This is a genomic window from Fluviicoccus sp., assembly GCF_030646115.1.
Classification (GTDB): Bacteria; Pseudomonadota; Gammaproteobacteria; order Pseudomonadales; family Moraxellaceae; genus Fluviicoccus.
In genome coordinates, this window is sequence record NZ_JAUSMX010000032.1 from 1 (window position 1) to 57671 (window position 57671).

The following is a 57671-nucleotide window of genomic DNA, read 5'->3' on the forward strand; positions in this document are numbered from 1 at the left end:
GATTATAACAATTTTGAGGTGAAACTTGCTTACGCGCAAAAATTGGGTAGTGAAGACGTGACCTCAGCACCCGAGTCAAGCGGTCGCTTCTGGGTGAGGCTGGTCAAGTGCTTTTAAGCTTCTGAATCAAGCAGCAAGCAATATCCATTCAACTCACAACTTGTTGGATACAGGACTAACATCATGAACCACATCTACAAATCGATTTGGAATCTGAGGACAGGCACTTTTATCGCCGTCGCTGAGAATGCTCGCGGCGCGGGTAAAAAGTCGTCGTTGTGCAAACCGATGAACACTCGCCGTTTCGGTTTTGCCTTAAAAACCCTAGCCGTGTCATTACTCATGGTCAGCGGCAGCAGTATGGTGTATGCCCTACCCGTGGGTGGTGTGGTGTCCGCAGGCAGTGCTCAGATTGGCGGTGCGCCGGGCAATACCACCATCAATCAAAGCTCACAGAATGTGGCCATTAACTGGCAAAGCTTCAATATTAATACGGGTGAATCGGTTAATTTTGTACAGCCCAACAGTAGTTCGGTGGCACTGAACCGTGTTCTCAGTTCAGATGCCTCAAATATCATGGGCAGCCTGTCAGCCAACGGTAAGGTATTCCTGATCAATCCCAATGGTGTGTTATTTGGCCCAACGGCATCCGTCAATGTCGGCAGCCTTGTCGCATCGACACTGAATATGACCGATGCCGCTTTTATGGCAAGTGACTATCACTTAACTGGCGCAACGACGGGTACGGTGCTGAACCAAGGCGCGATTACCACGACCGAGGGTGGCTTTGTTGCGCTGTTAGGCGCGAACGTCAGTAACCAGGGCGTGATTGCGGCGAAGCTTGGCAGCGTGGTGCTGGCCGCTGGACGGGCGATGACACTGGATGTGGCGGGCGATCAACTACTCAGTATCGTGATTGATCAAGGCATGATCAACGCCTTGGTCGAAAATGGCGGACTGATTCAGGCCGATGGCGGCCGCGTGCTGATGACCACGCAGACTGCAGGCAATCTGCTGGCCAACGCCGTCAATAATACGGGCGTGGTTCGGGCGCAGACCATTCAGAATATCGATGGCGCCATCAAACTGCTCGGAGATATGAATAACGGTAGCGTCAATGTGACCGGCGTCCTGGACGCTTCCGCACCGAATGGCGGTAATGGCGGCTTTATCGAAACCTCAGCAGCACATGTCAACATCTCGAATGACGCCAGAATCACCACGGCTGCACCGAGTGGATTGACCGGTCATTGGCTGATTGATCCGCAAGACTTCACGATTTCGGGTACTGGCGATATTTCGGGCCCCACCCTGAGTGCCCAGTTGGTGAACTCCAGCATTACGATTCTGAGTACTCAAGGAGCCGTGGCAGGTAACGGCGACATCTTTGTCAATGATGCGATCACATGGACGCCGACCCCTGTTCCCACCACGTTGACCTTGAATGCCCTGCGAGACGTGAATATCAATGAGGCTGTCACCTCAACAGGTGGCAACTTTGTGGTGATTGCGGGACGAGACGTCAATCAAAATGCGGCCGTGACCACCACCACCGGAAACTTTAGCTCAACAGCCTTTCGCGATGTCAATATCGTGAGAGATGTCGCCCACCCGCTCACCGCCACGACCACGACAGACGGCAACCTCACCGCAAACGCAGGACGTAATGTCAACATCCAAGGCGCGGCCCTGACCACGACCAGGGGTGTTTTGACGCTGAACGCAGGTAATGACGCGATTAGCGGCGGTGGCGTCATTTTCGCTCCTGGCACCCCGGTCGCTGCCGTCACAGGGCCAAATGCGGCCGTCAGGATTTTTAATCCAATTGGAATAACGACCAATTATGCGGGCAACTTCACCTTGACCGGTGGCGCCACACTCACACAATTCACGTTGCTGTTTATACCCGGCCCCGTAGGACCTACGGGAGCAACCGGCGCAAACGGTGTGGATGGTACAAACGGTACAAATGGCGCTACAGGTGCGACCGGTACCGCAGGTACCAATGGTGTAGACGGAGCAACGGGGGCTACGGGGGCTACGGGTAACACGGGCGCGACCGGTACCGCAGGTACCAATGGTGTGGACGGAGCAACCGGCGCTACGGGGGCTACAGGTAACACGGGAGCAACCGGCGCTGCAGGTACTAATGGTGTCGATGGCGCTACGGGAGCAACTGGCGCAACAGGGGCAACTGGCACGGCAGGTACAAATGGTGTAGATGGGGCAACCGGGGCAACCGGCCCCGTAGGGCCTACGGGAGCAACTGGCCCTGCAGGTACAAATGGTGTAGATGGGGCAGCCGGAGGGGCAACTGGTGCTACAGGGGCAACTGGCGCTACGGGAGCAACTGGCCCTGCAGGTACCAATGGAGTGGATGGAGCAACCGGCGCTACGGGGGCTACAGGTAACACAGGCGCGACCGGTACCGCAGGTACCAATGGTGTAGACGGCGCAACTGGTGCTACAGGAGCAACTGGCGCTACGGGAGCAACCGGTACCGCAGGTACCAATGGTGTGGACGGAGCAACCGGCGCTACAGGGGCGACAGGTAACACGGGCGCGACCGGTACCGCAGGTACCAATGGTGTAGACGGAGCAACCGGTGCTACGGGGGCGACAGGTAACACGGGCGCGACCGGAACCGCAGGTACCAATGGTGTAGACGGAGCAACCGGCGCTACAGGGGCAACTGGCGCTACGGGAGCAAATGGTGTCGATGGTACAAACGGTGTCGATGGCGCGATCGGAGCTACAGGCGCAACTGGCAATACAGGGGCGACAGGTAACACGGGCGCGACTGGTACCGCAGGTACCAATGGTGTAGACGGAGCAACCGGTGCTACAGGGGCAACCGGCGCTACAGGACCAGCAGGGCCTACCGGTCCAGCAGGAGCTCCTGCACCAACAGGCACTGTTGTGACTCTACCGTTCCCGGTCGTTCAACCCGAACCAACAGATGATGTACGCACAATCTTGGAGCCGTCATCGCCGCTACTAACGGTATTACCGCCGGCCGTACCCCCTGTAGAGTTGTTGGTCGTTCAAGCACCTCCGGTTGAGTTTCCTGTGATGCCACCTAAACAGGATCGCAACTAAGCGTTATTGACCCTTCAGATCAGGCTGCTTTTTATGAGCATTAACGATTGGCTGGTTTTTGTGTATGGCAACTCGAATACTCAGCCAATCGGTTCCTTCATTCGCTGAAATAAACTACTGATCCAGGATTGGTGTTCATAGGGCGACTCAATGAAAGAAATTGAAAAAAACAAGGTGGTAAACTTTGCAGAGACGTTGCCATCTGTAACGGTCATCAAAGCCAAACAGTCGACTGCTAAAGCTCGAATGTTTTTTCTCGGCCTGATATTGTGTGGCTCTGTTACGGGTCTGGCCATAGCTGCCGAGAATGCTCCTTTTTTTGTAGTAGCATCAGACTTGCCGCCTACCAAACTAAAGCAGATCACCCCTTTTAAAGCACTAAATGTATCGATCATCAGCCCTAAATTTTTTGTAGTAGCATCAGACTTATCGCCGACCAAACTAAAGCAGATCACCCCTGTTAAAACACCAATTGTATCGATCATCAACCCTAAACGCGCTAATTTTAAACAGGAAATTGTGTCGGAAGCCTCTAAGTATTTGGCGGATTGGGTTGTCGATTCAAATGATAACCAACACCTGCCTTTCGTGATTATTGATAAAAAGGCAGCTAGAGTTTTTGTGTTTAATGCTGAAGGAAAGCTGATTGGCTCAGCACCTGCACTACTTGGCTTGGCGCTAGGTGACTACGCAATCCCCGGGATTGGCAACATGTCTTTGGCCAATATAAAACCAGAACAACGTACCACACCTGCTGGTCGCTTCGTTGCCACTTTGGGTCGTAATCTACTTGGTAAAGAAGTTTTGTGGGTCGATTATCCGGGTGCAATTTCATTACATCGGGTGATCACCTCATCGCTTAAGGAGCGTCGTCTACAGCGATTGGAATCCACCAACCCTTTGGAGCGGCGGATTTCATATGGCTGTATTAACGTGCCAGTCAAGTTTTACGACAGGGTTGTCAGTCCAACATTCACTGGAACCTATGGAATCGTTTATGTGTTACCAGATACGCGCTTGGTGCAAAAAGTATTTGGATCTTATGATGTTGAAGACCCTTCACCAAAAAAGACGCCGATTGGTCGAAAAGATGTTCAGGTAAAACACCCGTCGCAACGACGTTGAAAAAACATGCTTTGCCGTGGGGCTTCTCAGCCGATTTTGACTACATCCTGAATCCGCACGAACCGATCAGGCTTCCCCGTCGCCACGACTCGCCTTGACACGGGTTCCTGTCAAGCGGGCACAGGCCGCCCGCCATGAGGCCCCGGCCCGGAATGTGGTGCTGCACAGCCCCGGCAGCTGGCGGTTGGAGATCCTGGCGGACCTGCCCCTGCTGGGGGAGCTGCTGAGAATTGGGAATATTGCTCTGACCCAGTTTTCTCTAAGGGATTGACACTGCAGGATGGTCAGCTCTATACGCAGATAACCAGCAGCGCCTTGCGACTGCACGGAATACTGATATTGACCGTTTTCACGAGGGTTGGGGATGACCAGGGCCGGGGTGTGGTTAGGATTGCTGTTATTGCCGGTCATGGCATGGTCGGGGGAGGCTTATCGCTGTACAGACGCGGCAGGCAAGATCTCGTTTTCGGACCAGCCCTGCGGCCAGTCGCAGGAGGGCCGGATCTATGCCCCGGCGCCGGTGACCGAGAAACGGGAGACGCTTTCTGCCAGCACTGACCTTGCTCCCCCCGTAGATGACACGACCAGCGGGACCGTGATTGAGCGGGGGCAGCACCTCTATGATAACCATCACTATGCCGAGGCATTACCCTTGCTCCGGGAGGCGGCGAATGCCGGTGAGGTCCGGGCCTACACCCTGCTGGGCATGATCTATTTCAAGGGGTGGGGAACGACTAAGGACTACCACGAGTCCTTCAAGTGGTTCCAGTTGGCGGCTCAGGCCGGGGAGGCCGATGCCCAGGCGAACCTCGGTTTTCAATATGAACGGGGTCTTGGTACGCGGCCTGATTCAGGCCAGGCCCGCTACTGGTACGAAAAGGCCGCGGCAAAGGGCATCCGCTTGCCAAATGACCGGCAGGCGGCCATGCCCACGCCAGTCGCGAGAGAGGTTATCCCCCCGCGGCCGGCCAGAAGCCCCTATGAGGGCCTTCCTCCCGATATCCGGCGAAGTATGGAGATGGGAGATGAAGCCCGTAGCAACCTGGCAAAAGCCATGGAGTCCGTGCAGCGGGAGCAGGCCAGACAGGCGGCTGAACACAAGAAGAGCAAGGCTGGGAATTACGGGTGGGTGCTGGTTTTTGTGCTGGGAGTGATCGCGGTCGTGGTCCTGCTGCTCAGCACGAACCGCACGGGCACTGATAATCGCCCCAGCCAACCGCCGCAGACCACCGGGTCCGCCAATACGGGAGATGTCGGGTTGTATACGTCCCGGCAAGCGGGTATGGGTACGTTTCTGGGCGGGCCTTTGGTTGGTATTTACATGCTTTACCTGAATTTTGAGGCGATAAATGAGCCGGATCTGGCGAAATCCACGCTTGTTATTGGGGGAGTTTGTTGTCTGGCTATGGTTGGTGTCCTGCCATTCCTGCCGGACCGCTTTCCGGGTATTGCGCTTCCCGTGGCCTACACGCTGAGCATGGTACGTTTGATGAAGCACTACCAATTCGAGAAGGAATATATCGAGGATTCTTTGGGGTATGTCTGTCAGTCCGGCGGGAGTGCAACGGGGGTCAGTCTGGTGGGATTCGTTGTTTTATTTGTGGTTTCGGTTGCCTGGATGATGATGGTTTCATAATGCGGGGGGGCTTTTGGGTTGTTTTTTGGGTGCCGAGCGAGGCTTTGGGCCTGGAAACAAGCTATGAACTGCTTCAGTTGCACGGAACGGTTACAGGCTTGGAAATCGAGTCTGATCCTGTTTTTAATTCCTTTGAGCCCTATTTTTTAGAAGTGTTGTAGTTTTGTTGTATATTGAATCGCTAGTAGAATTGATGGTTGACTGAATTGATTTGAGTTGTATAATAAGTCGGATAAACTGTCTTAGGAGGTGTGGGCGGTTCGAATCCGTCGCTACTGAAGTCCGCCGTGTTTTTTTTAATTTGTGTGATTTTTTGCGCGTTTAGTTCTGTGCAAGATGTTTTAATCCCCATGTTAAATTTAATTTTCGGAGGTACTCATATGGTTTGTAATTCAAATTCAGTAGTCATGTTTGCAGGTCTTGGTTCAATGTGTAGCGCTATTTCAGCGGTAACGGCGGGTCTAGTGGCGAACGGTGTAACTCCTCACCTATAAAGCGATCTCAATTGAGATCGCTTTTTTTAATTTTATTTTGGGTCACGGTGGTTTTTCTTGTAGCTCAATGGTTCTTATTTCAAGGTTGTCATAGTCGCCTTTCATAATTGCTATATTGTGTTTGGCTAGAAAGTGACTTTTGGAGCCCATCCACCTTCCAATTTTCGCTTTTTCCTCTGAAACCTGAAGGTCGGAGTCGAAAAATTCAGTATGAAGAATTTCTTGAATTACCCCGGAGGAAAAATCTGTTATGCTTAATAGGTCGCTAGTGCCTGTATCATTTTTGAATGGACGTGCAAAACCAAATATTTCATATTGATTGTCGCTCAGCATTGCAACTATTTGCGAAGTTAATTTTTGAGTATGAGAGAAATTTCTTGATTTTCCATTTTGGTTTATTGAGTCGTTATCACAAATCCATAGAATTTTTTGCTCGCTTCTTGTCAAAATGGATAACAATATTCCTACGGGGTAACAGACTCTTAAGAGCTTTTCAGCCTCATTCCCCTTCCAGATGCCTAGGTTATTTTCTTTGAGTAGATCAACTATTTGTGCATGGGCTGACTTCTTGTCCGGACCAAATAGTGTATCAATTCTTCTGTCGATGGAAATAGTGAAAAGTAATCCGTGAATAAGATTGTTTGCGGCATCCAGAATATCATCCAGTGCCATTTTTATAGGGCCATAGCGAAGATCTTTGTAGGCTAATTCTTTCCAGGGGCTTATCAGATTATGCTTCTTTCTAATAGAAATCATGGCGTCTTCGAAGACGTAGCGTTTGTCGGCTGAGCATATAAGAAATGAATAGGTAGAAAAACTGGCCTCTTTATGTTCTCCGCCAAAATCAGTAAGAATAAAAACCCCTTTATCTTCTGAGAAGTCCGGGAGAAATTTTATGGCCCCTATCTTTTCGGATAAAATGCGAACATAAAGAGGGGAGTCATTATTTATTCTTTTAAATTCGAATGGGCCTTTTTTAAAGGTGCGTGTAAACATAGCCATCCATTTGGTTTGGTTGTTGATTTTAATAAATTAATTAACGCTAACATCATATTCGATCTTCGTCAATTAATCTTCTTGAACACTTTTGGACCCCACCCCCTCCACCACCGTCGCCAACAAAATCATCCCCCCACCCACCAACTCCCACCCCTCCAACCGTTCCCCCGCAATCACCGCCGCACTCACCACCGCCCCCACCAACTCCATCACCATAATAATCGACGACCGACCCGCCTCCAGCTTCGTCACCGCCCACTGCGTCGCCGACGTCGCCACCAGCAACCCCCCAACCCCGAACAGCACCCCCCCAGCCAACGTCCCCGCACTCACCCCCGGAAAATCCTGAAACCCCAACCCCAGCCCCGCCAGCGCAAACACCCCGCACCCGCAAAACATCGCCCCCACCTTGCTCGCCACCGGCAACGTATCAAACGCCCGGAACGCCAGATTATTCATCGCAAAAGCAAAGCCCGACAAAATCGCCACCAGATCGATCACGCTCGGCGGCGCCGCCAGCAACGCCGTACCCCCCAGCAACAGAAAAGCCCCGCCCAACGCTAGCCCCACCGACAACACCCGCGCCACCGTCAGCCGCTCCCCCAGAAACACCCGCCCGCCCAGCACCCCCCACACCGGCAGCAGGTAAAACAACGCCATCACCCGGATCACTTCCCCCACCGTCAGCGCCGTGGCAAAGGAGAAATTGGCCGTGCCGCCAATGATCATGATCAGCAGCAACGGCCACGCCTGCGACCGCCATTGCCGACGCTGACGCCACAGCACCGGCAACGCCAGCAGGCCAATGCTGCCGTAGGCCACCGCAATCAGCGCGATGCCGTCCAGCCCCTGCGCGGCCAATTGCTTCATCGGCCACCAGCTGAGGCCCCACAGCAGCGAAGAAACAAACAGCACCCCGGTCGGGAAACCGGGATTCATAAGCCCAGGCCCGTGCGCTGACCGGCGCGCCAGCGGTCGAAATGCGCCCGTTCGGTATCCAGCATCCAGCGGTTGATCTGGCGCAGGTCGGCCACCGGCTGGTCGGTGAAGGGCAGGCGGTGCAGATAACCGTCCGGGCCGAATTCCGGCGTCAGCGTGCACTGCGTCAGACCGGCGTCCTGCATCGCTAGCCAGCACAATTCCCACCAGCGCTGATGCGCGGCGAGGGCATCAGCAAACTCTGGCGCGGCGGGGTGGGGCACCTGCGGTCCCTGGTCATAGCCGACGCGGCCGTGAATGTGCCGGGCGCGCGGAGCCAGGATTTCCAGCACATCGAATTCGGTGTCGATCAGCCGCTCGCACACCACGCACCAGTGGCTGAAGTCGCAGGTCAGGTAGAGGTCCGGTAGCGCCTGCACCAGATCGCGCGCCACCCAGGGGTTGAACAGCGTGCGCGAGCGGTGGGTTTCAAAACTGATGGGGATGCCGCTCTCCCGTACCCGCTCAATGGCGAGGCCGAAGAAATCCACCGACTTGGACAACGGCCAGGCGTCGCACCCGGCCATGCAGTTGATCTTCGTTGCGCCAAAGCGGTGGATGATCTCCAGCTGCCGCGCCAGTGACTCCAGATGCTGCGCCGGGGTGGCGCGCCGCTCGGGCACATAGCTGCCGGCGGTGCAGATCTCGGCGATCAGGTCGAAGCCGTGTTCGTCCAGGGCCGTGCGCAGGGCCAGCTGTCCGGCGGCATCGGCCGGAATCGGTACTTCCAGCCCGTCATAGCCGTCGGCTTTCGCCTCGGCAGCGAATTCGGCCCAGGGCATGCCGGTGGAGCCCCAGTAGGTGCGGTAGCCGCGCAGTTGCATGGTGCTCTCCTCAATGGCCGGTCAGGAAGGACACGCCGTCCACCCCGATAAAGGTGCGGCCCCGGTCGGAGAGTACATCCAGTTCGGCGGGGTCGTCGTTGAGCAGCCGTTGCGTGCGGTAACGGTGATAGGCGCTCAGCAGGTTGGCGAAGGGCAGCAGCTGCGAACAGTGGTCGCTGTAGAGTTGCGCGTGCAGCGCGGGCAGGCGGTGCCAGGGTTCGGCGGGTTTTTCGTGATGGGCGTTGTGGTAGCCGAAATTCAGCGTGAACAGGTTCAGCCACGGATACTTCACCGAATGAATGTTGGTGAAGGTGTTGCGGAATTCAAAGGCCGCGTCGTACTTGGCCGGGTTGGCGATAGGCCCTTGTTCCAGCGTGTCGAACAAGGTGAAGGTGTGCTGGAAAGCGTCCATGAAGCGCAGCACATGCAGCATCAGCATCCACGCCAGCGGGTAGAACAGCAGCACGCGCGGCGCGTGCCAAGCAATCAGTGCGAACACCGAGGCGCGCACCGCCAGCACCCACAACACCCGCGCCCGTTCCGTGCGGCGGCTGGGCAGGGTGAAGGGCACCACCAGGATCATGGCGTGCATGAACAGGTCGGCGGCGGGAATGTAGGCCCATTCCAGCGCCTCGATCAGCTTCACCACGCGCGGGTAGCGCGCCAGTTGCGGGCGGAAGTCGAAGGCGACCACGTCGGCGCGGTCGACATGATGGCGGAAATGCTTGCGGCGCAGGATTTCGTAGCTGTTGTAGCTGCTGCCCACGATCCAGTTCAACAGCGAACCGACACGGGCGTTGACGGCGTTGTCGCGGAAGACGGTGTTGTGCGCGCACTCGTGCAGCAGGTAGGCGGCAATGACCATGCTGTGTCCCAGCAGCAGCACGCCGGGCAGGTTCAGCCACAGGCTGGGTTGCATGATCAGCCAGAAGCCGGTCAGGTAACCGCCGATGGCGTAGGAAAAGGCGAGGGTATTCGGCAGAACGCCGTCGGAATAACGGAAGATTCCCATGATGCATCCGGTGCGGGCCGTCCCGCGGTGTTGCGCCGCGACCGGGTCGTCCCGGGCGGGGTGGAGGTATCTGGGGTATTGGTGCAAATTGTGTTCCAGCGGGGGCGGGAGGTCAACCCTTGAAGGTGCGCGCTTCATCCCCTCTCCCCTTGTGGGAGAGGGTGGCGCGCAGCGCCGGGAGAGGGGTACGGCGGTGGCGCTGGAGTTGACGGTGTGTCCGGGCGACGTTCCGCACCCCTCTCCCCGGCCCTCTCCCACAAGGGGAGAGGGGGATGTTTGCCCCAAAATCGCGCACGTCACCCCCGGCTTGCTGCATAGCCGGGCGTTATTCCCCCGAATTCCCCCTTTCCCCCCATGGCACGCATCCTGCATTTGTGAAACCATACGACAGGGGCGCTTATCGCCCTGAACGGGTAACTAGGGTTCCGGTCCGCGTGGCGGATGGCTGGTCCGAGAGTTGCCGACCTCCCGCGCGGGGGTGACACGGAGGGATAAAAGCCCGGGAGATCACGCAGCGTCTCCTGTCGCCTTTTTGCCGTGTTGACCCGGAGGTCCGTCCATGACCCATCCTGAATTGCCTTGCCCGTTACGGGCCGGGAGGCGCCCATGAAGCGTCTCATCAACCGGCGTCCGTCGTGGCTGACGGCGCTGCTGCTCGGCCTCATCCCTTTCTTCATCATTGGCATGATCTATATCAGCCACTCCGACGCGCGCCTGCTGGAAAACCCGGACGACCGCCTGCTGCCCTCCGCCATGCAACTGGTGGACGGGATCAAGATGATCGCCGTCGATGAAGACCCGCGCACCGGTCAGGTCATCCTCTGGGCCGATACCGCCGCCAGCCTGCAGCGCATCGGCATCGCCATGGGCGTCTGTACGCTGGCGGGGCTGTTGTTCGGCATGCTCAACGGCATGCTGCCTTATGTGCGCGCCGTCGCCTCGCCGCTGGTCACCGCCGTGTCGCTGGTGCCGCCGATGGCGATCCTGCCCATTCTCTTTGTCATCTTCGGGCTGGATGAACTGTCGAAGGTGATGTTGATCGTCATCGGCATCGCGCCGTTCCTGATCCGCGACCTGCAAGGCCGCATTCGCGAGATTCCCGCCGAGATGATGATCAAGGCGCAGTCGCTGGGCGCGTCCAGCTGGCAGATCGCGCTGCGCGTGGTGCTGCCGCAAGTGCTGCCGCGTCTGATTGACAGCGTCCGCCTGTCGCTCGGTTCCGCTTGGCTGTTCCTGATCTCGGCGGAAGCGGTGGCGGCGGAGCAGGGCCTCGGCTACCGCATCTTCCTTGTGCGCCGTTTCCTGGCCATGGACATCATTCTGCCCTACGTGTTCTGGATCACGCTGCTGGCCTTCGTGATGGACCGCGCCCTCTACTACACCAATCGCGCCGCGTTTCCGTGGCTGGGCGGCCGCATGGCCAAGGAGGGCGCATGAGCTTCATTTCGATGAAACACCTGTGGAAGCACTACGGCCAGAAGCCGGTGCTGGAGAACCTGACGCTGGATGTGGCGAAGGGCGAATTCGTCAGCATTGTCGGGGCGTCGGGGTGCGGCAAGTCCACCTTCTTCCGCTTGTTGCTGGCGGAAGAACAGCCGACGCGCGGCCGCCTGCTGCTGAACGGGAAGGAATGGCCGAGCGAGCCGGATGCAGATCGCGGCGTGGTCTTCCAGCGCTATTCAGTGTTTCCGCACCTCACCGCCTTGCAGAACGTGCGGGTGGCGCTGGAGTTCCGCCAGTCGCCGCTGCTGGCGCGGCTGTTTGGCAGTGCGAAGAAGGAGGCCGATGAGCGGGCGATGGCGATGCTGGAATCGGTGGGGCTGGCGCAGGCGCGCAACCTTTACCCGCACGAGATTTCCGGCGGCATGCAGCAGCGGCTGGCGCTGGCGCAGTCGCTGATCCGTGAGCCGGAAATCCTGCTGCTGGACGAACCCTTCGGCGCGCTCGATCCCGGCATCCGCGCCGACATGCACGAGCTGATGCGCGGCCTGTGGGAGAAGCACCGCTTCACCGTGTTCATGGTCACCCATGACCTCAAGGAAGGTTTCGCGCTGGGCACCCGGCTGCTGGTGTTCGACCGCGTGCGCGTTGATCCGCAGGCCCCGGACGCCTACGGCGCCACCATCACCTACGACCTGCCGGTGCGCCGCCGTGACCGTCAGGGCTTCAACGAACTGTCCGCCGAAGTGCGGACGCTGGCGCCGCTGTCACGCGGGGCCGAAATGCTGGAGGAACGATCATGAGTCACCGTTTTGCCGAAGACCGGGTGGTGCGCGACGAGCGTTTGCGCGGCGGCATGAGCTGGTCGCTGGTGGTGAAGCGCGGCAATGCGCTGCGCCTGACCGCGCTGGGCGACGGCGCCAACGTGGCGGTGCTGCTGTTCAACGCCGACCAGTTGCTGGACCGCTACAACATGCCCGACACGCTGAAGTGCCAGCACACCTTCCGCCTCACCACCGGCCACATCTGCTATTCCGACATGGGCCACGCGCTGATGTCGGTGATCGGTGACAGCACCGGCTGGATCGACACCGTCGGCGGCGTCAGCGACCGGGCGTCGGTGACGGCGAAGCACGGCGAGGGCGATTACCAGAGCCTGCGCAACGACTGGCGGCGCAACGGCCGCGACCTGCTGCTGGTGGAACTGGGCAAGCACGGGCTGGGCCGCCGCGATCTGGTGGCCAACCTCAATGTTTTCAGCAAGATCAGCATCGACGCCGACGGCAACATGGGCTTCGACCACACCCACGCCCCGGCGGGCAGCACGGTGGACCTGCGCGCCGACGCCAATGTGCTGGTGGTGCTGGCGGTGATTCCGCATCCGCTGGACCCCAACCCGGTGTATGCGCCGGTGGATGTGCAGGCGCAGGTCTGGGACTGCGGGTTGGCGGGCGAGGACGATGTCTGCCGCCTGTCCCGCCCCGAAAACGCGCGCGGGCTGGCGCTGACCGCCCGCTGCTTCTGCCAGCATGGCCATTGAGGAGACGGTGATGACTAAAGGTTTCTGCATCCGCGAAAGCGACCGTGATCCCGCCATCGCCCGACACCGCGAGGTGGTGCGCGCCGGCGATTACTGGATTTACACCCTGAAGGCCGGGGAGACGCTGCGCATTGTCGACCTGGAAGGCAATCAGGCGGTGGACACACTGTTCTTCGACGCCTCCGACCCGCATGACCGCTACAGCGCCGTCGACACGCTGCGCACGCAGGGCAATGTCTACCTGACCTGCGGCTCCAAGCTGTTGTCGCAGAACGGTAACGTGCTGGTGGAAATCACCGCCGACACCTGCGGCCGCCACGACACGCTGGGCGGGGCCTGCGCCGCCGAGAGCAACCAGGTGCGCTACGCGCTGGAGAAGCGCTACATGCACAGCTGCCGCGACAGCTTCCTGCTGGCGCTGGCGGAGCACGAGGAACTGGGCCTGAGCAAGCGTGACCTCGGCCACAACGTCAATTTCTTCATGAACGTGCCGGTGACGCCGGAAGGCGGCCTGAGCTTCGCCGACGGCATTTCCGAGCCGGGCAAGTACGTGGAAATGACCGCCGCCCGCGACGTGCTGGTGCTGGTGTCGAACTGCCCGCAGCTCAACAACCCGTGCAACGCCTACAACCCGACGCCGGTGGAAATGGTGGTGTGGGCGGCGTGAGCCAGAATCTTTCCCTCCTGTGGAACAGGGGGGATGTCACGCAGTGACAGGGGGGTTGCGGAAAGTGGCCCGAACAGGTCCTCTGCAACATGAGCTGTGTTCAGCGGACAGCCGTGACCCCCCAGCCCTGCGGGCAGCCCCCCTACGTTGTAGGAGGGCGTAAAAGCGACATGAACCATTCGACCGGGACGGCCCGGCGACGCAGCAACCCTTGGCGGGACGGCCTGCCGATGAGGAAACGATGTTCAGCAAAGTCCTGATTGCCAACCGCGGCGCCATTGCCTGCCGCATCATCCGCACCCTGCGCGCCATGGGCATCGCCTCGGTGGCGGTGTATACCGACGCCGACGCCGAGTCGCTGCATGTCGAGCAGGCCGACGAAGCCTTCTGCATCGGCGAAGGCCCGGCCGCGTCCAGCTACCTGCTGGCGGACAAGATCCTGGAGGTCGCCAAGTCCTGCGGCGCGCAGGCGATCCACCCCGGCTACGGCTTCCTGTCCGAGAACCCCGATTTTGCCGAGGCCTGCGAGGCGGCGGGCATCGCCTTCATCGGCCCCACCCCGGCGCAGATGCGCGCCTTCGGCTACAAGCACGAGGCGCGGGCGCTGGCGATGGCGCATGAGGTGCCCTTGCTGCCCGGTTCCGGGCTGCTGGCCGACGCGGGCGTGGCGCTGGCGGAAGCGCGCCGCATCGGTTTCCCGGTGATGCTGAAAAGCACGGCGGGCGGCGGCGGCATCGGCATGCGGCTGATCTGGAGCGAAAGCGAGCTGGCCGAGGCCTATGCCTCGGTGGAACGGCTGGCGCGCGCCAACTTCAAGGAAGCGGGCATCTTCCTCGAAAAGTACGTGGAACAGGCGCGGCATATCGAAGTGCAGATTTTCGGAGACGGGCAGGGTGACGTCATTGCCTTGGGCGAACGCGACTGCTCGGTGCAGCGCCGCAACCAGAAGGTGATCGAGGAAACCCCGGCCCCGCATCTCAGCGACGCGCAGCGCGCACGGCTGTTCGAGGCCTCGGTGCGCCTCGGCAAGGCGGTGAACTATCGCTCGGCGGGTACGGTGGAATTCGTGTTCGACGCCGCCAGCGGCGAATTCTATTTCCTGGAGGTGAATACCCGCCTGCAGGTGGAACACGGCGTTACCGAGGAAGTGACCGGTGTCGATCTGGTGGAATGGATGATCCGTTGCGCGGCGGGCGAGTTGGCGCTGGTGCAGCCGACCCCGAAGGGCGCGTCGATTCAGGTGCGTCTCTACGCCGAAGATCCGGGCCGCGACTTCCAGCCCTGCACCGGCCTGCTGACACAGGTGCGCTTTTCCGAGCTGGCTCGGGTGGAAACCTGGGTGCGCGCGGGCAACAGCGTCTCGCCGTTTTATGACCCGATGGTGGCGAAGCTGATCGTCACCGCCGCCGACCGCGACACCGCCGTGGCGAAGATGGCCGCCGTGCTGGCCGACACCGCCATCGCCGGGATTGAAACCAATCTCGCCTACCTGCGCCAGATCATCGGCGACGACGTCTTTGGCAACGGCCGCCAGACCACCCGTTACCTGAACACGCTGCGCTACCGCTCCGCCGCGCTGGAAGTGCTGGAGCCGGGCGTGCAGAGCACGGTGCAGGACTGGCCGGGCCGTCTGGGTTACTGGGATGTCGGCGTTCCGCCCTCCGGGCCGATGGACAGCTTCGCGCTGCGTCTGGCCAACCGGCTGGTGGGCAACGCCGAAGGCGCGACGGCGCTGGAATGCACGCTCAGCGGCCCGGTGCTGCGCTTCCGCCATGACACCATTTTCGCCGTCACCGGGGCCGACATGCAGCCGACGCTGGACGGCAAGCCGGTGGCGCTGTGGCAGGCGCACCCGGTGACGGCGGGCAGCGTGCTGGCGCTGGGCGCGATCAAGGGCGGCGGCGGCCGCGCCTACCTGGCGGTGGCGGGCGGGCTGGATGTGCCGGAGTACCTCGGCAGCTGCGCCACCTTCACCCTTGGCCAGTTCGGCGGCCATGCCGGGCGCACCCTGCGCACCGGCGACGTGCTGCGCGTGCATGACGGCGCGGGCTGCAAGCCGCACACGCTGGACACGGCGCTGGTGCCAGCCTACGGCAAGACCTGGACCATTGGCGTCATGTACGGCCCGCACGGCGCACCCGATTTCTTCACCCCCGAGGACATCGACACCTTCTTCGCCACCGACTGGGAAGTCCACTACAACTCCAGCCGCACCGGCGTGCGCCTGATCGGCCCCAAGCCGCAATGGGCGCGCAAGGACGGCGGCGAAGCCGGACTGCATCCCTCCAACATCCACGACAACGCCTATGCCATCGGCGCGGTCGATTTCACCGGCGACATGCCGGTCATCCTCGGTCCGGACGGCCCCAGCCTGGGCGGTTTTGTCTGCCCGGTGACGATCATCGACGCCGAACTGTGGAAGATGGGCCAGCTGCGGCCGGGCGACCGCATCCGTTTCCATCCGGTCAGTCTGGAGCAGGCCACAGCAATGGCGACGGCGCTGGAGTCAGAAGTCCGTACATTGAAGGGGTCGTTACAAGTTCGATCTCTGTCGGGGAAGCCGTATCGCGGCGATCCTGTGATCGCCAGTCGTGAAGCCTCCGCTGATCACGTCGGCGCGGTCTACCGTCAGGCGGGCGACCGTTACCTGCTGGTGGAATACGGCCCGCTAGTGCTGGACCTGGAACTGCGCTTCCGCGTGCACGCGCTGATGACCTGGATCAAGGCGCAGGGCGTGCCCGGCCTGCTCGACCTGACGCCGGGCATCCGCTCGCTGCAGTTTCACTTCGACCCGGCCATGTTGCCGCGCGACCGCCTGCTGGCATTGTTGGCGCAGGCCGAGGATGAACTGGGCGCGGTGGACGACATGGAAGTGCCGACGCGCATCGTCCACCTGCCGCTGTCCTGGGATGACGCCGCCACCCGCCTCGCCATCGAGCGCTACATGACCGCCGTGCGCCCGGACGCGCCGTGGTGCCCCAGCAACATCGAATTCATCCGCCGCATCAACGGTCTGGACAGCATCGAGGCGGTGAAGAAGATCGTCTTCGACGCCAGCTACCTGGTGCTGGGGCTGGGCGACGTCTACCTCGGCGCGCCGGTGGCGACGCCGGTCGATCCGCGCCACCGGCTGGTCACCACCAAGTACAACCCGGCCCGCACTTGGACCCCGGAAAATGCCGTCGGTATCGGCGGCGCCTACATGTGCGTCTACGGCATGGAAGGGCCGGGCGGCTACCAGTTTGTCGGCCGCACGGTGCAGATGTGGAACCGCTACCGGGTGACGGAAGACTTCAAGGCCGGCACGCCGTGGCTGCTGCGCTTCTTCGACCAGATCCGCTTCTACCCGGTCAGCGAGGCCGAGTTGCTGCAACTGCGGCAGGATTTCCCGGCCGGACGCTTCAAGCTGAAGGTGGAGGAGCAAACCTTCCGCCTTAAGGATTACCGCGCCTATCTGGCCGAGCATGCCGCCGAAATTGAGGCTTTTAAGTCCACGCAGCAGGCCTCCTTCGAGGCCGAGCGCGACCGCTGGAAGGCCGCCGGGCAGGCCGAATACCTGAGCGATGCGGTGATCGCCGAGGCCGGGCCGGACAGCGAACTGGACCTGCCGGAAGGCGCGCGGCTGGTGGCCTCGCCGGTGGCCGGGTCGGTGTGGAAGGTGATGGTCAAGGAAGGCGATACGGTGCAGGCCGGGGAGACGCTGGTGGTGCTGGAGTCGATGAAGATGGAATTCCCGGTGGTCGCGCCCGTGGCGGGGACGGTGCACTGGATCGGCTGCAAGGAAGGCGGGCAGGCGCAGGCGGGGCAGGATATTTTGGCGCTGGCGACCTGAGTAGGAAGGGCGACGATAACATCCGTTGGGGCGCATCGCATGCGCCCTTCGTCGCCGAACAGGCTGTCATTTACGGACCCAAAAAGGTGGTGTTCGTTCACGAGGGCGCATGCGATGCGCCCCAACGGGAGATTGGCATGTCACAAATTCTGGGCATCCGCCCGCTGCTCACCGCCACCCACCGCTACGACAAATCCCTCTCCACCCGTCACCGCGGGCAGGGCCAGATCATCGAGGCCCCGGTGCTGGCCTGGCTGGTGGAAACGCGCAACGGCCGCATCCTCTACGACGTCGGCTGCGACTACCGCAAGCTGGCCGATCCCGCCCTGCGCGACCGTTACTACAACCCCGAAGAATTCCCCTTCGGTCCGCCCGACATGCGCGAGGACCAGCGCCTCGGCGCGCATCTCGCCCGGCTGGGGCTGACGCCGCGCGATATCGACGTGGTGTTCCTCGGCCACCTGCATTTCGACCACGCGGGCGGGCTGTGCGAGGTGGAAGGCTGTGAGCTGCACGTCCACGCCGACGAGCTGGCCGCCGCGCGGGCGCAGGCGGATGGCGCGTATTTTCCGGATGAATTCCCGGAGCATTACGCCTGGCGAGTGCAGACCGGTGAGTACGACCTCGCCCCCGGCGTGCGCGCGGTGGCGACGCCGGGGCATACCGCCGGGCATATGTCGCTGGTGGTGGAGTTGCCGGACAGCGGACCGGTGATCCTGTGCGGCGATGCGGCGGATCTACGGGAAAACCTGGAAGCGGAAGTGGCTCCCGGCCTGTGCTGGCAGGAACGGGAGGACCTGGCGCTGGCCTCGATCCGCAAGCTGAAGGGATTGGCAAAGGAGGCCGGGGCGGAACTGTGGCCGAACCATGATATCGGGTTTTACCGGGAGCGGCTGGCGGACAGGGGGAGGGTATCGTAGGGGCGCACTGCGTGCGCCTTCTTCGTCGAACAGGTGGCTAATTCCCGCGTTCTGACTGCTCCGCCATCCATGCCCGAATGTAAGCCATCACCCTGTCAGCTCCTTCCAGCGTCTCCACCAGATCCACCGGCGCCTGACCCTCCAGCCACGGATTCGGTTTCTCCATCCATTTGAAGGCCTCACCCCGTGAACCGGTCACGGCCGCCGCCATGTCCAGAACCTGTGTCAACAAATCCGGCCGAGCGTACCAGGACATTGGTTTGATGGTCGGTCGTCTTCCCGGAATCACCCTCGGCAATTGTGAGCGCGCCAGTTCATCACGAGAAATATGGGTGCGGATCCAGTGCGCCCGCTCGGCCAGTTCCGTATTGGGAATCCTCTTGTGATCCGTGGTTGGCACGACCAGACCGATAATCACTGAGGTGTGTCGCCGTATCATGTCCATGGCCGGGGCAATATCGGTATCGTTGGTTACCAGCACCACCTGATCCACCGCACCGGTCAGCGCGTCGTGATAGGCCTGCAGCGCCAGATTCACATCCGACTGCTTCTCTTCCAGTTTCCATACTTGAACGCTCGGGCAGTCACGCGGCCAGACATCGGGGTAATTAGGGTCAATCTGTTTGGCGGAGGCCTCATTGAGCGCATAGTAGCCCTTGATCACCTCAATCTTGTCGGCATAAAGCTTGCGCAGGGCGGTGTGGTAGCGTTCTTGGGATGAAACGGAATCGCCTGCTTTGGCTGCCTTTTCCAGAATGTTGGCCGTGAAGTACCGGATCGCCGGTTGAATGCAGGCGGATTGGCAAATCAGGCCATTTTGCCGGTACAGAATGGAAGGCAGAATGGATTTCTCAAACAAAACCGCGAGATCAAGCCACTTCCAGGGCGTGCCTTTGAGGCAGCCGTAATAAAAGTTATAGCCGTCAATATAGACACGGGTTTTGAGTGGTGCTGGGGTGGATGCTTCCTGCATGCGTGACTCTCCAAAATGAAAAAACCGGCATCAGCCGGCTTTTTCCCCCGTACTCCGAATGGTCTGGCCACACCGGTATTACGGGTTAGTTGTTGAAGATATTATTGCTGAAATCAGAGGCCTCTGCAATCCGGAATAACGATCTTGACAGTCATTATGCCAGGCTGGAAAACACCAACCCGGCGTCGCCTCACTCCTTCGTAAACACCATCAACGCATTCCTTGTCGGGTCCCCCTGCTGGTACAACTCCCCCGGCTCACCGCGGAAGCCCCGCGCGCCCAGATACTCCCGCAATTCCGCCAGCGAGGTGAAATGGCGGATTTCCTGCTGGTTCACTGCCCACGGCACTTCCAGACCCAGATTGAACACATCATGCGCCAGCGCAACGCGGTGGTTCATCAGCGGTGAGTCCACGGCATGGTCACGCACCACCATCCGCCCGCCGGGCCGCAGCACGCGATGCAGCGAGCGCACAAAGCCGTCCAGCCGGTCCGCCGGGGCGTGGTGGAAGCCGATGAAGTTGGTGATCAGATCCAGGCGGCCGTCGGCTATGTCGGCCGGACGGATGGCGGCATAGTCGCGCATGTCCACAAAGCGCGCGGAGGGGCTGATCTGTCCCCGTTCCACGATGTCGATCAGCCCGTAGCCGGGTTTCCGGTCGTGCAGCAGGATACGGTCGCCCCCGATCTCCAGCCCGCGACGCAGATGGCTCAGGTAGCGGCCGGTGGTGCCGATTTCCAGATAGCCATCAATGCGGGTTTGCGGCCCCAGCAGCTGCAGCGTTTCCGCCAGCATCATCTTTTTCTGCCGTCGCAAGGCGGGCAGGCTGTAGCGCAGCTCGCCCAGCAGCGGCCGGATGGAATCCAGCCGGTCCTGCACCGCCCGGTAAATCGCCTCGTCACTGGCATGAGCCTCCGTCTTCGCCCGGATCAGGGCGTGGAAGGCCTGCTCCGGATAGAGGTGATAGACATGGAGCAGGAAGGGCAGGAAGGCGTCCCGCTCCAGCGGGTCGTCGTAGATGGCGTGGAAATTGGACAGGCCGCCGATGGCCCAGGCGTTCTGTTCCGTGCCGGCAAGTCCGGCGGCAAAGGCGCGGCTGACCGGGGCGAGGGTAAGGGCAGCAGCTCCGGCCAGTGCTCCTTTCAGCCAGTCGCGACGGGATAATGCGTTCATGTTCAGCTCCGGGACAGGGTTAGAAGTCATAAAGGTGTTCGATCGGGGTCCGGGTCTTGTCCAGTGTCCGCACCACCTCATCCAGTCGGGGCACGTCGATGTCCAGCGCCACCCGCTGCCAGCCGGGCTGCGTCAGCACCGGCCGGGCAAACAGCGGATGCACGCCTTCACCGGGATAGGTCCAGCCGTCCGGCACCACCAGCGTCATCAGGATGCGTTCATTGCCCGCAATCTCGCGGAAACCCACCCCGGCGCGTGCCAGCATGGCGATGTGCTCGCGGAATTCCTCATAGCGCGGCAGCAAAAGCAGTTGCGAGCCGTCCGCGTATTCGCGCAGCACCCGCACTTTCGGGGAGGGCGGGTAGGTTCCGGCCACGTGCGGTTTGCTCAGCACCATCATTTCCGCATCGGCGTCGCCGTAGATGGCCTTGGTCGCGACCTTGATCACGCCGCCGTAACCGGCCTTCACCAGATAGCCGGTGGTCAGGTAGCCCTTGCGTTCCCAGCGGCGGATGCGGTGGCGGCCATCCGGGTCCGGGGTTGTCCATAGCTGTTTCAGGCGGTCACTGAAGGAAAATTCGTACCAGGGGTCCACGCGGATGAAATCCACGTATTCCTGCGCCACCCGCGCCGAGAAGTCGTCCTCCGGCGTGCGCCGTCCGCCCGCTGTCCATTCGGTCAGACGGCCCGCCGAGTTCTCGTACAACCCCTTCACCCCCAGTTCCACGGTGTAGCTGGTGCACAGCACCGACACCATCAGGTGATAGCCCCAGTTGGTGGGATAACCGCGCCGGCGGGTGATCCGGGTGACATCACGGTAATTGCCCCAGCCTTGCCCGATCGATCCAAAGTAGGGGAAACCCGCGCCGCCATGCTGTTTCAGGTATTGCGCGTATTCGTCCGGGTTGTAGACCAGGAACCATTCCGGCAGCGTCAGGTAGGTCTGGCCCTCGTCGCGGACATAGCCGGGAATCTGCCGCGCCTGCGCCTTGACGGTATCCGCCAGCGGATCACTGTCCGGGGCCGGGGTTGCCGCCGTGACGGGCAGATGGTCATAGGCCTCCCACAGCTTGTTGCGGAATTTGCCGGTCGGGTCCAGTTGCCGTTTCAGTGCAAAGTAACGGTCGGCATCCGGATAGGCGGCGTGGAATTGGTCAACCGTGGCATGCAGCTGGTAGGGCAGGTAATAACTGCCGTTCTGCGCAATCACCCGGTCGATCAGTTCGCGCGTCCACGCCCCGACCATCTTGCGATCCTCCTCGGAGGTGCCCTGCTTGTAGTACAGCACGAAGGCAAATACGTCCTGGCGCGCCCAGGCCAGCAGGGTGCCGGGATCCCGGCGGGCATGACGGATCGAAATATTGATGACGTTGACGTGATGGCGGCGCAGCACCGTACGCAGGTCGTCCACGAAGGGCGTTAAATTCACGGCGGGGACGAAATATTCCTGCAGCACATAGGTTGAGGATTTCCGGGAGGAAGGTTCCAGTTCCTCAACGCGGTAGCTGGCCTCGTAATTGCGGAATTCCACCTTGTCCCCGGCATAGAGCATGGGGTCGAGCAGATGTTGGCGGATGCCCTTGCCGAACGGCCAACCGGAAATGACCTTGAAGGCGAGGCGGTTTTTCAGATAGCCCTTGTCGAGCGGAATCAGGCGGTCGGGCTCGGTCACCGGCTTGTCCGTGCGCACCCAGGAGGTGGCGCGCACGGTGTCGTAGGCGTTGGGGTAGATATCCGCGTTGTGGAAGATGACGTCGGGATTGCTTTCAACCTCCCGGCTGAACCAGGTGGCGTATTCCCCGATCGGCATCACCTTGGACTGGCGTTCGACCTTGACGTTGTCGGCCAGCATCAGGGTGGCCTCGACAATCACGCCCAACCCGCCGTAGCCGCCGATCGCGCCGTAGAAAATCTCCCGGTTTTCGCTGGGCGACGCCGTCACCAGCTGCCCGTCGGCCAGCACGATGCGCAGGGATTTCACCGACAGTACCAGCGGCCCCTGACCGATGTAGCGCCCATGCACATTGACGCTCAGCGAGCCGCCGACGGTGAAGTTGTCGTAGGTCTGCATGATGCGCACGGCCAGGTTGTAGGGGTCGATGTATTCCTGAATCGCCCGCCAGGTGATGCCGGCCTGCACGGTGATTTCCTTGTCGGCGGCGGAGAAGGCGATGACCTTGTTCATCTGCCGCATGTCGATCTGCAGGCCGTGGTCGATGGCGGTCTGGCCGCCCATGCTGTAGCGCCCGCCGCCGATCGAGATTGGCCCGTTGTGGTCGCGGACGGCCTGCACGACTTCATCGTTGCTGGTGGGGGCAATGGCGGCCTGCATGGTGATGGGGTTCAATTGCGTGACATCGTTGATGATGACGTCGGCGTACAGGGTGGGGGCCAAACAGAGCAAGGCCAGCAGGAACCAGATCCGGTAGAGGGATCGGTAAGTTTGGGGATGATGGAGCCGGGACATCCTGTTCTCCTGTCTTTTTCGGGGAAGGCGGGGCGGGGAGTCCGCCGCTGTCTGCCTTCCCTGCAGAGCAGGAATGGTGCCAAGATTTTTTACGTTTAAAAACAGAGGTTTTCCAGTTTCATTGGGGATTGTCCCCTTCGGGGTGAAGCCATGGATTGCCGGTGTGACCTGCATTCAATGCAGGCTGGCGGTGGGTCATCCGCTTTTGTTGCCGCCAGCCCACCATGTCCTTGTTCTGGCTGCGGGCATTTGTCATGATCGTCGCATTCCCTCCTCACGGTTCAGGACGATCCATGCCACGGCTTCTTTCCCCGCCCCACACCTTGCTTGCCTGCTGGTTCCTGATCCTGCAAGCACTGGCCTTGCCTGCGGCTGCTGAGAAACCGGCCGAGCCCCGGCTGGAACTGTTCAACCCCGTGGGCGAGATGCGCACGGTGCGTCAGGTGCAGGTGCGCTTCAATGCCGACATGGTCCGCTTCGGCGATCCCCGCCTGCCTGATCCCTTTACCGCGGACTGTGCCGCCGCCGGTCACGGCCGCTGGGTGGACAGCCGCAACTGGGTCTGGGATTTCGAGGATGACCTGCCGTCCGGACTGGCCTGCCGTTTTGCCCCGGTCGGCGTGTTGAAGACCGTGGACGGCAAGACCGTGCTCACCGAGGCTGAATACCGCTTCAACACCGGCGGCCCCATGATCAGCGACAGCCTGCCGCGCGCGGGCATCAGCTATTCCAGCGAGGCGCAGGTCTTCCTGGTGAAACGCCATAATGAGCTGGGGCTGGCGATTGAACCGGCGGATCGGGGCATTGCTGAAGGGCAGCGCTTCATGCTCAAGTTGGACGGCGCGCTGGATGAGCAGACTGTGGAGCGCAATGCCTATTGCCTGGTGCAGGGCCTGAACGAGCAGATTCCGCTGCGACGGCTGAGCGAGGCGGAAACCGAGGCCTATGTCAGCCGCCTGAATGAGTGGGAAAGGGAGTGGTGGGACAGCGTTGAGGCTGGTTACTGGCAGGAGGTTCGGCGCAAGCCGGTCAGCAAGCTGATCGTGGCCTGCCAGCGCCGCTTTCCCAACGAGGCGAAAGTGACGCTTGTCTGGGGTCGCAGCATTGCCGCACCAACCGGTCTCGCCAACCGCCAGGAACAGTTGCTGGGCTATCAGGTGCGCCCGGAATTCACCGCCCGCTTCTCCTGCAGCCGGGAGTCAGCGCGCAAGCCCTGCAATCCGCTGACGGACATGTCGCTGGAATTCACCGAGGAGGTCTCCGCCGAAACCTTGCAGAACATCCAGTTGCTGGCCGGCGGCAAGGTGTGGCGGCCGGAACCGAACTATGACGGTGACTCCTGGAGCGATGGATCCTTTCTGAATTTCCGCGGGCCGTTCCCCATCAATACCGACTTCAGCCTGGTGCTGCCGCCGGGCGTCAAGGGGCTTGGCAGTGAACGGCCGTTGAAGAATGCCGCCCGCTTCCCGCTGGTGGTGAAAACCGGCGGTTATCCGCCGCTGGCCAAATTTGCCGCCGATTTCGGTATTGTCGAGCGGGCGGTGGGGGCGGTGCCCCTGACCTTGCGCAATCTGGAGCCCGGCAAGCCGGGGGCGGCCGACACCACGGCGGCGCGGCTGCGCACCCTGCGCTTGCCGGACGATGACGCCGGGCTGATCGCCTGGCTGAAAAAAACGGAACAGTTCGACGCCCGGCCCTGGGGGGCGGCACGCCTGCCGCCCAAGCCCGGCCCCGGCGAGCCCGTGGACAACACGCCGCCGCCGCCCGATCCGCGCGGGGAGTCGCTCATCCTGAACCAGCCGGGCGTCACGGTGACCCCGCTGCCCAAACCCCTGGGGGCAAAGGCATTTGAAGTGGTGGGCATTCCCGTGCCCGCGCCGGGCATGTACCTGCACGAGGTGGAAAGCCGCTATTTGGGCAACACCCTGCTGGCGCAGGACCAGCCGATGTATGTGCACAGCCTGAGCCTGGTGACCGATCTGGCGGTGCACCTGAAGCGTGGCACGGTGAATTCGCTGGTGTGGGTGACGTCGCTGGGCAAGGCGCAGCCGGTGGCCGGGGCGAGGGTGGAAGTGCATGACTGCGCTGACGGCCGCCTGCTGTGGCAAGGCGACACCGACCTGCAGGGCATCGCCCGCATTGACGCCCGGCTGCCGGAGCCGGCACGGTCCGAATGGACCAATGACAGCGGCGAGCAGAACCTGAAACAGCTGCAATCCTGCCGGGGCGCCAGCATGCTGGTCAGCGCCCGCAAGGACGGCGACCGGGGCTTCGTGCTGTCAAACTGGAACGAGGGCATTGAACCCTGGCGCTATGACCTGCATGATTTCTACGGCACCGATGACACGGAAAAGCGCAGCGCCCATACCGTTTTCGACCGCAGCCTGTTGCGGCCGGGCGAAACCGTGCACATGCGCCATTTCCTGCGCGCACGTTCGCTGACCGGCTTCGGCCTGCCCTCGCTGTTGCCGGATAAAGTGGAAATCCGCCATCAGGGCAGTGACGACCGTTATGAGCTGTCCCCGAGCTTCGACAGTGGTGGCAACGCCGACAGCGTCTGGAAGATTCCCACCGCCGCCAAGCTTGGCAGTTACGCGGTCAGCCTGCACTTTCCCGATGACAGTACCCTCAGTACCGGTGAATTCCGGGTGGCGCACTACCGCCTGCCGTTGCTGAAAGCGCGGCTGCAATTGCCTCCCGGTCCGCTGGCCTTCCAGGAGAAGGTTTCGGCGGACATGAGCCTGGGCTACCTGAACGGCGGCGCCTACCCCAGTGCCCCGGTCACCCTGCGCGGCCGCATCGAGGAAGCCTGGGTCAATTTCCCGGACTATGACCGTTATTCCTTCCGCACGTGCGTGGGGCCGGAAGGGGAAGACTTGTGTCCGCCATTTTCCAACTTCGAAGCGCCTGAAACCGTGGCCGACCAGACCGCCACGCTGGATGAACATGGCGGCGGCCGTGAGGCGGTGACGCTGAGCCAGCGGGTCAATCCGTCGGCGCTGCGGCTGGAAATGGAATTCCGGGACCCCAGCGGTGAAACACAGACGGTGGCGGCCGCCACCCTGTACTGGCCGGGGGAGTGGCTGCCGGGCATCAAGCTGGATTCGTGGCTGCAACCGGACAAGCAGCAGCAGGTGCCGGTGGAACTGGTTGTGTTGGATACCCGGGGCAAGCCGGTGGCCGGTGCGCCGGTCCAGGTGGCGGTATTCCTGCTGGAAACAGTCACCACCCGTGAAAAATCCATGGGCGGGCTATACCACTACAACTCCTCGCAGGAACTGAAGCCGTTGCCGCAAGGCTGCCGCGGCCGCACGGACCGGGTCGGCCGCCTGCAATGCCGCATCAGGGTCACCGCCTCCGGCAACCTGCGGCTGCGCGCCATCGTTACCGACCGCGCCGGTCGTCAGGCCACCGCCTCGGCCGAGGCCTGGGTCACCCGCAAACGCGGGTGGTGGTTCGACCAGCAGGACACCGACCGTATCGACCTCATTCCCGAGAAGAAGGCCTATAACCCCGGCGACACCATGCGCCTGCAGGTGCGCATGCCGTTCCGCGAGGCGCTGGCGCTGGTAACGACCGAGCGCGAAGGTATCCTCGATGCGTCCGTGCAACGGCTCAGCGGCAATTCGCCGGTCATCCGCGCCCCGGTGCTGGGCGGTTATGCGCCCAATGTCTTTGTCTCGGCGTTGGTGGTGCGGGGACGCAACGACGCCGTGCAGCCCACGGCCTTCATCGATCTCGGCAAGCCCGCCTTCAAGCTGGGCCTCACCGAGGTCAAGGTGGGCCACGACGCCTTCCGGCTGGATGTCAGCGTCCGCAGCGACCGCCCGCGTTACCGCATCCGCGACGCCGCCCAGGTGCAGGTGCAGGTGAAAACGCCGGACGGCAAGATCCCGCCCGCCGGGACGGAAGTGATGTTCGCCGTGGTGGACGAAGCCTTGTTGGAACTGGCGCCCAACCACAGCTGGGAGCTGCTGCAGGCGATGATGGGCGAACGCGGCCTGCAGGTGGAAACCGCGACTTCGCAACTCCAGGTGGTGGGCAAGCGGCACTTCGGCCGCAAGGCGGTGCCGGCGGGCGGCGGCGGCGGACGCGGTTCCACCCGCGAATTGTTCGATACGCTGGTGTACTGGCAGGCGCGCGCCACGGTGGACGCCGACGGCCGGGCATCGTTCAGCTTCCCGCTCAATGACTCGCTGTCGGGTTTCCGGCTGGTGGCGGTGGCGTCCTCGGCCGACCGTTTCGGCAAGGGCGAAGGCCGCCTGGAAACCTTCCAGGACCTGCAAGTGATCAGCGGGCTGTCGCCGTTGGTGCGTGAAGGCGACAGCTTCCAGGCCGAATTCACCGTGCGCAACGCGGCCGAGGTTGAACAGACCATCCGCTTTGAGGCCACGGCGTCGGCAAGCGGCATCACCCCGCAGCAACGTGAACTGACGCTGGCCCCCGGCAAATCGCAAACCCTGTCGTTCCCGGTGGAGGTTCCCCCCGGCATCGGCGCCATCGACTGGACGGTCAGCGCCGCCAGCGCCCTGGCCAATGACCGGATGAAGTTCCACCAGACCGTGCTGGACCCGGTGCCGGAGCAAGTGGTGCAGGCGACGCTGACCCGCTTGCCGCCCGGCGAGGACTACACCCTGCCGGTGGCGAAGCCTGCCGACGCCCTCAGCGGCGGTGGCATCCGTGTGCAGTTGCGGCCGCATCTGGCCGAAGGCATGGACGGGGTGCAGCGTTATTTCCGCGAGTACCGCTATGCCTGCCTGGAACAGCAGGTGTCGCGCGCCATTGCCCTGCAGGATGAGTCCGCCTGGCAGGGTCTGGGCGAAAACCTGCCCGCCTTCCTCGACCGCAACGGTTTCGCCAAGCTGTTTACGCCGCTGGATCAGGGCGACCCGCTGATCACCGCCTACCTGCTGGAGCTGGTGCATGAGAGTGGCCGTCATTTCCCGGACGATTCGCAGCAGCGGATGCTGGCGGCCTTGCAGGGTTTTGCCGAGGGCAGGCTGAAGCCCGAGGTATGGAATTTCGGAAAATTTGATGATGACGCCCGCCGCCTGAAGGCGATGAGCGTGCTGGCCCGCTATCAGCGTTTCGAGCCCTCGACGCTGGGCAGCCTCACCGTGCAGCCCTCGCTGTGGCCCACGGCCATGGTGCTGGACTGGGTGACGCTGTTGCAGGCGCGTCCCGACCTGCCCGACCAGGCGCAGCGGCTGGCCGAGGCTTCGGGAATCCTGCGCTCGCGGCTGAACCTGCAGGGCACCGCACTGATGCTGAGCCGCAACGAAAGCAACCAGTGGTGGCTGTACAGCAGCGCCGATGCCGCCGCCGTGCGGCTGTTCCTGTCGGCGCAGACCCTGCCCGGCTGGCAGGACGACCTGCCGCGCCTGATTCGCGGCCTCAGCCTCAGGATGGCGGGCGGTCACTGGGACACCACGCTGGCCAATGCCTGGGGCTTGGTGGCTACTCGCCGGTTCAGCGAACGCTTCGAGTCGGAGCCGGTCACTGGCAAGACCCGGCTGGCCCTGGACAAGCAGGTGCAGCAAGCCGACTGGTCGGCCGGAACCCCCGCCGTCCGGACACTGGACTGGCCGTCTGCACCCGCCACCTTCCGCGCCCGCCAGCTGGGCGGCGGAGCGCCCTGGCTGACCGTGCAAAGCGTGGCCCGCATCCCGGTGAAGACGCCGTGGAGTACCGGCTATGCCATCACCAAGTCACTGCTGCCTCTGCAGCAGAAGACCCCCGGCCAGTGGTCGGTGGGCGATGTCGCGGTGGTGTTGCTGGATGTGGAAGCCCAGACCGACATGGGCTGGGTGGTGGTGGACGACCCGGTCCCGGCCGGAGCCTCATTGCTGGGGCGCGGGCTGGACCGCGACTCCGGCTTGCTGACGGAACAGGCCGAGCGTTTTGCGAGCTGGTCCGGCCACTGGCGTACCCCCGATTTTGCCGAGTACAAGCAGGACGGCTATCGCGGTTATTACGCCCGCATGGGCAAGGGCCACACCGGCACCAGCTATATCGTGCGCTTCAACCAGGCCGGCACCTTCCACCTGCCGCCCACCCGTGTCGAAGCCATGTACGCCCCGGAAATGTTCGGACTGCTGCCCAATGATGATGTGGTTGTTCAGCCCTAGGGCGGCCGGGCCGCTACTGGCGGCGGCGTTGGCCCTGGGGGCGGCAGCGCCAGCCTCGGCGCAGCCGCAGGAGTTTGACGCCGTGCGCGCCGCGCATCCTTCCACCTATGCCGAGTTGCTGGACCGGCAGGGCCGCGTGCTGACCCGCCGCCGGGTGGACCTGGCTGAAAACCGGCTGGGCTGGACGCCGTTGGCGGATATGTCCCCCGCGCTGGCCGAGGCCGTGATTTTTGCCGAGGACCGCGATTTCTACCGCCATCACGGCATTGACTGGGGCGCGGCCGCCCGCGCGGGCTGGGGGCTGGTCAGCGGCCATCGCGGGCGCGGGGCCAGCACGCTCAGCATGCAGCTGGCGGGCTTGCTGGACCCGGCGCTGGGCTGGCGCACTGGCGGCCGCAGCCTGTCGCAGAAATGGCGGCAGATGCAGGAAGCGCGCACGCTGGAGTCGCGCTGGAGCAAGCCGCAGATTCTGGAAGCCTACCTCAACCTGTCACAGTTCCGGGGCGATCTGGGTGGGGTGGCCGCCGCCAGCGCCGCCCTGTTCGACAAGGCGCCGTCCGGACTGGACCGTAACGAAGCCTTGCTGCTGGCGTCGTTGCTGCCGGCCCCGACCGCTTCACCGTCCCGGGTGGCCGCGCATGGCTGTCGCCTGATCCAGGCCGGATTCACCGGCGCCTCCTGCGAGCGCCTGCAGTTCCTGGCCGCCACCCGGCTGGACCGCCGCCGCCTGTCGGACGAGGACACCCCGGAACTGGCCGCCCTGGCCTGGCGCTACCTGTCGGCATCGCAACGGCAGGTGCGCACCACGCTGGACGCCGACCTGCAGGCCTATGCCCGGGAACGCCTGCGCGCCCAGCTGGCCGGGCTGCATGGCCGTGAAGTCACCGCCGGGGCGGCGCTGGTGCTGGACAACGCCAGCGGCGAAGTGCTGGCCTATGTCGCCAACGCCGGTCTGCAAGCCGAGGGGCGCTATGTGGACGCTGTCACCGCCCCGCGTCAGGCCGGTTCCACGCTCAAGCCCTTCCTCTACGCCCTGGCCTTCGAAAAACGCCTGCTGACCGCCGCTTCGCCGCTGCGCGACGAGCCGCTCAGCCTGCCTACCCCCCAAGGCCTGTACAGCCCGCAGAACTACGACAAGGACTTCAAGGGCGTGATTTCCGCCCGCACCGCGCTGGCCAGTTCACTGAACGTGCCTGCCGTGCGGGTGCAACTGCTGGCGGGGGGCGAAGACTTCTGGACCCGCCTGCGCGATCTGGGGTTCTCCCTGCCGGAAGCGCCGGAATTCTACGGCTACGGGCTGGCGCTGGGCGATGCCGATGTCAGCCTGTGGCAACTGGCCAACGCCTATCGCACGCTGGCGCGGGGCGGCGTCTGGTCATCACCTGTGTTGATTCCTTCGCTGTCACGTCCTGCGGAGCGGACGGTGGCTGAACCGGGAGCCGCCTTCATCACCGCCGACATCCTGGCCGACCGCCAGGCGCGGGCGCTGACCTTTGAATTCGAAAATCCGCTGGCCACGCCATTCTGGACGGCGGTGAAGACCGGCACCAGCAAGGACATGCGCGACAACTGGTGCATCGGTTTTTCGCAGCGCCATACGGTGGCGGTGTGGGTGGGCAACCTGGATGGCGCGCCCATGCGCGATGTCTCCGGCATCACCGGCGCGGCCCCGGTGTGGGCGGAACTGATGCAGCGGCTGGAAGGCGGGCGCTGGCAGGCGGAGGCGCCCCGGCCCGCGCCGCCGCCGGGGTTGGTGCGGCAAACGGTGAGCTTTGACGGCGTGCCGGAACCGGCGCGGGAGGAGTGGTTCCTGCCGGATGCCACCCAGTCGACAGTGACCTATGTCGGCGACCGCCGGGTGCATATCCTGTCGCCGGTGAATGAAACGGTGTATGCGCTGGACCCCGATATTCCGCCGGGCCACCAGCAGGTGACTTTCCGCGCTGCGCCGGACGGCGCGCGCCTGTCGTGGTGGCTGGACGGAAAACGGCTGGGAGCGGCCACGGCGCGGGCCTGGTCGCCGCAGCCGGGGCATTTCCGGCTCAGCCTGCGGGATGAGGCGGGGGTGGAGCAGGATGCGGTGGTGTTTACGGTGCGGGGCGGGTGGAAGGGGCGCGACAGCCCTTAACGCTGCAACCCCGCCGCCACATCCCTGAACGACGCCAGCGCCGCCTCCTGGTGTTCAATAATCTCCTGTTGCAGCACCTCCGGCGGCGGCAGGTCATCCAGGTTTTCCAGCTTCAGTGTCCGGGTTTTCATGGTGAAGTGCTTGAGACTTTCTGGACGAGGGAGGAGGTATTCATGGCGGCTGGTCCGGTTTGTTCGATGTTGTGGAATTTCAGTCAATCAGGTGTTTTCAGCGGATGCTGAAAGGCCGGTTCCGGGTGAAATTTCTGATAATGGCTGTTACTGCATATGGGGTATATGCGCTAGCGCATAAATTTATGCGCCGAGCGTATAAATCAGGCTTAGGTATAGTAAGCGGCCTTCCTATCCCCTTGTTTTTCAATGACTCCTTGATCACAGAGCCGTTTAAGCGTTTTATACGCCTGATCGGGCCCAAGATGGCAAAGATCCATGACATCCTGGCGTGTAATGCGCTTATTCTGCTTGATAAAATTCCGGATCAGTTGCTCATGCTGCAGTCGGTCGAAACCCGCTTGGCGAGTGTATTCCGCCCGTTGGCCGAGCAATCGGTACAGGGCAACTGATAGCGTGTAGCTGCGGCCGCGACCCGTGCCATGTGCTTGCAGCAAGCCGGATTCGACCAACGGCTCAACACTGGCGGAGATTCGCGAGCTGTCTTTTTGCAGCCATTCCGCGAGTTGTTCTGTATTGGCACGTCGTTGTTCACGCAGCGTAGCCAGAATAATCAGGCTGTCGATGGGCAACACACTCCCGCGACGGGCTTCCTCTTCCAGCACAATTTTCAGGAAGGCCTCATCGGCAACCGCCATGCTGAGCCGGAGCACCACGGAATGACTGTCAGACTGACTAAAGTCCGGATTGTGGCGGCCGTAGCGCAAAAGGCCTCGATAAATCAGATCGACGCCGCGTCCCGTTCGTTCCACCAGTCCGATACGCTTCAGGGCATCGGCCAGTGCGGGATTACGTGGGCGGGGTTCTGTCGTCAGCAGATTGCGCAAACTGACGCCTTCGACAAAGCCGCCGGGATTGCTGATGACCAGCGTGTCAGAGGCAAGTCGAATATGAATTGCGCCACGCAGGCTATAATCCCGATGTGTGATCGCATTGGCAACGGCTTCGCGGAAGGCGCGCTGATCCAGTTTGGGAATGGCGACGCGGAAAAGGCCGGACTGGAATTCCTGTTCCAGATTGAGTGGTTTGAACAGGGTTTCGATCCATTCAAAAGCGCGAAGCAGCGGGACTCGGCTGAATTCGTTCAGGCGTACTTCTTCACCATCCAGTATCTGAAAGGCTATTTCGTGGGTGGGAACCAGCAGGCGCAGAGAGGATTCATAGCCAAGCAGTAGCAGACCGGTCAGCGAGGGAACGTGTTCGTTTCCAAGACGTACTGTCAGGCCCAAAGCGGCATCCAATTGTGAGTCGTCGAGTTCCAACAATCCCTGATCGCCATTGAAACGCTGGATGAATTGCCGCAAGCGGACCCGCTCAATCGGATCAAGATCGGCTATGGCGGCCCCCGCTACCGGTTTGGCGCTGACATCCAGTAATCCAAAGTGGGCCTGACGCACGACAAACTCATGGGGCAGGTAAGGAACACATTCGGGTTGGCCGTTACTTTGCAGGCGACGGCGTTTGACCATGCCGTCCTGGGTGGCCACTGGTTGCGGGTACATGGGGATGGATATACAGGCAACAGTTAAGCCGTCTTCCTGCATCAGTTCCACGCGGACATGCACATTGGGTTGTGTCCTGTTGGCGATCAGGGCGGCGAGTCCGTCTGTATGCACATGTTTGGCGTGAAGTCCGGTAATCTGGCCGTCATCTTCCACGCCCAGATAGATTTGGCCGCCCTGGCCATTGGCCATGCAGACGACGGCTTCGATCAGGTCGCTGTCCGACAGGCATTTACGGTCACTTTTGAATTCGCAGGTGAGGGTTTCTTGCAGGGGGATTCGTCTCATGACGCCTCCTTCGCTTTCCGGGGTCACGCGGGTTGCTCCCTGTCCGTGGCGGCATGTTCTGATAATGATCGTAATCTATCAGGTCCGGTCGGGATACACTATGCCGGACGGATGCTGTGACCAAGATCGCCGTAGGGGCGAACTGCGTGCGCCCTCGCGAACAAACACGCCAGTGTCCTGTAGGTCGGGCTTCAGCCCGACCTACAGTCTTGGATCACAAGCTCTCCAACTGCTCCAGCGACGTCAAATACTCCGCCTCCACCTGATGCGTCTCTTCATCCACCTTGCTCTTCTCCGCCAGCGCCTGCTTCAGCTTGGCGGACTGCTTCGACTCATAGATCTCGGTGCCGTTGAGCAGGGCGATCAACTCGGCCTGTTTCGCGTTCAGCACATGCAGTCGCGCTTCCAGCTTGTCCACCTTGGCCTTCAGCGTCACCGGGTTCGGCTTCTTGCCGGACGCGGCGGCCGGGGCGGGCTTGCTTTCCGCCGCCGGGGCTGCGACCGGCGCGGCCGCCCGTGCGGCAGCCGTTGAAGCCGCCTGCTTCGCCAGCACTTCCTGTTCCGCACGCCACTTCTTCAGCCAGGTGGCGTAGTCGGCCAGCGAGCCTTCGAATTCCATGACCTGACCGTTGGCCACCAGCAGGAATTCGTCGCAGCAGGCGCTCAGCAGCAACCGGTCGTGCGACACCACCACCAGCGCGCCCTGGAAGTCCTGCAGCGCCATGCTCAGCGCGTGGCGCATTTCCAGGTCAAGGTGGTTGGTGGGTTCGTCCAGCACCAGCAGGTTGGGGCGTTGCCACACTATCAGCGCCAGCGCCAGCCGCGCCTTTTCGCCGCCGGAGAAGTTCTCGACGGTGGTGGTGACGCGGTCGCCCTGGAAGCCGAAGCTGCCGAGGAAGGCGCGCAGTTCCAGTTCCTGCACGCGCGGGGCAATGCGGGTCAGCGTCAGCAGCGGGCTGGCATCCATGTCCAGATGGTCCACCTGATGCTGGGCGAAGTAGCCGATGCGGGCATGCTCGCCCACCACGCGCTCGCCGGACATCATCGCCAGTTCACCCACCAGCGTCTTGATCAGCGTCGACTTGCCCGCGCCATTGGGACCCAGCAGGCCGATGCGCGATTCCGGGCTCAGGTTCAGCCGCACCTTGGTGAGGATTTGCGTGTCGCCATACCCGGCCACCACGTCATCCAGCCGCACCAGCGGGTTGCACAGCTTGTGCGGCTCACGGAAGCTGAAGCTGAAGGCGGAGTCGACGTGCGCCGGGGCGATGTCGATCATGCGTTCCAGTTGCTTGATGCGGCTCTGCGCCTGGCGGGCCTTGGTGGCCTGGGCGCGGAAGCGGTCGATGTATTTCTGCAGGTGCGCCTTTTCCAGCTGCTGCTTATCGAAAGCCTGTTGCTGCTGCGCCAGACGCTCGGCGCGGGTGCGCTCGAAGGTGCTGTAGTTGCCGGTGTACAGCGTCATCTTCTGCTGTTCAATGTGCAGGATGTGATCGACGGTGGCGTCGAGGAAGTCGCGGTCGTGGGAAATCAGCACCAGTGTGCCGGTGTAGCGGTTCAGCCACTCTTCCAGCCAGAGGATGGCGTCGAGGTCGAGGTGGTTGGTCGGTTCATCCAGCAGCAGCAGGTCGGAACGGCACATCAGCGCCTGCGCCAGGTTGAGGCGCATGCGCCAGCCGCCGGAGAAGCTGCGCACGTTGTTCTGTTGCTGCGCCTCGCTGAATCCCAGGCCCGCCAGCAGCTTGGCGGCGCGGGTGGGGGCGGTGTAACCGTCGATGGCGTCATAGCGGCCATAGAGGTCGGCCAGCTTGTGGTCGTCCTGTTCGGTGTCGAGGCGGTCGTTGATGTCGCGCCATTCACGGTCGCCGTCCAGCACGAAGTCGACGGCCTTGCGGTCCAGCGCTGTCACTTCCTGCGCCATGTGCGCTACGGTCCAGACACTGGGACGTTCCAGCTTGCCGGTATCCACCCCGATGCTGCCCTGCAAGGCGGCGAAGAACGTGGACTTGCCCGCCCCGTTTTCCCCGGTCAGCCCGATCTTCCAGCCGGGATGGATGGAGCCGCTGGCGTTGGCGAACAGGACGCGGCCGTTACGGCGCAGGGAGAGATCCTGGTAGTTGATCATGGGGGCGAAACCGGGGTGAAGACGAGGGGGCGATATTGTACCGGACTTTTGGGCTTTGGCGCAGGATTAGACAACCTGACCCGCCGCATGACCGGAAGCCCAGGCCCACTGGAAGTTGAAACCGCCCAGCCAGCCGGTCACGTCCATCACTTCGCCCACAAAATACAAGCCCGGCTGTTTCTTGCTTTCCATCGTCTTCGACGACAATTCGGTGGTGTCGACGCCGCCCAGCGTCACCTCGGCGGTGCGGTAGCCTTCGGTGCCGGATGGTTTCAGCAGCCAGCCGTTCAACTGGCCGCCCAGCTGTTCCAGTGCGGCATCGGTCCATTGCGCCAGCGGCGTTTCGGCCAGGTCGGCCCACAGCAGCGCCTGCAGTTCCAGCACCAGGCTCTTGGCCAGCCGTTCGTTCAGCAGCGTGCGCAGCAGCGACTTGGGGTGGGTTTTCTTCTGTGTCTTCAGCCAGCCGGCCATGTCGTCCTGGGGAAACAGGTTGACGCGGATGCTTTCGCCCGGCAGCCAGTAATTCGACAACTGCAAGGCCGCAGGGCCGCTGACGCCGCGATGGGTGAAGAGCAGGTTCTCGGTGAAGGCCGCCAGTTCGTTGCTCAGCGTCACTTCCACCGCCAGCCCGGAAAGCCGCTCGGTGACGGCCTTGAAGCCGTCGCTGAACATGAACGGCACCAGCCCGGCGCGGGTGGGCAGCACCTGATGGCCGAACTGTTTCGCCAGTGTGTAGCCGAAGCCGCTGCCGCCCAGCGTCGGGATGGAGAGGCCGCCGGTCGCCACCACCAGCGATTCGCAGCGGAATTCCCCGAGGCCGGTTTGCAGGAGGAAGCGTTCGCCGGGTTTGGCGTCGGCGGGGGCGGTGACGGCGGTGACGTCGCAGGCGGCCTTGATGGTGACCTTGGCCCGTTCGCATTCCGCCAGCAGCATGTCCAGGATGTCCTTGGCGGAGTCATCACAGAACAATTCGCCGTGCTTGCGCTCGTGCCAGGGAATCCGGTGCTTTTCCACCAGGCTGATGAAGTCCCACTGGGTGTAGCGGTTGAGGGCGCTGATGCAGAAGTGCGGGTTGGCGGACAGGTAGTTGCCCGGCTCCACGAACAGGTTGGTGAAGTTGCAGCGGCCGCCGCCGGACATCAGGATCTTCTTGCCGACCTTGTTGCTGCGGTCCAGCACCAGCACTTTGCGGCCGCGTTGTCCGGCCGTAAGCGCGGCCATGAGGCCGGAGGCGCCGGCGCCGAGGATGATGACGTCGTAATGGGTCAAGGCAGGTGTCCGGGGAGTGGCGAAAGGGTCAGAAACCCCAGCTCAGTTGCAGGGAAGTGATGTTCAGGTTGCCAATTTTTTCAGGGTATGGCGGCTTGGCAAAGGGGTTGTAAACCAAATTGTTTAGTCCCGTTTTATTCAGTAAAAAGAGCGAGGAATAATCGGGTGCAATCTGAAGCGTATTCCCGGAGTGGACCAGGCTGTGCTGCAGGGCAAGATCGAATTGCCGGAAACGGACGCCGGTTCGCAGGGAGATTTCACTCAGGACGCCGGTTTGCGAATCCTCGCTGGCGTCATACAGCCCGCTAGGGGACTGGGTGTAGACGTTGATGCGGTTCCTGCCGAGTCCCGCCTCTACGCCGGGCTGGATATACAGGCCATGCCCGAAGGAATGCCGGTAGCCGACTCCGGCCATCACCGCTTGCTGCGAGAAGCCGCCATCATTCTGGTCACTGCCGCTGAGCGTGACGCCGTATTTCAGGCCGGAACGCGCACTGTTGAAAATACCAAGGCTGGTCTGACGGGTGTTGTCGAACCAGGTTTTGTCATGGGCCAGCGAGCCGACGCCGATTTCCAGATCAATGGCCTTTGCCGTCACGGCATGGAACAGGCTGCCAAGCGCCAAGGTCAACCATGTGAGAATACGGGTCAGGTTCATCAGGGGTTCCGGCCTGCCGCGCAGCCGCTCCGTGTGGGTTTTCGGGCGCGATTGTGCCTATGACGGAGCAGCGGCACAAGACTTTCAGTCGGATGTGGTATGGTTTTACCGAAGTGAGGAATGACTCATCACGGGCCTTCTCAATAGGCCCGCGATGAGTCCTGCAGCAACCGTCAATCAGACGCCGGAAGGTATCTTCAGCACCCACTTCGACGGCAAGGCATTCACCGAGGTGACCGAGTCGTTCAGTGAATAGGTGGTGCCATTGATGGTGACAGTGGCATTGTAGCTGTAGAAGCTTAGATCAGGCTGCAGCTTGAGGACGGCCTGGCCTTGGGCATTGAGGATGGCGCTGAAAAAGCTGTGTCCGGCACCGGTTCCTTCCGACATGACACTGACCGTAGTTGAGCTCGGAGCCGTCTTTTCCACGCCGTTGTCAAGATAAACCACCGTGATGGTTTTCTGGACGGTCTGGTACAGGGTGACGTCCATGACGGCTTTGCCGTTGACGACATCATAGCTGTAGCCGCTGCCCACCAGGTTGCCCGACGAGGCGATGACGCTGATGCTGCCAGGTGCGACAGAAGCAAATTCCGCAATACCTGCGGCATTGGTGACGCCACGGCTTTCCGATGCTGCGCCCCCATTGCTGTTGCTGGAGGTGATGACCACCTGCGCACCCGGGACGATGGCCCCGTTCTTGTTCTTGACCGTCACGGCGAACGGAATCGCGTTGGGGATGGCGCGGTCCAGATTGTAGCTGGAGAAGTGGCTGACGGTTGCCCGATAGACCACCGGATTGACGGTGGCATCGCGGGCGGCGGTGCCTTCATGAACCCATTTTCCGGTTGTCTCGTTCAGGGACCACAGATCAATGGTCGGTGTGCCCGGATCAGCGCCAACGGCCACCGGAATGGCGATATCCGCCGTTTTTCCGGCCAGCAGGTTACAGGTCTTTCCGACACCGCAATTGATGTCCACGGTGACATAGCCAAAACTTTCAATGGCGGTATCGGCTCCGCCGCCGGTATTGCCGACGAAGAGGCCCGGGAATTTGTCCGTGTAGTTCCTGTCAGACGGCACGGCGCTGGTGACATCCACCGTGGCGTTATCAATGACGTTGTTGTTGCCGTCCACAATGCTGCCCGCCGGCAGAGCCACGGTGGCGCCCCGGCCGCTGTCGGCGGCTGTCGGGTTGGCGCTCATGCCGGTCAGGACATTGCTTTTACCAACCGCTTGCAGGGTGAAGTTCAGCGGCACGGTCTGGCCGTTGGCGAGAGTGACAACATCAAAGGTCTTCGCCAGTCCGGTTTTGGCAGCGGCCACCTTGAGGTTGGCGGCAGGACTGACCGCCAAGGTGTACATGCCCAGTGCATCGGTAGTGGCGGTGGCCGTGCCGACGGTGATGGTGACCCCGGCAATCGGTACACCCAATGAGTCGGTAACAACGCCCTGAATCTGAGTAGCGGCACCGCCACCCCCGCCGCCCCCACCCCCGCCGCAACCGGCCAGAAGTGTCAGGAAAGCCATACTCAGCAGCGTTTGCTTGATCTTCATAGTGAACCTCTTGTGGGTCATTGACGGCTTCACGGGAACGCGAAGCCCTATAATCATTATAATTCTTGTGGTTAATATGGCAAGCCGATTCCTTGACTAGCGGGGCTGGACGGGCGATCAGTACTTGTAGATGACGATCACGAATTTTTCGTTGTGGGCGAGGGTGTCTGCCTTGGCCACCGCATGCTGCATCCATTCCGGGTATTGCGGGAACAGGTTGATGAAATCCAGGATATCCGCCTTGGAGGCGAGTGCACCGTAGGAGTCCATGTCCAGCTTGCGGCCCTGATAGTCTGCCGACAGCAGGATGTCACGCGCTTCGTTGAACTGGGTGACGCCGTTGGCGAGGCCGATCTCCAGGATTTCCTCCGGGAGCAGCTGGGTCTGTTCATTCCAGTCGAATTGCGGGTCTTCGGTATTGCCGATGTAGAGGTTGTAGGTGGACATGGGGTAATTCCTGTTCCCTAGAGTAATCCCTCCATCATGCTACTTGCCGGCCTGCTTGGAAAGGGGTGCGTGCCCGCTGTAGGTCGGGCTTCAGCCCGACAACCACCCTTCGATCGGAGAGTGTTGTCGGACTGAAGTCCGACCTACTGGCAGGTTATTCCGTCTCCAGCACCATCGCTGCGCCAATGCCACCCGCTGCACAGGCCGTCGTCAAGCCGATGCCGCCGCCGCGACGCTGCAATTCATAAAGCATCTGCATGATCACCCGCGCCCCGGTCGCCCCGAACGGGTGGCCGTAGGCCAGCGAGCCGCCGTTGACGTTGAGCAGGCTGCGGTCCACATCGCCCAGCGCCCGGTCCCGGCCGATCATCTCCTTCAGGTAACGTGCATCGTTCAGTCCGCGCAGGTTGCAGGCCACCTGCCCGGCAAAGGCTTCGTGCATGTCCACCAGCGTCAGGTCGCCCAGCGCCAGCCCGGCGCGGTCCATAGCGATGGGTGCGGCCAGCACCGGGCCCATCAGCAGGTCGTCGTGCGGGTCGCGGGCGGCGAAGGCGTAGGAGCGCAGGTAGCCAAGGGGTTTGTAGCCCAAGGCTTTGGCCTTGGCTTCGCTCATCAGCAGCAACGCACCGGCACCGTCGGTCAGCGGGCTGCTGTTGCCCGCGGTAACCGTGCCCTTGCCGGAGGTGTCATAGACCGGCTTCAGCTTGTCGTAATCAGCGCGGTTCGATTTGGTGCGGATCAGGTTGTCCTGTTTCACCGTGGAACCGTCGGGCAGGCGCACGCTCATCACCTGACGGTCCATGCGGCCCTCGGCCCAGGCGCGGGCGGCGTTGCTGTGCGAGGCATGGGCCAGATCATCCTGCTCGGCGCGGCCGACACCCCATTTCTTCACCATCTTTTCGGTGCTTTCGCCCATGGTCTCGCCCACCGAGTATTCGGTGATGGAAGGCCGTTGCGGCAGCAGGTCTTTCGCCTTCAGTTTGGCCAGCAGGCGGATCTTGTCCTTGGTGGTCTTGGCGAAATTGATGTCGCGCAGCGTGGCGCTCAACTGCGCGGACAGCGGGATGCGCACGCAGCTGGTGGAATCGGTGCCGCCGGCGATGCCGATGTCGGTGTATCCGGCCAGGATGTTGTCGGCCAGGCTGGCGGTGGTCTGGAAGCTGGTGGCGCAGGCGCGGGTGATCGAATAGGCGTCGAGCTTTGAGTAGCCGCAGGCGAGGGCGATTTCGCGGGCAATGAACGGCGCTTCCGGAATCATCACCGTCATGCCGAACACCAGTTGCTGCAGGTCAGCCGGGTTGAGGTTGTTGCGGCTGACGATTTCCTTGACCACCAGCACGCCGAGGTCGATGGCGTTGAGGTCGCGGTAGTGACTGGCGATGCGGGCGAAGGGGGTGCGGACGCCGTCAACGATGGCGACGCGGCCGTTCTTGCCGGTGTAGGGGATGGCGGTGGTCATGATGTCGTCCTCGGGCGGGTTTCCAGTAAGTTGGACGAGCGTATGGTGATTGCCAGTGAAGGGCTATGGCTGGGGCGACGGGGATGAGCCGCGCCTTGGGCCAACCCGGCGGTTAATCCTCAATGGTGTAGCCCTTTTCAAAAACCCGCAGGCAGGCGTCCACTACGTCGGCATCCAGGCTGATGCCGCGCTGGGCGGTGATTTCGGCGAGGGCGGCTTCAATACCCAGGGCAGGCCGGTACGGGCGATGCGACGCCATGGCTTCCACCACATCCGCCACGGCCAGAATCCGGGACTCCAGCAACAGCGATTCCCCGCGCAGCCCCGAGGGGTAACCGGTGCCGTCGATGCGTTCGTGATGCTGCAGGATGATCCGGGCAATCGGCCAGGGAAAGTTGACCTCCTTCAGGATATTGAAGGCGATGCCCGGATGTTCCTTGATCATGCTGAATTCCGTGGTGGTCAGCCGTCTCGGTTTGGAAAGGATCTCGGCCGGGATGCTGATTTTACCCAGATCGTGAATGGAGGCGGCCAGGTGCAGGCCGTGGGTCTGGTCGGCGGGCAGGCCGAGTTCGGCGGCAATGCGGGAGCAGATGGCGGCCACCCGTCGCTGATGGCCGGCGGTGTAGGAGTCACGCTCTTCCACCGTGCTGGCGATAACCTGGATGGTTTGCTCCAGACTCTGCCGCAAGCTGACCTGGTACTCGATCTTGGCGATGGCGGTCTGCAGGGCGTTAATGCCAAAGGCCAGGTCGGCCGCGATTTCCAACAGTAATTTCCGTTCGGGTTCGGACCAGATGTCGCGTTTGCTGTTATAGAGCGTCAGGCAGGCCATCTGTCCGTCGGGCAGGCGGAAAGGGATGGCGATCACCGACTGATAGCCGCGTTTCAGCGCCTCGTCATGCCAGGGCAGCATGGCCGGATCGGTCGGGATGTATTCGGCGAACTGGGCCACGCCGGAACGGATGGCGCGTCCGGTGGGGCCATTGCCGCGAGGGGTTTCCGCACAGCTGATGTGCGCCAGCGCCAGATAGCCGTCATCGGCCCCGAAGCAGGTAATGATATCGACGGGTTGGCCGGGGCCGGGATTGCCCACGCCGATCCAGGCCATCAGGTAGCCGCCCGTTTCCACGGCAATCCGGCAATATTCATCCAGCAGGATTTTCTCGTTGGCGGAGTGGAGCAGGGCGACATTGCTTTCACTGAGCATTTTCAGGGCGCGTGTCGTGGCGCGCAAGGCGAGTTCCGCCAGGTGCCGCTTGGTGTTGTCGCGGATGTTGCACTGGATGACTTCAATACCAGCGCAGTCGTAGACATTGCTGACGAATTCGACGGAATAGCGGGAGCCGTCCTTGGCGACCAGCGGCAGGTCGTCATAACGGATATAGCGTTTGATCTTGAGCTGGGCAAACGCCTCGATGTTCAGCAGAGTGTCCTTGAACGCGCCGATTTCCCAGATCTTCTTGCCCAGGAATTCTTCATGCGTATAACCAAGCATGCTGACCAGATAGGGGTTCACGTCTTCAATCTGGGCGCTTTCCGCATTCAGCAGCAGAATGCCGTCCTTGGCGCTTTCGAACAGGCGGCGGTAGCGCATTTCTGAAACCCGCAACGCCTCGTTGATGGCCGATATGGCGGGCGGGATACCGGTGTCAGCGGCCGGGTGTTCCTGATCGGAGAGGAGGGAGGCCATGATGCTGATTATCCGGGATGTAATGGTCTGACTGTACTCCTTTCCCCTAGTAATTGACGGATTTTACACCCCCTGCCGTATCAAATAATCAAACGCCCCCAAAGCCGCCTTCGCCCCATCGCCCATGGCAATGATGATCTGTTTGAACGGCGAGGTGGTGACATCCCCGGCAGCAAACACGCCCGGCAATGACGTTTGGCCGCGCGCATCCACTTCAATCTCGCCGCGCGGACTCAGCGCCAGCGTCCCCTTCAGCCAGTCGGTGTTGGGCAGCAGGCCGATCTGCACGAACACCCCCGCGAGGTCGAGCTTGTGGCTCTCGCCGCTGACACGGTCGGTATAACTCAACCCGGTCATCTTCTGGCCGTCGCCATGCACTTCAGTACTCAACGCCGAGACGATCACCGTCACGTTCGGCAGGCTGTGCAGCTTGGTTTGCAGCACTGCATCGGCGCGCAGTTTGCTGTCGAACTCGATCAGCGTCACATGCTCCACGATCCCGGCCAGGTCAATCGCCGCTTCCACGCCGGAGTTGCCGCCGCCGATCACCGCAACGCGCTTACCCTTGAACAGCGGGCCGTCGCAGTGCGGGCAATAGGCGACACCGCGTCCGCGATACTCTTTCTCACCGGGCACATTCATCTCGCGCCAACGCGCGCCGGTGGCAATCAGGACAGTCTTGCTGCGCAGGGTCGCGCCGTTGGCCAGCTCCACATTCACCAGCCCGTCTGCGCTTAGCTTGACCGCGCGCTGGGTGTTCATCAGGTCCACGTCGTAGGCCTTGACGTGCTGTTCCAGCGCCGCCACCAGCTTCGGGCCTTCGGTTTCCTGCACCGAGATGAAGTTTTCAATGCCCATCGTATCCATCACCTGCCCGCCGAAACGCTCGGCGACGATGCCGGTGCGGATACCCTTGCGGGCGGCGTAGATGGCGGCTGAAGCTCCGGCCGGGCCGCCGCCGACGATCAGCATGTCGTAGGGGGCCTTCTCGCTCAGTTGCGTCGCCACCCGGGCTTCCGCGCCGGTGTCGGCCTTGGCGAGGATTTCTTCCAGCGTCATGCGGCCTGCGCCGAATTCCGCGCCGTTCAGGTGGACCGTGGGTACGGCCATGATGTTCTTCGCTTCCACTTCCTGCTGGAACAGCGCACCGTCGATCATGGTGTGGGTGATCTTCGGGTTCAGCACCGCCATCAGGTTCAGCGCCTGCACCACGTCCGGGCAGTTGTGGCAGCTCAGCGAGATATAGGTGACGAAGTTCAGCTCGGCGTCCAGCGCTTTCACCTGTTCGATCAGCGCCGCCTCCACCTTGGGCGGGTAGCCGCTGACCTGCAGCAGCGCCAGCACCAGCGAGGTGAATTCATGGCCCAGCGGGATTCCGGCGAAACGGACGCGCGCTGCTTCACCGCGCCGGGCGACGCAGAAGGAGGGCGCGCGTTCATCGGCGCCGCCGGTATGAACGACTATCTGCGTCGTCAGTTCGGCAATTTCATGCAGCAATTCCAGCATCTCGGCGGACGCCGGGCTGTTATCAAGGGTGGCGACCAGCTCGATGGGGCCGGCCAGCCGTTCCAGATAGCCTTGCAGTTGGGCTTTGAGGGTGGTGTCGAGCATGATCGTCTCCGGGAATTTTGGGTAAAACATCCCCTTAGGGGCGCACTGCGTGCGCCCTTGGGGGCAGAACATAGGGGGTTTTTACGTGTGGATCAGATCTTCCCCACCAGATCCAGCGACGGAGCCAGCGTCTTCGCGCCTTCCTTCCACTTGGCAGGGCAGACCTGGCCGGGGTTGGCGGCGGTGTACTGGGCGGCCTTCAGCTTGCGCAGGGTCTCGGACACGTCACGGGCGATTTCGTTGGAGTGCACTTCAGCAGTCTTGATCACGCCGTCCGGGTTGATGACGAAGGTGCCGCGCAGCGCCAGACCGGCTTCCTGGATGTGCACGCCGAAGGCATTGGTCAGGGTGTGGGTGGGGTCGCCGACCAGCGGGAAAGTGGCCTTGCTCACGGCCGGGGAGGTTTCATGCCACACCTTGTGCGAGAAATGGGTGTCGGTGGTGACGATGTAGACTTCAGCACCGGCCTTCTGGAATTCGGCGTAGTTGTCGGCGGCGTCTTCAATTTCCGTGGGGCAATTGAAGGTGAAGGCGGCGGGCATGAAAATCAGCACAGACCATTTGCCTTTCAGGTCGGCATCGGACACGTCGATGAATTCGCCCTTGCCGTTGCGGTTGACGAAGGCGGTGGTCTTGAACGGTTGCACTTGGGTGTTGATCAAGCTGCTCATGGTGTTGCTCCATTGGGGTTTGGGGTATTTCGACAAACTCAGGATAGGGTGATCAGGGTGTGATGTAAAATTGATTATTTGTTAATTATTGATAGTTAAAATCTATTGAATAGAGAAGGAACATTTCTTGCAATCAGCCGTTGAAGCCGGGGGGCCAAACTTCTACTCTAGGGCGCGCCATTCCCCCATATCAGCCATAAAAATCACACCGGGAGCGATTCACTCCAGGGAGAGAATCCATGATCGAAAACGGCGATCTCATTCTGCATTACCTGCAACGCCTGGGCGTCAAGTATGTCTTCGGCGTACCTGGCGGCAGCATCGAGCCCTTTTATAACGCGCTGGCCCGCAGCGAGCGCCGCGGCGGGCCGCGAGCCATTGTGGCCCGCCATGAAACCGGGGCCGCGTTCATGGCCGACGGTTATGCCCGCGAAACCGGCCGCATCGGCGTCTGTTGCGCTACGGCGGGGCCGGGGGCCACCAATCTGGTGACCGGCGTCGCCTGCGCCTATGCCGACGGCATTCCGCTGCTGGTGCTGTCCGGCCAGCCCGCCATCGAGAAATTCGGGCGCGGCGCGTTGCAGGACGGTTCCTGCACCGGCATCAACACCGTGGAAATCTTCACCCACTGCACACGCTTCAACACGCTGGTGTCGCACACCGCCCAGCTGGAGCCGAAGCTGCTGCAGGCCATCAGCTATGCCATCAGCAACCGCCCCGGACCGGTGCATCTCAGCATTCCGCTGGACGTGATGCGCGAGACCATTGAACCCGGTGAGGACAAGGGCCAGTTGCGCGCCTTCATCAACCATGAGGTGACGCCCAGCCAGGAGGCCATGCATCTGGTGCTGAAGGAGCTGGCCGACAAGGAGAAGGTGACGGTGGTGATCGGTGAAGGGGCGGCGGGGGCCATCGACGAGATCATCGCCCTGGTGGAGTCGCGCAACTGGCTGTTCGTGACCACGCCGCGCGCCAAGGGCTTGGTCAATTGCTTCCACCACCGTTACCGGGGTGTGTTCGGCTTTGCCGGTCATGAAAGCGCCCGCGAGGCATTGCAGCCCGAGAATGCCGAGCGGGTGGTGGTGGTCGGCACCGCGCTCGACGAAGTGTCCACCAGCGGCTGGGACACCAGCGCCATCATGTCACGCCGCCTTATCCATCTGTCCAGCAATGCCGAGCATCTTAGCCGCTCCTTCCTGGCGCGGCTGTGCATCCTCGGCTCCATCGAACTGATGCTGAAGCCCTTTGCCGAATTGCTGGAGCGCACTCCGTTGCGCAAGGGCGATGTGCTGCTGCACGACGACGACGGCCTGCCGGCGATGATTGATCTGGCCGACCGCGAAAAATGCCTCGCCGACAGTGGTCCGGTGAAGCCGCAGGCGCTGATGACCAAGGTCAGCGCCCTTTGCCCCGACGACACGCGGGTGCTGATGGACAGCGGCAACAGCTTCCTGTGGGGCATCCACTACTGGAATTGCCGGCGGCCAAAGGACTTCAACCGTCACCGCAGCCTGTTCCACATCGGCATCGGTTTCTCGTCCATGGGCTGGGCCATCGGGGCGTCGGTGGGTGTCGCGGCCGGAGCCAAAGGCGCGCCGGTGGTCTGTTTCACCGGCGACGGCAGCATGCTGATGAGCGGGCAGGAAATCACCGTCGCCCTGCAGGAAAACCTCAATGTGCTGTTTATCGTGCTCAATGACAGCTCGCTGGGCATGGTCAAGCACGGGCAGCAGATTGGCGGGGCGGAACGGATTGGCCACGAACTGCCGAAGATCGACTTTGCGCTGATGGCGAAGGCGATGGGGGTGGAATCCTACCGCATCGAACGCTTGTCCGATCTCGATAAAATCGACATTCCCGGTATCGTTTCCCGCCCCGGTCCCTGCCTGCTGGATGTGATCGTTGACCCCGAAGAAGTGCCGCCGATGGGCGCACGCATGAAAGTCCTGACCGGAGCGCAGTGATGAGCGAAGCCACGCAACCATATATCAGCCATATCTGGGCCGAGGAAGCCGAGCCGGACAATCCTTTTGAGGCGAAGGCCTGTTACTGCCATGGTTATGACGTTTATGGCGACCTGCTGGGCAAGGCGGGATGGGCGGAATCGCTGTACCTGTTGTTTCGGGGCGAGCGCCCCTTACCGGCACATAGCCGGTTGCTGGAGCACCTGTCGGTGGCGCTGATGAATCGCGGGCCGCGTGACCACAGTGTGCGGGCGGCCATGAACGGCGGTGTCGGCGGCAGCGCGGCGGCCACCTCCCTGATGGCAGCCCTGGCGGTCGGGGCGGGGCAGTATGGCGGTGCGCACGAAGTGTTCCACGCGGTGAACCTGTGGCAGACCTGCGGGCAGGATCTGGCGGCCTGGCAGACCGGTCTGCGCGCCCTGCTCGACAACAAGGAAGTGGATATCTGGCTGCCGGTTGAACATGCTCCCGGCTTCGAGCCCAACGGGGTGAGTTGTCCCACGCCGGTCCGGCAAACGCTGGCGGTGCTGGCGGCCCATACCGGCGACGGCGCATTGCGCTGGCTGGGCGACAACCGCGAAGAGCTGGAGGCCTTGGCCGGTTGTCCCCTGGCCATGACCGGCGTGGCCGCCGCCGCCCTGTTTGATCTGGGTTTCACGGCGGAACAGGCGGAAATGCTGTTTCTGCTGCTGCGCCTGCCGGGCGCGGCAGCCCATGCGCTGGAACAGCAGGCGCTGGGCTGGCGCAAGTTCCCCTTCATCGGTAGCCGGGTGGAGCTGGAGGATGATCCCGGCGCCATGGGCGTGCCGACTATCGAGGGCCTGGAACCATGACATTGCAAACCCTGCTGGACCACGAAAACACCTGGCCGACCCGCATGGGCAAGGCCTTCCTCTGCGAGCGGGTCGTGATGCGCGGCAAGGACCTGCACCACGAACTGGGTAGTTGGGACTGGTTCAAGATGTATTGTTTCAGCATCACCGGCCGTGAATTCACGGACAACCAGTTGAAGCTGCTGAACTGGATCTGGCTCGCCACCAGTTACCCGGACCCCTCCATCTGGCCCAATCATGTGGCGGCGCTGGTCGGCACGGCCCGCAGCACCAGTTCCATGGCGCTGGTGGCCGGGCTGGCGGTGTCGGAAGCTTCCATCTACGGCCGTCGTCCGGACCGCAAGGCGCAAGACTTCTTCTACCGCGCCGGGGCGGCTGTGGATCAGGGCATGACTGTCGAGGCTTTTGTTGATGAAGAAATCCGGCAGAAGAAAACGATTTACGGCTATGGCCGCCCACTGGCCCGCATCGACGAGCGCATTCCCCATACCCTGAAGCTGGTAGCCGAACTGGGGCTGGATCAGGGCCGGCATCTGGCGATTGCGCTGAAGGTGTATCACTACCTGAAGTCGACCAAGGGCTTGTCGATGAACATCGCCGCCATCAATGCGGCCTTGTCGGCTGATCTGGGGCTGAGTTCGGAGGAACACCAGTTGTTCCTGACGCTGTGCTTCGTCGCGGGGATGCCGCCTTGCTACATTGACGCCCGCGACCGGCCGGCGGGAGCGTTCTTCCCGTTGCGTTGTGACGGCATCCGCTATGAAGGTGCGCCGCGCCGGAGTTGGTGAGGCAGGAACGCCGGGGGCCGCCAGGCCCCGGCGTGTGTTCTCAGAAGCTGTAGCTGATCTCCCCGTAGACGCTGCGTCCGGCCATGGGCAGGTCCTGCGGAAAATGCGGCACGGTCAGCGGCGCAATAGGGCCGGGGCTGGGTTCGCGCACGTCCTCGTCCAGCAGGTTGCGCACCGACAGCGCCACGGACAGAGAGTTCCACAGCTGTTTGCGGCGCAGTGTGATGTCCACCGTGGTGTAGGCGTCCAACGCCGGGCGCGCATCGCCAGCGGCCCGTTTCTGCTTGCCGATCCAGGTGACTTGCGTATCCAGCCGCCAGAACGGCGCGAAAGTCCACTCACTGCGGCCATAGGCATCCTGGCCTGGTGCTTCACCCACATCGGCCTTGGTGTTCTGGTCAGTGGACTTCTGATACGAGTAGTTCATCAGCAGCCGCAGGTCGGGAATCACGGTGTAATCCATTTCCAGCTCGATGCCCTTGCCGGTGCGCCGACCCACGTTCTGAGCCTGCGTCACCCCGCCGCCGCCGGGCACGAAATTGATCATGTCCTTGATCTGGTAATAGAACAGGTTGGCGGTGTACAGCAGGTCGGCGGCGGCATGGTGCGAGAAGGCCAGTTCATAGGTGTCAATTTTTTCCGGATTCAGGTTCGGGTTGCCCAAGGCGACCGGGTTGCTGGCCGCCGCCGACTCCACCAGCGCGGGCGCCCGGAAGGCGCTTCCGTAGAGCAGCCTGGTGGTCATCTTGTCGTTGGTGGCCCAAACCAGGGCTAGTCGGGGATTGGTGGAGTCGCCAAAGTCCGAATAATGGTCGTAACGGACACCGGTGGTCAGCTGCCATTTGTCCGCCAGCTTCCATTCGTCCTGGATGAAAGCGTAGGTGTTGGTGCGTTGCGCTTCGGGCAGGAAGGTTTCCGCTGTGTCGCTGACATCTTCCAGTCCGCCCGGACGGGGGTTAAAGGCCACGGTGAAGTTCTTGGCTTCCGTTACTTCGTACATGTCGCCCCAGTAAAAGCCTGTCCCCAACCGCACGCGGTGGGTATCCCAGCCCTTGTAGAGGCCGCTGAGGTCAAAACGGGCGTTTTCTTCCTTGAACTCGGGGTTGCCGATGAATCCGTTCGGGAAAGCGCCGCCAAAAGCGCCCTTGGGGAACAGCACCATGTCCTCAGTCACCTGCATGGTGCCCCGGTAATAGCTGGACCGGGCTTCAAGGCCCCAGTCGGGTGTCAGGTCATTGCGGGTGTAGGTATAGTCGGCGTTGACGCGTTGGCTCAGCAGCTCTCCTTGCGGGTCCAGCGTTTGCGCCGTGCCCAGTCCGGTGCCCAGATGGTAACGCCCCTGGAAGCCGCTCCGGAACCGGGAGTGGCCGTGAACCACATCCAGTCGGGCGTCCAGCATGTCCTTGCCCATGTTGATGGGGCCGGGCGCCAGGGAGACGGCCGGTGCGCCCCCTGCTCCGTACACGGTATCCAAGGCTGTTTGCTGGTCAGCCTGCACCAAGGCCTTCCAGCCATTCGTGGTTTCCGCTTCCAGTGTCAATCCCACATCAAAGCCGCCGTAACGGCCGCCGTGTTCCATCCACACGGATTGGGTATCAAAGCTGCCGGCCCGCGCACCGGCAATGGTGTGCGGCTGGTCGTTGCCACCGTTGCTGTCGCGGATATCCTGCCCGGTCTTGGTGATGATGTTGATCACACCCGAGAAGGCGTCGGCTCCGTACAAGGCGGAACCGGGTCCGCGGATGACCTCGATCCGGGCGACCGACTTCACCGGCATGCCCGACCAGACATTGCTGCGGTTGCCGGTGAACAGGCTGGTGATGGGAATGCCGTTGATCAGCACCAGTGTCTGGGCGTTGTAGCTGGAGGTGATGCCGCGGATGTAGAACTTGGGGGCGGCAATCTGGTCGCCGCGCCCCACGTGCAGGCCCGGCACCGTTTCCAGCGCCTGGTCGATATCGGTGGCGCCCATGGCGGCGATATCGTCGGCGGTGATGACGGTGGCGATGGCGGCGGCCTTGTCCAGCGGCGTTTCCGTACCGGAAGCGATGGTGGTGATGCGCACCTTCCCCAACTCCTCCAGCGACAGGTCCCAGAGATTGTCAGCGAAGACCGGGGCCTGCAACAGGCAGACTGCCAACGCCGGCGGGAGATGAAGGCGCATGGCACGGGCTTTTCTTGTCGTTTTCTGGCTGTTCATGTTCATTACTCGGTCGCAATTTCATAGCACACGATCCGGAAGCCGGTTAGCCCGGCCGTCCCGGCAGACGCACCTCCCTGTGATGGCGAATGGTGTAGTTCGTTCCTTCTGTTGACACCGTGCAACAATGTTCGGCAAATGTGATGAAGTTCACGTTTGTTGTTGAGCATAGCCTCCCTGACAACAGGTGCAAGCTAAAAAGTCTCGAAAGTTACCGTGACCCGGCCGCTCTTAAAACCGGTAGTTCAACCCGGCGTACAGGCTGCGCCCGGCCATGGGGAAATCATTCGGAATGGCCGGTACGGGCAGCGGCGCCACCGGTCCGGGGCTGGGCTCCCGGATGTCAGCGTCCAGGAGGTTGCGCAGCGACAGCGCCACGTCCAGTCCCTGGACAATTTCCCGCTTGTTGAGGGTCACATCCACGGCGGTGTAGCTGCCCAGTGCGCCGCGACTGTCGCCGGCGGCGCGTTTCTGCGGCCCCACCCAGGTCAGTTGTGCGTCCAGTTGCCAGTCGGGCCGGAACAGCCATTCGCTGCGCACGTAGACCTGTTGTCCGGGGGCTTCACCTACATCGCTGTGCGTGGTGCGGTCGATGGACCGTTGCCAAGCGTAGTTGGCCACGAAACGCAGGTTGAAGAGCGGGTTGTAATCCGCTTCCAGCTCCAGACCGTGGCCGTCGCGTACGCCCACGTTCTGTGCCTGTATCACCAACCCGGAGGGGACGAAGGTGATGAAGTCCTCAATGTGGTAGCGGTAAACATTGGCGGTGTACATCAGCATCGGCGACAGCTTGTGGGAGAAGGCCAGCTCCCAGGAGTCAATGGTTTCAGGCTTCAGGCCGGGGTTGCCCAGCGTGATCGGATTGCTGGTGACGAACAGCTCGGCAATGGTGGGGGCGCGGAAGGCGCGGCCGTACAGCAGGCGGGTGGTGACCTTGTCCGAGGCGGCCCAGACCAGCGCCATTCTGGGATTGGTCGTGTTGCCGAAGTCCGAGAAACTGTCATAGCGGATGCCGGTGGTCAGGCCCCAGTTCCGGGTCAGCTTCCATTCATCCTGGGCAAAGACATAACGGTTGAGGCGGCTTTTCTCCGGCAGGTAAACCTCGGCCGTGTCGCTGACATCTTCCAGGCCGCCGGGGCGCGGGGTATAGCCTGGCGTGAAATTCTTGGTCTCGGTGACCTCAAACATGTTGCCGCGATAGAACCCGGCGCCCAGCCGCAGATAGCGGTTGGCAAAGCCTTTGAACAGCGTGCTGAAGTCAAAGCGGGTGTTTTCCTCACGGTGGCCGGGGTTGCCGATGAAGCCGTCCGGGAAACTGCTGCCGATGCCGGGCAGGGTGGCGCCGTCCGGCAGCAGTTTCAGGTTCCGTTCGATTTCCTGGGTGCTCTGGTAATAGCTGAGCCGGGCCTCGACGGCCCAGTCCGGCGTCAGGTCATCGTGCTTCCAAGTGTAGTCCAGATTGAAGCGCTCGCTGGCGATGCGGCCATCCGGGTCCAGGGCTTCCAGATAACCGGGGCCGGAACCGACCTTGTAGCGCCCCTGATAACCGGCGCGCAGCCGGGAGTGGTCATGGGCCACGTCCAGCCGGGCATCGATCATGCGCTTCATGGTGCTGGCCGGGCCGGGGGCATGGCTGGCATGGGTGCCGGTCAGTTGGTCGTAAAGGGTCTGGCGGTCGGACTCGATGGTTTTCTTCCAGCCGCCGGTGGTTTCCGCTTCCAGCACGAAGGCGGTTTCAAAACCGTTGAGGCTGCTGCCGTGTTCCAGCCACAGTGACCGGGTGTCAAAGCTGCCGATGCGCGCCCCGGCGCTGGCGCCGCTGATGTCGTTGCGGGTCTTGGTGATGACGTTGATCACTCCGGCGAAGGCGTCCGCCCCGTACAGGGCGGAGCCGGGGCCGCGAATCACTTCAATGCGCGCCACCGCCTTGACCGGCATGCCTGCCCAGATGTTGCTGCGGTTGCCGAGAAACAGGCTGGACACGGGAACGCCGTTGATCAGGAACAGCGTCTGCGGGTTGTAGGTCGAGGTAATGCCACGGATATAGAACTTGGAGGTGTAAGCTTGGTCCGAGCGGCCCACATGCAGGCCGGGCACGGTTTCCAGCACCTGGTCAATGTCCGTGGCGCCCATGGCCTCAATGTCGTCGGCGGTGATGACTGTGGCAATGGCGGCGGCCTTGTCCAGCGGGGTGTCGGTGCCTGAGGCGATGGAGGTGACACGAATGCGGCCCAGGTCGGCCAGCGACATGTCCCACAAATCGGCGGCATGGGTAGGCATCTGCATCAGCAGTGCAATAAGTGAATACAGCGGTGCACGGCCGGTGTTCCGGATTATTGTTTTCATGGTTGGTCTGTACGGTATTGGCTGGCTCAGGGTGCAGCAAAAGCACCACTTTTTCGGCAGGCATACTCATCTTGGTAAGCATCCATCCCTGAAGCCGAACCGTCTTTCAGGGGTATCAACAACGCCCTGTGACACGGTTCGCAATTTAACGTAGAGCAGGAAGGCCTGTATATGCCATCAATGGCCTTTTCAGACGAAAATAAGGTTCATAATAAAAAAATACTTGCAGATTTTTACAGGTTGCACGTCATGTCGTCACCGTTGCTCACCGCGTTGCAGAACCCGGCTTTATACCCGCATCCGGTACAGGGATTTAAGCTCTTGGAAACCCATATTTCCTGGGTGCTGCTGACCGGGGAATTCGCGTACAAGATCAAGAAGCCGGTCAATTTCGGCTTTCTGGATTTCACGAAAGCGGATGACCGCCGCTTTTACTGCGAACGTGAAGTGGAATTGAACCGCCGTCTGTCCGGCGATCTTTACCGGCGCGTAGTGAGGATTGGCGGCACGCCGGAGTCGCCGGTGCTGGATGGGGCAGGCCCGCCGTTTGAATATGCCGTGCAGATGCGGGAATTCCCGCAGTCGCAGCTGCTGGATGCGGTGCAGTCACGCGGGGAATTGACCGCAGCCTGCCTGGATGCGCTGGCGCAACGGATGGCCGGTTTTCATGCCGACACACCGCCCGCCCCGGCAGGTCACGCCCAGCGTCATGCCGCCGCGCTGTATGCGCCCATGCAGCAGAACTTCGTGCTGATCCGGCCGTTGTTGCAGGATGAGGCCGACCTGCAGCAACTGGACCGGCTGGAAGCCCGTACCCGGCAGGCTTACGGGCGCCTGCAGCCGGTGCTGGCCCGCCGCATAGCCGACGACCGCATCCGCGAATGCCACGGTGACCTGCACCTGGGAAACATCGCCCTGATTGACGGCCAACCGACCCCTTTCGACTGCATCGAATTCAACGACGCCTTCCGGCTGATCGATGTGGCCTCGGACACGGCTTTCCTAGTCATGGATCTGGAAAGCCGCCGCCTGCCAGGGCTGGCGGCGCGCTTCCTGAACGGCTGGCTGGAACACAGCGGCGATTACGACGCCCTGACGGTCATGGACTTCTACAAGACCTACCGCGCGCTGGTGCGAGCCAAGGTCAACCTGTTGCGGTTGGGGCAGGGGCCGGATGCACTGACGCGGCAGCATATTCTGGCGGAATACCGGCGCTATGCCGCGCTGGCCGAAAGTTACGGCTTACCCCGTCCATGTTTCCTGGCCATGACCTGCGGGGTGTCCGCCGTGGGCAAGAGCCGGGTGGCGATGACGTTGGTGGAGTCTGGCGGGGCGGTGCGCCTGCGTTCGGACGTGGAACGCAAGCGGCTGCTGGGGCAACAGCCGCCTGCATTGCAGGGGCAACTGACGCAGGGCATTTACGATGCCGGGGCCACCGCCGCCACCTACCGCCGTTTACTGGAACTGGCCCGCGCAATCCTCACCGCCGGCTATCCGGCGGTGCTGGACGCCACCTTCCTCAAACGGCCGCAGCGTGCTGATGCGGCGGCGCTGGCAGCCGGTTTGGGGGTTCCGTGGCGGATTCTGGATTGCGAGGCCGATGATGCAGTGGTCGAGGCACGGCTGGCTCAACGTCAGGCGGAAGGTGTCGATCCTTCGGATGCCACATTGGCGGTAATCCGGCAGCAACGGGCGAATCGTGACGCTCTGGATGCCGGGGAGCGGACGCATGCCCTGACCGTGCGCACGGATGACGCGGAGAGTGTGGCGCTGGCCGGTGAGCGTTTGTTGGCCGGTCTGGGCGTGTGATTGTCCGGCCAGTTGGCCGTCGCACGGGGTGGTATTGCCGTACAATTGTGCACCGGCTGTTTGTCAGCCGGATTCCAGTCTGGCGAGGATTACTTCATGTTCTACCAAATGCTGGTGCGCTTGCTGCTCAGCGCCTGCGGTCTCGGTCTGGCCGATTACCTGATGGAGGGGGTTCGTTTCGACCACTACAGCACCCTGTTCTGGGCGGCGCTGTTGCTGGGCATTGCCAATTCCGTGGTGCGTCCGGTGCTGATTTTCTTCACCCTGCCCATTACCCTCATTACCCTGGGGTTGTTTTTGTTCGTGGTGAATGCCGCTACGCTGGGCCTTGTCGCCTGGTTCCTGCCGGGCTTCCATTTGGCCGGGTTTTGGTCAGCGTTAGGGGCGTGGTTCATTGTGGCGCTGATGCAGGCCTTGGGCAGTGCGCTGACTGGCAAGGGCGGCATTGTGGTGAAGGTGGAGCGGCGTGATTAATCAAAATGGCGCAACAAGCTCTCGATCCAACTGCGCAAACCGACAATATCCATCATCAAATCAAACGCACCTGATGCTGGTGGATAGTCCCCATCCATCCGATCCAGAATCTGACTGGTGTCATACAACAACCAACCAATAAAAATCACTGTGCCGACGATGCCGAGCAGCAAGCTTAAAAAGCTGACTTTGATAAACAGCAGCAGCAGGCTTCCAGCAATCAAGAACCAAAACCCATACGACAACTTATCGCGCAAAAAACTGAAGTCACGATCTGTAGAAAACACATAGGCGGTCACGGCGGCAAACGCCAACATACTCAGCACGGCTGAGGTCATGAATAGCCCTGCATTTGCGCGTGCCAGCTGACCAAAAAACAGCCCTGTAATCACAATAAAAACCGGAAAAATCAGCTTAATCGGCTGACGCAGGCCAAACCATCCACAGACGATCCACAGCAAGGAGTCGATCAAGCCCAACGGCCAGCGCAACGACTGCGGCAATACAAAGTAAGAAAACAGACCCAGCACAAACATACTGCTCAAGCCGACCAAAAAAATCAGATAGGTTTGTTGAATAAACGCCAACTGCGGTGGTGAAAAATTCCTTGGTAGTGCAATCATTAAGAATCATCCTGAGTATATTTACTGACTCTTGTCAGTTTTTTATAGCATGCCATGCGATGTGTGAAGCAACAACTGGTTTTGCTGAGTCAGGAAAAAGGGGTCACGATATTGGCGTTGCCCTCCCTCCCGCATCAAGGCGCAGTGCGGCAACCCGCTGTCAGGTCCATAGCGGCTTCATAAACCGTGGTTTTCACCCCGGCAATGCCCAGCAGCGTATGGAACAGGTTGTCATGGGTCGCCGCCTGTTGCGTCCGTTGCCGCATGCAGTCGTCTCTTACCGTCAAGTCATTCCCGAACCACATCACCATCGGCACCTTGGTCTGGGTCGAGGGAGCGATAGAGAAGGGAATGCTGTGCAGGTACATGCCGTTTTCCCCCAACGACTCGCCATGGTCCGAAACATAGATCAGCGCGGTGCGCCGCGTGGCGGACTGGGTTTTCAGGAAGTCGATGGCCCCGGCGACCACATGGTCGGTATAGAGCACACCGTTGTCATAGGTGTTGGTAATCTGCGCCTGGGTGCAGGTCTCCAGTTGCGTGGTGTCGCAGGTGGGGGTGAAGCGCCGGTAGGCCTGCGGGTAACGCTGGTAATAAGCCGGGCCATGCAGTCCCATCTGGTGCAGAACCACCACCATGTCGTCTGGCGTGTTGCGGATTTCCGCATCCAGGCCCGTCAATAAAATTTCGTCGAAACATTCCTTGTTGTGGCACAGCGCCGGGTCGTTCAGCCGCGCCATCAGGTGTTCCTCCACACCCTCGCAAACGCCCTTGCAGCCGGACTGGTTGTCGCGCCACAACACGCGGATGCCGGTGCGCTGCAACACGTTCAGCACCGACTCGCTGCCCCGGATCACATCCTCATCATAATGCCGCCGGCCGTTGACCGAGAACATGCAGGGCAGGGAGGTGGCGGTATTGGTGCCGCAACTGGTGACATCAGGGAAGTTGATGACCTGGCGCTCCGCCAGTTCCGGCGTGGTCTGCCGGGCATAGCCGTTCAGCCCCCAGTTGGCGGCGCGGGTGGTTTCGCCCACCACCATCACCAGCAGCAGCGGCTTGTGGTCCGGGGCATGCGGCGGGCGCACGGCGTCCGGGGCCACTACGGTTCGCGGCCCGCGATTGATAATGCGCGGCTTGAGGATGGTGACCCGCGCCAGCGAATAAATGTAGTTGCTGGGCGTAATCAGGTAGCGCAGGGTTTTCTGCTCCCGCATCAGCGGCACCAGCTGCTTGGAGATGGGATAAAACGAGACCGCCACCACCGCCAGCGCAGCCATAAGGGCCAGCGGCCGGTGATGCCAGCTTTTCCGTAACGGCGGCCGCTGGATACGGATGCGCCACAGCAGCGCCCAGGGCAGCAGCATGTAGACGGCTATGTACGGCAGCATGTTCCACGCCAGCAGGTCGCGCGCTTCCCGGAAGTCGGTTTCCAGAAAGTTTTGCGCCATGGCGCTGTCGACATAAATGCCGAAGCGGTTCATGAAGTAGACCGTGGCGCCCGTCAGGAAAAACATCACCGTCAGCAGCGGCTTGGCCGTCCAGCGGTTCAGCAGCAAGGACAGCAGGAAGAATTGCAGGGCCGTGACCAGCACGAACATCCCGGCCAGGAATCCCCAGCCGCCCAGTGTGCCGCCGGAGGGCAGCGCCAGCAGTTTGCCCCACAGGCTGCCATTGCAGGCAATCGATGAAAACAGGCTGACAATCAGGGCCAAGCGGGTCGTTGA

39 protein-coding genes and 1 riboswitch (1 of these 40 running past the window's edge) are annotated in these 57671 nt (G+C 61.8%); of the genes, 16 read left to right on the forward strand and 23 right to left on the reverse strand.

Features of this window, described 5'->3' with window-relative positions:
- The first annotated feature begins 183 nt into the window (after positions 1-183).
- The 3 genes from Q7T36_RS17205 to Q7T36_RS17215 all read left to right on the forward strand — a co-directional run bounded on the left by Q7T36_RS17205 (position 184) and on the right by Q7T36_RS17215 (position 5860).
- The gene (locus Q7T36_RS17205; protein ID WP_304851677.1) at positions 184-3099 is read left to right on the forward strand and encodes a filamentous hemagglutinin N-terminal domain-containing protein; all 2916 of its coding nucleotides are present in this window, start codon (positions 184-186) and stop codon (positions 3097-3099) included.
- Between the two features lie 150 nt (positions 3100-3249).
- Positions 3250-4224 carry a L,D-transpeptidase gene (locus Q7T36_RS17210; RefSeq protein ID WP_304851680.1) on the forward strand — a complete coding sequence of 325 codons (975 nt, stop codon included), beginning with the start codon at positions 3250-3252 and terminating at the stop codon, positions 4222-4224.
- A 364-nt stretch (positions 4225-4588) separates the two neighbouring features.
- On the forward strand, positions 4589-5860 hold the full coding sequence (locus tag Q7T36_RS17215) for a DUF4124 domain-containing protein (protein WP_304851683.1): 1272 nt from the start codon (positions 4589-4591) through the stop codon (positions 5858-5860).
- Positions 5861-6396: 536 nt separating this feature from the next.
- Here the strand turns inward: Q7T36_RS17215 and Q7T36_RS17220 are convergent.
- The 4 genes from Q7T36_RS17220 to Q7T36_RS17235 form a co-directional block, all read right to left on the reverse strand.
- Entirely contained in the window at positions 6397-7350 is a 954-nt protein-coding gene (locus Q7T36_RS17220; protein WP_304851686.1) for a hypothetical protein, read from the reverse strand.
- A 72-nt stretch (positions 7351-7422) separates the two neighbouring features.
- Positions 7423-8292, reverse strand: a complete 870-nt coding sequence (locus Q7T36_RS17225; protein WP_304851689.1) for a DMT family transporter — start codon at positions 8290-8292, stop codon at positions 7423-7425.
- The gene (locus Q7T36_RS17230; protein ID WP_304851692.1) at positions 8289-9155 is read right to left on the reverse strand and encodes a sugar phosphate isomerase/epimerase; all 867 of its coding nucleotides are present in this window, start codon (positions 9153-9155) and stop codon (positions 8289-8291) included. The genes Q7T36_RS17225 and Q7T36_RS17230 overlap by 4 nt, the downstream gene beginning before the upstream one ends.
- A gap of 10 nt (positions 9156-9165) precedes the next feature.
- Complete coding sequence (locus Q7T36_RS17235; RefSeq protein WP_304851695.1) at positions 9166-10167, reverse strand: fatty acid desaturase; 1002 nt, start codon at positions 10165-10167, stop codon at positions 9166-9168.
- A gap of 406 nt (positions 10168-10573) precedes the next feature.
- Positions 10574-10675, forward strand: a riboswitch (guanidine-I (ykkC/yxkD leader).
- Between the two features lie 98 nt (positions 10676-10773).
- Between Q7T36_RS17235 and Q7T36_RS17240 the strand changes: the two genes are divergently transcribed.
- From Q7T36_RS17240 to Q7T36_RS17265, 6 genes are all read left to right on the forward strand, one after another.
- Positions 10774-11604, forward strand: a complete 831-nt coding sequence (locus tag Q7T36_RS17240) for an ABC transporter permease (RefSeq protein ID WP_304851698.1) — start codon at positions 10774-10776, stop codon at positions 11602-11604.
- Positions 11601-12410, forward strand: a complete 810-nt coding sequence (locus Q7T36_RS17245) for an ABC transporter ATP-binding protein (RefSeq protein ID WP_304851701.1) — start codon at positions 11601-11603, stop codon at positions 12408-12410. The genes Q7T36_RS17240 and Q7T36_RS17245 overlap by 4 nt, the downstream gene beginning before the upstream one ends.
- A complete protein-coding gene (locus Q7T36_RS17250) occupies positions 12407-13147 on the forward strand; it encodes an urea amidolyase associated protein UAAP1 (RefSeq protein WP_304851704.1) in 741 nt (246 codons plus the stop codon). The genes Q7T36_RS17245 and Q7T36_RS17250 overlap by 4 nt, the downstream gene beginning before the upstream one ends.
- Positions 13148-13157: 10 nt before the next feature.
- Complete coding sequence (locus tag Q7T36_RS17255) at positions 13158-13814, forward strand: urea amidolyase associated protein UAAP2 (RefSeq protein ID WP_304851707.1); 657 nt, start codon at positions 13158-13160, stop codon at positions 13812-13814.
- Between the two features lie 241 nt (positions 13815-14055).
- Positions 14056-17646 carry an urea carboxylase gene (gene uca / locus Q7T36_RS17260; protein WP_304851711.1) on the forward strand — a complete coding sequence of 1197 codons (3591 nt, stop codon included), beginning with the start codon at positions 14056-14058 and terminating at the stop codon, positions 17644-17646.
- 137 nt (positions 17647-17783) lie between these two features.
- Positions 17784-18566 (forward strand): N-acyl homoserine lactonase family protein, encoded by a 783-nt coding sequence (locus Q7T36_RS17265; protein WP_304851715.1) that lies wholly within the window; start codon positions 17784-17786, stop codon positions 18564-18566.
- Between the two features lie 37 nt (positions 18567-18603).
- Here Q7T36_RS17265 and Q7T36_RS17270 read toward each other — a convergent pair whose 3' ends face one another.
- From Q7T36_RS17270 to Q7T36_RS17285, 4 genes are all read right to left on the reverse strand, one after another.
- On the reverse strand, positions 18604-19539 hold the full coding sequence (locus tag Q7T36_RS17270; protein WP_304851718.1) for an antitoxin Xre/MbcA/ParS toxin-binding domain-containing protein: 936 nt from the start codon (positions 19537-19539) through the stop codon (positions 18604-18606).
- Positions 19540-19729: 190 nt separating this feature from the next.
- Positions 19730-20713 carry a class I SAM-dependent methyltransferase gene (locus tag Q7T36_RS17275; RefSeq protein ID WP_304851721.1) on the reverse strand — a complete coding sequence of 328 codons (984 nt, stop codon included), beginning with the start codon at positions 20711-20713 and terminating at the stop codon, positions 19730-19732.
- A gap of 19 nt (positions 20714-20732) precedes the next feature.
- Positions 20733-23180, reverse strand: coding sequence for an FAD-binding protein (locus Q7T36_RS17280; RefSeq protein ID WP_304851724.1), 2448 nt, complete (start codon positions 23178-23180; stop codon positions 20733-20735).
- A 118-nt stretch (positions 23181-23298) separates the two neighbouring features.
- Positions 23299-23436: a hypothetical protein gene (locus Q7T36_RS17285; protein WP_304851728.1), complete on the reverse strand. Its 138-nt coding sequence runs from the start codon at positions 23434-23436 to the stop codon at positions 23299-23301.
- Positions 23437-23473: 37 nt separating this feature from the next.
- Between Q7T36_RS17285 and Q7T36_RS17290 the strand changes: the two genes are divergently transcribed.
- Positions 23474-29308: an alpha-2-macroglobulin gene (locus Q7T36_RS17290; RefSeq protein ID WP_304851731.1), complete on the forward strand. Its 5835-nt coding sequence runs from the start codon at positions 23474-23476 to the stop codon at positions 29306-29308.
- A complete protein-coding gene (pbpC, locus tag Q7T36_RS17295) occupies positions 29283-31436 on the forward strand; it encodes a penicillin-binding protein 1C (RefSeq protein WP_304851735.1) in 2154 nt (717 codons plus the stop codon). Before Q7T36_RS17290 ends, pbpC begins: the two co-directional genes overlap by 26 nt.
- On the opposite strand, the gene Q7T36_RS17300 is transcribed toward pbpC, so the two are convergent.
- The 11 genes from Q7T36_RS17300 to ahpC form a co-directional block, all read right to left on the reverse strand.
- A complete protein-coding gene (locus Q7T36_RS17300) occupies positions 31433-31567 on the reverse strand; it encodes a hypothetical protein (protein WP_304851738.1) in 135 nt (44 codons plus the stop codon). The two genes, pbpC and Q7T36_RS17300, sit on opposite strands and share 4 nt — an antisense overlap.
- Before the next feature lie 209 nt (positions 31568-31776).
- Positions 31777-33417, reverse strand: coding sequence for an ATP-binding protein (locus tag Q7T36_RS17305; RefSeq protein WP_304851741.1), 1641 nt, complete (start codon positions 33415-33417; stop codon positions 31777-31779).
- Positions 33418-33631: 214 nt separating this feature from the next.
- Positions 33632-35542: an ATP-binding cassette domain-containing protein gene (locus tag Q7T36_RS17310; protein WP_304851744.1), complete on the reverse strand. Its 1911-nt coding sequence runs from the start codon at positions 35540-35542 to the stop codon at positions 33632-33634.
- 66 nt (positions 35543-35608) lie between these two features.
- Positions 35609-36763, reverse strand: coding sequence for an NAD(P)/FAD-dependent oxidoreductase (locus tag Q7T36_RS17315; protein ID WP_370690149.1), 1155 nt, complete (start codon positions 36761-36763; stop codon positions 35609-35611).
- A 76-nt stretch (positions 36764-36839) separates the two neighbouring features.
- Positions 36840-37469, reverse strand: a complete 630-nt coding sequence (locus tag Q7T36_RS17320) for a hypothetical protein (protein ID WP_304851749.1) — start codon at positions 37467-37469, stop codon at positions 36840-36842.
- A 177-nt stretch (positions 37470-37646) separates the two neighbouring features.
- Entirely contained in the window at positions 37647-39026 is a 1380-nt protein-coding gene (locus Q7T36_RS17325) for a carboxypeptidase-like regulatory domain-containing protein (protein ID WP_304851751.1), read from the reverse strand.
- Positions 39027-39143: 117 nt separating this feature from the next.
- The gene (locus Q7T36_RS17330; protein WP_304851753.1) at positions 39144-39473 is read right to left on the reverse strand and encodes a hypothetical protein; all 330 of its coding nucleotides are present in this window, start codon (positions 39471-39473) and stop codon (positions 39144-39146) included.
- Between the two features lie 154 nt (positions 39474-39627).
- On the reverse strand, positions 39628-40932 hold the full coding sequence (gene fadI / locus Q7T36_RS17335) for an acetyl-CoA C-acyltransferase FadI (protein ID WP_304851756.1): 1305 nt from the start codon (positions 40930-40932) through the stop codon (positions 39628-39630).
- 112 nt (positions 40933-41044) lie between these two features.
- Complete coding sequence (locus Q7T36_RS17340; protein ID WP_304851760.1) at positions 41045-42625, reverse strand: HD domain-containing phosphohydrolase; 1581 nt, start codon at positions 42623-42625, stop codon at positions 41045-41047.
- A gap of 63 nt (positions 42626-42688) precedes the next feature.
- Positions 42689-44236, reverse strand: coding sequence for an alkyl hydroperoxide reductase subunit F (gene ahpF, locus Q7T36_RS17345; protein ID WP_304851763.1), 1548 nt, complete (start codon positions 44234-44236; stop codon positions 42689-42691).
- A 92-nt stretch (positions 44237-44328) separates the two neighbouring features.
- Entirely contained in the window at positions 44329-44907 is a 579-nt protein-coding gene (ahpC, locus tag Q7T36_RS17350) for an alkyl hydroperoxide reductase subunit C (protein ID WP_304851766.1), read from the reverse strand.
- A gap of 239 nt (positions 44908-45146) precedes the next feature.
- Between ahpC and Q7T36_RS17355 the strand changes: the two genes are divergently transcribed.
- From Q7T36_RS17355 to Q7T36_RS17365, 3 genes are read left to right on the forward strand one after another with little or no spacing between them, the layout of a single operon-like run.
- A complete protein-coding gene (locus tag Q7T36_RS17355) occupies positions 45147-46871 on the forward strand; it encodes a thiamine pyrophosphate-binding protein (RefSeq protein WP_304851768.1) in 1725 nt (574 codons plus the stop codon).
- Positions 46871-47704 carry a citryl-CoA lyase gene (locus Q7T36_RS17360; protein WP_304851771.1) on the forward strand — a complete coding sequence of 278 codons (834 nt, stop codon included), beginning with the start codon at positions 46871-46873 and terminating at the stop codon, positions 47702-47704. Before Q7T36_RS17355 ends, Q7T36_RS17360 begins: the two co-directional genes overlap by 1 nt.
- Positions 47701-48492: a hypothetical protein gene (locus tag Q7T36_RS17365; RefSeq protein ID WP_304851774.1), complete on the forward strand. Its 792-nt coding sequence runs from the start codon at positions 47701-47703 to the stop codon at positions 48490-48492. The genes Q7T36_RS17360 and Q7T36_RS17365 overlap by 4 nt, the downstream gene beginning before the upstream one ends.
- Positions 48493-48532: 40 nt before the next feature.
- Here Q7T36_RS17365 and Q7T36_RS17370 read toward each other — a convergent pair whose 3' ends face one another.
- Positions 48533-50656, reverse strand: coding sequence for a TonB-dependent siderophore receptor (locus Q7T36_RS17370; protein ID WP_304851776.1), 2124 nt, complete (start codon positions 50654-50656; stop codon positions 48533-48535).
- A gap of 267 nt (positions 50657-50923) precedes the next feature.
- The gene (locus Q7T36_RS17375; protein WP_304851778.1) at positions 50924-53038 is read right to left on the reverse strand and encodes a TonB-dependent siderophore receptor; all 2115 of its coding nucleotides are present in this window, start codon (positions 53036-53038) and stop codon (positions 50924-50926) included.
- Between the two features lie 321 nt (positions 53039-53359).
- Between Q7T36_RS17375 and Q7T36_RS17380 the strand changes: the two genes are divergently transcribed.
- Positions 53360-54847 (forward strand): bifunctional aminoglycoside phosphotransferase/ATP-binding protein, encoded by a 1488-nt coding sequence (locus tag Q7T36_RS17380; protein ID WP_304851780.1) that lies wholly within the window; start codon positions 53360-53362, stop codon positions 54845-54847.
- Between the two features lie 96 nt (positions 54848-54943).
- The gene (locus Q7T36_RS17385; RefSeq protein WP_304851783.1) at positions 54944-55321 is read left to right on the forward strand and encodes a phage holin family protein; all 378 of its coding nucleotides are present in this window, start codon (positions 54944-54946) and stop codon (positions 55319-55321) included.
- Here Q7T36_RS17385 and Q7T36_RS17390 read toward each other — a convergent pair.
- Both Q7T36_RS17390 and Q7T36_RS17395 read right to left on the reverse strand, forming a co-directional pair.
- Positions 55318-55944 carry a Bax inhibitor-1 family protein gene (locus Q7T36_RS17390; RefSeq protein ID WP_304851787.1) on the reverse strand — a complete coding sequence of 209 codons (627 nt, stop codon included), beginning with the start codon at positions 55942-55944 and terminating at the stop codon, positions 55318-55320. The genes Q7T36_RS17385 and Q7T36_RS17390 overlap by 4 nt on opposite strands.
- 134 nt (positions 55945-56078) lie before the next feature.
- Positions 56079-57671, reverse strand: the 3' portion of a protein-coding gene (locus Q7T36_RS17395) for a phosphoethanolamine transferase (RefSeq protein WP_304851790.1). Its footprint extends 66 nt past the window's final position; the window shows 1593 of its 1659 coding nt (coding positions 67-1659); the start codon falls outside the window, past its right edge; its stop codon occupies positions 56079-56081.

Bases quoted from the DNA above. Each gene is read 5' to 3' on its own strand.
- Q7T36_RS17205 (WP_304851677.1), top strand. From the start codon at position 184: ATGAACCACATCTACAAATCGATTTGGAATCTGAGGACAGGCACTTTT.
- Q7T36_RS17210 (WP_304851680.1), top strand. From the start codon at position 3,250: ATGAAAGAAATTGAAAAAAACAAGGTGGTAAACTTTGCAGAGACGTTG.
- Q7T36_RS17215 (WP_304851683.1), top strand. From the start codon at position 4,589: ATGACCAGGGCCGGGGTGTGGTTAGGATTGCTGTTATTGCCGGTCATG.
- Q7T36_RS17220 (WP_304851686.1), bottom strand. From the start codon at position 7,350: ATGTTTACACGCACCTTTAAAAAAGGCCCATTCGAATTTAAAAGAATA.
- Q7T36_RS17225 (WP_304851689.1), bottom strand. From the start codon at position 8,292: ATGAATCCCGGTTTCCCGACCGGGGTGCTGTTTGTTTCTTCGCTGCTG.
- Q7T36_RS17230 (WP_304851692.1), bottom strand. From the start codon at position 9,155: ATGCAACTGCGCGGCTACCGCACCTACTGGGGCTCCACCGGCATGCCC.
- Q7T36_RS17235 (WP_304851695.1), bottom strand. From the start codon at position 10,167: ATGGGAATCTTCCGTTATTCCGACGGCGTTCTGCCGAATACCCTCGCC.
- Q7T36_RS17240 (WP_304851698.1), top strand. From the start codon at position 10,774: ATGAAGCGTCTCATCAACCGGCGTCCGTCGTGGCTGACGGCGCTGCTG.
- Q7T36_RS17245 (WP_304851701.1), top strand. From the start codon at position 11,601: ATGAGCTTCATTTCGATGAAACACCTGTGGAAGCACTACGGCCAGAAG.
- Q7T36_RS17250 (WP_304851704.1), top strand. From the start codon at position 12,407: ATGAGTCACCGTTTTGCCGAAGACCGGGTGGTGCGCGACGAGCGTTTG.
- Q7T36_RS17255 (WP_304851707.1), top strand. From the start codon at position 13,158: ATGACTAAAGGTTTCTGCATCCGCGAAAGCGACCGTGATCCCGCCATC.
- uca (WP_304851711.1), top strand. From the start codon at position 14,056: ATGTTCAGCAAAGTCCTGATTGCCAACCGCGGCGCCATTGCCTGCCGC.
- Q7T36_RS17265 (WP_304851715.1), top strand. From the start codon at position 17,784: ATGTCACAAATTCTGGGCATCCGCCCGCTGCTCACCGCCACCCACCGC.
- Q7T36_RS17270 (WP_304851718.1), bottom strand. From the start codon at position 19,539: ATGCAGGAAGCATCCACCCCAGCACCACTCAAAACCCGTGTCTATATT.
- Q7T36_RS17275 (WP_304851721.1), bottom strand. From the start codon at position 20,713: ATGAACGCATTATCCCGTCGCGACTGGCTGAAAGGAGCACTGGCCGGA.
- Q7T36_RS17280 (WP_304851724.1), bottom strand. From the start codon at position 23,180: ATGTCCCGGCTCCATCATCCCCAAACTTACCGATCCCTCTACCGGATC.
- Q7T36_RS17285 (WP_304851728.1), bottom strand. From the start codon at position 23,436: ATGACAAATGCCCGCAGCCAGAACAAGGACATGGTGGGCTGGCGGCAA.
- Q7T36_RS17290 (WP_304851731.1), top strand. From the start codon at position 23,474: ATGCCACGGCTTCTTTCCCCGCCCCACACCTTGCTTGCCTGCTGGTTC.
- pbpC (WP_304851735.1), top strand. From the start codon at position 29,283: ATGATGATGTGGTTGTTCAGCCCTAGGGCGGCCGGGCCGCTACTGGCG.
- Q7T36_RS17300 (WP_304851738.1), bottom strand. From the start codon at position 31,567: ATGAAAACCCGGACACTGAAGCTGGAAAACCTGGATGACCTGCCGCCG.
- Q7T36_RS17305 (WP_304851741.1), bottom strand. From the start codon at position 33,417: ATGAGACGAATCCCCCTGCAAGAAACCCTCACCTGCGAATTCAAAAGT.
- Q7T36_RS17310 (WP_304851744.1), bottom strand. From the start codon at position 35,542: ATGATCAACTACCAGGATCTCTCCCTGCGCCGTAACGGCCGCGTCCTG.
- Q7T36_RS17315 (WP_370690149.1), bottom strand. From the start codon at position 36,763: ATGGCCGCGCTTACGGCCGGACAACGCGGCCGCAAAGTGCTGGTGCTG.
- Q7T36_RS17320 (WP_304851749.1), bottom strand. From the start codon at position 37,469: ATGAACCTGACCCGTATTCTCACATGGTTGACCTTGGCGCTTGGCAGC.
- Q7T36_RS17325 (WP_304851751.1), bottom strand. From the start codon at position 39,026: ATGAAGATCAAGCAAACGCTGCTGAGTATGGCTTTCCTGACACTTCTG.
- Q7T36_RS17330 (WP_304851753.1), bottom strand. From the start codon at position 39,473: ATGTCCACCTACAACCTCTACATCGGCAATACCGAAGACCCGCAATTC.
- fadI (WP_304851756.1), bottom strand. From the start codon at position 40,932: ATGACCACCGCCATCCCCTACACCGGCAAGAACGGCCGCGTCGCCATC.
- Q7T36_RS17340 (WP_304851760.1), bottom strand. From the start codon at position 42,625: ATGGCCTCCCTCCTCTCCGATCAGGAACACCCGGCCGCTGACACCGGT.
- ahpF (WP_304851763.1), bottom strand. From the start codon at position 44,236: ATGCTCGACACCACCCTCAAAGCCCAACTGCAAGGCTATCTGGAACGG.
- ahpC (WP_304851766.1), bottom strand. From the start codon at position 44,907: ATGAGCAGCTTGATCAACACCCAAGTGCAACCGTTCAAGACCACCGCC.
- Q7T36_RS17355 (WP_304851768.1), top strand. From the start codon at position 45,147: ATGATCGAAAACGGCGATCTCATTCTGCATTACCTGCAACGCCTGGGC.
- Q7T36_RS17360 (WP_304851771.1), top strand. From the start codon at position 46,871: ATGAGCGAAGCCACGCAACCATATATCAGCCATATCTGGGCCGAGGAA.
- Q7T36_RS17365 (WP_304851774.1), top strand. From the start codon at position 47,701: ATGACATTGCAAACCCTGCTGGACCACGAAAACACCTGGCCGACCCGC.
- Q7T36_RS17370 (WP_304851776.1), bottom strand. From the start codon at position 50,656: ATGCGCCTTCATCTCCCGCCGGCGTTGGCAGTCTGCCTGTTGCAGGCC.
- Q7T36_RS17375 (WP_304851778.1), bottom strand. From the start codon at position 53,038: ATGAAAACAATAATCCGGAACACCGGCCGTGCACCGCTGTATTCACTT.
- Q7T36_RS17385 (WP_304851783.1), top strand. From the start codon at position 54,944: ATGTTCTACCAAATGCTGGTGCGCTTGCTGCTCAGCGCCTGCGGTCTC.
- Q7T36_RS17390 (WP_304851787.1), bottom strand. From the start codon at position 55,944: ATGATTGCACTACCAAGGAATTTTTCACCACCGCAGTTGGCGTTTATT.